Source organism: Halospina denitrificans (assembly GCF_004364635.1).
In the GTDB taxonomy this organism is placed as follows: Bacteria; Pseudomonadota; Gammaproteobacteria; order Pseudomonadales; family Oleiphilaceae; genus Halospina; species Halospina denitrificans.
The window spans coordinates 1-57,095 of the sequence record NZ_SOAX01000007.1 but is presented as its reverse complement, the minus strand read 5'-3'; the positions used below and the strand labels follow the sequence as shown (position 1 = coordinate 57,095).

Genomic DNA, 57,095 nt, shown 5'->3' with positions numbered 1-57,095 from the left:
TGTCCGCAGGGCAGGTTTTCTGGGCGATTTTCTTTGATGAGGTGGGGGTTTTCGGGTAGTAGACTGATGACGGCATACCAACTCCTTATGGTGTGTTGTCCATGTGCGATCCTACTTGCCGCGAGAAATTAACAAATTTTTTCGGAGCGCGCTATCCTCGGCCTTGTACCCAAGAGATGATTAGAGGTACTGAAACGGGGTCAGGGTCAGTACGCATCAGGTTCAATGAAGCTGGTCCGAATGCGGCTGACTGGAGCATCCAGTAGTCGGGCGGGCCTACCGCGACCGCCAGATCGGGTACGCAATCCCCGCCAGGCGGTTCATGACAAATGCCTGACCCACCAACAGAGCAACGCCCGCCATCAGTATCGGGAACTGCCCCGGATGGGGCATTAGCCCCAGTGAGACGATCATTGCGGTGGCTCCCGCCGGCGGGTGCGGTGAGCGCAGCAGGATCATTAATGCCCCGCACGTACCCAGGGACAAAGCAGCCGCGCCCACGCGCGCGGCATCCACGCCATTAGCCACGGCGGAGGGCGCATCAAGCAGACCGAAAAGAGCCAGCGACAGAAAGCCGGCAATGGCACCGATAAGGTGTCCCAGGAAGGTGTTGCGCGGAGACGCCGGCTCGGCCAGCGGCGCATAGAACAGAATAAATGCCGTGGCCCCCAGCGAGGGAAAAATCAGCGCCTCCTGGGTGACAAGCGCCAGGGCCGCGATCAGTGCGATGCTGATGGCGCCGTTGATCAGGTTAAAGGTTGCCAGAACAGGGCGGTGGCCGTGCTTCTCTTGCAGTCTGCTGAGGCGGTAATGGGGGAACGGCAGAAGGCCAGTGCTCGAGTTGGGTTCCTGCTGTGGATTGGGCATGCGTCTCGTCTGCATCAGAATGGTGCGCGCAAGGATACGGAGTGTATGACAAATGTCAAAACAGTGCCGGCCATTGATGGCGCTCAGTTCTGCGAGGTGGTCGCCAACCTCACCAAGCGAAGCATCTCCTGTTCCATGAAGCTGGGCGCGCCCAAGGACAAGAAACGCACATCGGCCCGGGTCAACTGGCTGACACGACAGCTCACCAAGGCGGAAACCAACGACATGTTCGTGAAGGCCTTCCGCACCGGCAACGCCGAGGAAACCCAGGCGCCACTGGAAACACTGATGAACGACGCCAACGCCCTGGATTCCGACACCACCAACGTCGTGCCCTCGAGGTTTGAAGTCTTTTACATGGTCGACCTGGCGGGGCGCTTCGCAGGGAACAAGGTGTTCATTGATGAACTGGAAGCGGCTGTGCCGCGCTTCTATGAGCAGGTAGGGCAGAGGCTCCGGGCCTGGGTGGCGCCGCCGCCTAAGATTAATCGGCGGGATCCGGTTGAGAAAGGTGAGGATGACCGCTCCAATGAAGATCAGGATTTGGCTGCGGAGTAGGTGTGGCAACTACTAAGAATTTCTTGGCAGTTGGCCGGTAAGGCATGGCAAGATTCCTCAGGGAGCTCGGAGCTGCTCCTTTTTCCGCACTTTAGGCCGTCGATCTACAAAGTAATCAAAGAGGCTATGGATGGTGAATTTCTCGGATTACGTGGTTTATGTGGATGAGAGCGGGGATCACGGGCTTCAGTCGATTGATCCGAACTACCCGGTTTTCGTGCTCGCTTTTTGTATCTTCGAGAAAAGGTCCTACATTGAGCATCTTGTGCCAGAACTCCAGAGGTTCAAGTTCAGGCATTTCGGACACGATCAGGTCATCCTCCATGAAACCGATATCCGTAAGGATCGCCATGATTTTGCGTTTTTAAAGGACAAAAAACAGAAACAGGCATTCATTGATGAACTGACTGGCCTGATGCAGGAAGCACCCTTCGCACTGATATCGTCCGTCATCCGCAAGGCTGACTACTGTCAGCGATACCCGGAACCCGGTAACCCTTATCACGTTGCGCTCACCTTTGGACTTGAGCGCATTTATTATTATCTGCGCAGGCATGGGCAATCAGATGCACGAACGCATATTGTCGTGGAGAAAAGGGGGAAGCGGGAAGATGACGAGTTGGAGTTGGAGTTCAGGCGAATCTGTGATGGCGCCAATTATCGCCAGAGGGAGCTGCCGTTCGAACTCGTTTTTGCCGACAAGAAAAGCAACTCTGCCGGTTTGCAGTTAGCGGATCTTGTTGCCAGACCCATAGGGCTGCACGTGTTGCGTCCCGAAAAACAGAACCGTGCCTTTGAGGTATTACAGGAGAAGTTTTATCAAAGTGGAAATGGCAACCGCGAAGGTTGGGGGTTAAAAATACATCCCTGAAAAACAAAAGGCCCCGGTGATTCCACCGAGGCCCCTTGTCGACCGGGCATCCCCAGTCCTTTCCACATAGTATGGGGTTTAAACAGGTTGTTTGCAAACGACAAGGCGTGGGGCTGGTCCGGTAATGATGCTAACCTGGCCGTTACTGATGTGATTGAAATCCGCGCCTGCATTGAAGGACGACCATGCCCAAGGATCCCCTCCCCAAAGGGCTCTATGACCTGCTTACAACCCAGGGTCTGAAGGAAAAGCTCGAAGAAAGCGAGTTCGAAGCCCATACCGAGAAACTGGATCCCGAGGACAGCCACCGTCGACTGGCCGATGCGCTGGGCGAACAGTTGTCCCAGATGCTGGCCGCATTACCTGCAGATGGAAAATCCCAGCGCCTTCAGGAGCAAGTGCGGCTCATCAATGAGCTGTTGGTATACGTCCGGTCCCGTCTCCAGCAGGAAGAAACCACCACGAATCCGGATCTTCTGGAGGAGCCACCCGAGCGACTCACCGCCTTATCGGAACCCAACCTGCAACCCGAGATTCCCCGAATCAGCCTTTCGCAACCCTGGCTCTTCACCGCCGGAAGGGATTCACCACCACTGCTGCACGAACTGAGCGCTGAGCTGGCCGGCTGCAACCAGGTCGATATCCTGGTCAGCTTTATCACGGTGTCCGGGGTTCGCAAGGTTATTGATGTGCTGCGCCGTATCACCGCTGCCGACGCACACGGCAATAGCCAGGCAAGGGTCCGTGTTCTGACCACAACCTATGTCGGCGCAACGGAACAGAAAGCGCTGGACATGCTGGCGGAACTGCCTAACTGCGAAGTGCGTGTCTCACTGGACGGGCGGCGAACGCGGCTGCACGCCAAGGCCTGGATCTTCGGGCGCGACACCGGCTTCGGTTCCGCCTACGTGGGTAGCGCCAACCTCTCCGGTGCGGCCCTGATGGGTGGTCTGGAATGGACGGTGAAGTTCACGGAAAGTGGTCAGGCCGCCCTTTTCAACCGGGCGAAGGCGCATTTTGAATCCTTGTGGGAAGACAATGAGTTCCAGCCCTACGACCCGGCCAATACCGATCACCAACGTGTGCTGCGCGAAGCGCTGAAACGCGAGTCCGGCCAGCCCGGCCCCATCGCCAACCCAACGTTCTTTGAGCTGCAACCCAAACCGTTCCAGGAAGACATCCTCGAACAGCTCGAAACCGAACGGATCCACGGCCGGAGCCGGAACCTGCTGGTTGCCGCCACCGGCACGGGAAAAACCGTGATGGCGGCGTTTGATTATCGCGCATTGGCTCGGAAGGAGGGCGGTCATCCGCGCCTTCTGTTCGTGGCTCACCGCATCGAGATCCTGCAGCAGGCAATGGCGACCTACCGTCAGGTCCTGCGTGCGCCGGATTTCGGGGAACTGCTCTCAGGCCACCATAGCCCCGGGGACCATCAACACCTGTTTGCCACCATCCAGAGCCTGCAGAGCCAGGGCCTGCTCAATGCGCTGGGCAGCGACTACTGGCGCGCCGTGGTGGTGGACGAATGCCACCACATTGAAGCCCGGCAGTTCGAGCGCTTCGTCTCGGACATTGCACCCAGGGTCCTGCTGGGTCTTACCGCAACCCCGGAACGCAAGGACGGCCGCGACATCCTCCGCCATTTCGACAACCGCCCGGACGGTACCCCGGCGGTGCAGCTTCGCCTGTGGCATGCGCTGGACCTGCAACTGCTCGCCCCCTTTGAATACTATGCCTGCGACGACGGCGAGGATTACCGCAGTGTCGACTGGTCCAGGCCCGGCCTTGAACAACAGCAACTGGACAACATCCTCACCGGCAACGACGCCCGGGCACGCACCGTCATCCAGAACTGGCATCAGCTGGTGGGGGATATCGCCCAGTGCCGCGCCCTGGCGTTCTGCGTCTCCATTGCGCACGCGCACTTCATGGTGGAGCAGTTCAACAGAGCGAACATTCCCGCGATGCTGGTGACGGGTGAAACGGATACCGAGACCCGCCAATCGGCCCAGAAGCAGCTCGAAACACGACAGGTCAACGTCCTCGTTACCGTCGATCTCTACAACGAAGGTGTCGACCTCCCGTTTGTGGACACCCTGCTGTTGTTGCGTCCGACCCAGAGCCCGACCATTTTCCAGCAGCAGATCGGGCGCGGCCTCAGACTGCATGACGACAAAGACAACTGCCTGATCCTGGATTTCGTTGGCCAGTTCCAGGAAGGCTTCCGTTTTGATGTGCTCTACCGCTCCATTACCGGCCTGTCCCGCCGCGAGATTCTGGAGGGCGTGGAGAAGGGCTTTGGAAAACTTCCGTCCGGGTGCCACATTCAGCTCCAGAAACAGGCGCGTGAACAGGTGCTGCGCAGCCTGAAGGATGCGGTCAACCAGAACTGGCGCCGGCTGAAAACGGAGCTGCGGGCTTACGCGGCACTGGAAGGGACAGCATCCCTCACTCTGGGCGGATTCCTGCATGATCAGCAACTGGAGCTGGCGGATATCTACACGGTGGGGTCCGGCAATAACCGGGGATGGGTCAACCTCCAGAGAGCCGCCGGCCTGCTGGAATACGAACCCCAGGCCGAGGGGGAAAGCTATTTCAGCAAACGCTTCAGTGCCCTGTTGCATGTTGATGACGCCGAGCAACTGCAACTTCTGGAACAGGTGGCCGAAGACCCAGCCGGTTACCGAATCCAGAACGAACAGGAACGCCTGCGCCTGCAGATGCTCGCGTACCAGATCGACAGCCAGGACCAGCAGACAGGCTCTGCCAGGGATTTCCTGCAACGCCTTGCGAAAGCGCCACCGTGCTGCCGGGAACTGAGCGAGTTGGCAAATTCCCTCGAAGCCCAGGCACACACCCATTACCAACCCCTGCCGGGGCTGGATGACACACCGCTGAAACTGCACGCGCGCTATAGCCGCCGTGAAGTGCTTACCGCCGTGGGATTCCTGACAGAAGACAAGCGCAAGAGGTCCCAAGAAGGTGTAGTGCGGCTCCATGACCGGCAGACGGAACTGATGTTCGTCACCCTCGACAAGTCCTCGGCCAAGCACGAAGGCGTGGCCTACGACGACTACGCCATCAGCCCCGAACGGTTCCACTGGCAGAGCCAGAACTCAGCCGGCCCGAACACACCCGTGGGACGCCGCTACATCAACCAGGGTGATGGTCCAGACAGCCCCTGGACCTTTCAGCTCTTTGTTCAGGAAACCAAAGACCACGCCTTCCGCGCCTGCGGCCCAGTCACCTTCGAGGACTATCGCGGCGAAAAGCCCATGAGCATTACATGGCGCCTGCAATACCCATTGCCGCCTCGGCTGTATGAGGCATTCAGTGTGCTTCGGGGGCAGTGATTCCGGCTTATTGCTCTTGCGTCCTGATTGTCGGAGGCTTGCCAGGATTAACATCCAACGCGAGGCATGTTCTGTAACCTGTGTGAATCATCTGAAAGTCACCAGTGTGGTTGCGAGGCATGACAAGTCATCAGTCAAGGAGCGACGTAATGGCCCTGCAAACGAGAGAGCGCCTATTGAAGACAGCGGGACTGGGAATCGTCTATTTCCTGCTGCTTAATCTACTGTCCGCAGTTTCCATAACCGTTGATATCTGGCTGGGCATAAAAGGGCAGCTGGGAGGCAATGCAGCAGCAACCATCATCAGCTGCCTGATAGTGACAAGACTATCATCCGGCCTGGTTAGCCTTTCCAATAAAACGGTGATGCTCGCATTGGCTTTGCTCGCGGGCCTTTCCTCTGTGATGTTTCTGGCATTGCTGCACGTTGTACCGGACACAGTGGAGCCCTACCAATTCCCCGCCCTTACGCCGATCGAAGCCTTATCGGTAATGGTCTTCAACGCGCTGATCTTTGTTGCAACGGTATGGTTCGTTTCCAAATCCGAACGCCGTAGACCATCCGTTGAATGACGTCGCAGTTTTCGGAGCATGTCCTAGCCATTGGCATAGAAAGACTGGAAGGACTGGCATTTCCAATCAGGATTACCCGTATGGACTTTTACTACCCGTTGAAGGAAATCGTATCGCCTATCCCGTTCGGCATTAAGGATACCTGAGAAATACAGTTCCGAGAGGGCAGGGAGTTCCTCGTAAACCCGGTCGAAAATCCTCACACGCTTCTGCTCTCGCTCAATGGCAAGCGATCCGACATCTTCGTAGATCCGGCAGAGCCGGTTGTACGTTGACTCGTCTTTAGGGTCCCCGTCAGTGCACGAAGACACAGTTACGGCGAGAAAACAGACGGAAAGAAACCGCTGGCTCGACTTTAGATACTGCACCGAAATCCCTTTCAGCGCATTTGTTTATGCGACGTCATCATAGGTCTGTCCCTGGTAGCGTTTCAGCGTCGCACCCGTTAATAAAAATCGAAAACCAGCGCTCCCATCAGGATTAGAACGACTGAAACACCGCCGGAGATGACGAGCAAGAGTCCCAGTGTACGATCGATGGGCTTGGCGTAGCGCCGCACTAGCGGCACATTGATTAGGGGGTCAGCGGTTGGGTTAAAGGAACTTATTGGCAGACCAATTGCGAAAGCATACCAAACAGCGCGACCACCGACCCCATCCCAAGGACAGGGGCGTTGCATTCCATCATGCGCTATTTCTTTCTCAATCCGGACCATGGATAAACGTGCAAAAATCAACCAAGAAATGCACATGGTCAAGGTTGCTATCAACGTAATAACGGCAAAGATGCCTTCTCCATTTTCCACCAACAAATCCATTAACCAAATTCCCAAATAAGCTCTGCTATGTATTTACCGAACTGGTCTGCATAATAGCCAACGCCCAGGCCAACTAACGTTCCAGCGACAAGAATCACACCAAGCGCAACCCACCCCACAGGGCCAGCAGCCATCAGTCCCACACTCGTAGCAAACGCTGCTCCACCAGCAATTGCGGCTTTGCCTGCGTAAATGCCAGCCACCCCTCCAAAACCAAAACCAGTCATCTGGCGGGAGCTCTCTTTCAACCAGTTGCCGCCTTCATCATAGGTGGCCTTGACTTTACCGACTCGGAATGCGCCGTCAGCAACTGTCGCTATTTTGCCCAGGTAATTGAAACCGCGGGACAGGACGCCCATCCGATCGGCTTGAACGGTATCCGCCACGTTCAGACGCGGATCGGCCTTGGCAGGGCTTGCGCTTCGCTCCGCCAGTAGTATCCCACGCTCGGCGTTACTGAGTGCATTGCCCTTATTCTTGGCCCGCATTGTCTCCGGCGCAAATCGCTTCAATTCAGCGCTGTAGCGTGCCTCGAGTTTTTGATAGGCCTGCCGGCTCTGACGGCGTAGCTTTTCCAAATAGGCACCTCTTCCGGGCCCAGGGTGACGCCGGTATGACTCCTGGAGATCAATCAATTGCTTCTGGTAATCGGCAACGGCCTGTTGGAATCCATTCAGCCGCGCATGAGCAGCGCCGGAACTCGCATTGACGGCGCTATTAATCCGCTCGAGGTCGTACCCAGAGAGATTTTCCTCCATAAAGGCTGCCAGTGCATGGACGTCGTCACCCATAGAAGCTGCGGCGTTAGCAGCATTCCTGCGCTCAGGCAGGGACAGGTTATTAAGTCGTCTCACGACATGTTTCGTTCCGCTTCTCCCAGTATCCAACGAATAGGCGCGTCCTTCGGCAAGAAGCGCGTGCTCTCCGAGGCCATTGACGGAGCAGAACTGCTTCAGGGTTTCAGGATCGTCACCAACGATGTCACTGGGGCGGCGCGTTGAACGGGCAAACCTGACTTCAGGCATGAATACTCTCTCCCTAGAGGTGGCTTCAGTCTCCTTTGATCGGATAAAAGGTTACCCGTAAAAGCCCTGGCCTGTCCATAATCAGCGAGGCGGATCAGGCGATGAGTCGGGGTATTCAGCCTAGGGATTCCAATTGATCGGCAACCTCAGACCAATCTCTTTCTGGATTCTTTCGCTTCAGTAATTCAAAGAACCCTGAAGGAGTCGCCCTGCGTCATTTGCTGCGAGCGCGACCCGGTGCAATGCCACCGGATGCTGATCGCCGAGCGGCTCGAGTCCATTGCCGGGACAAGGGTTGAGCACCTCTGGGTGGGCTCGTGATGTTTTAGGGGTTCGTGGCAGAATCGTCCATCCGGATTGGGAGAAAGACACCGTGCGCATCAACACCGATATTGGCGTCATTTCCGACACCCACGGCCAGGCGAGGCCAGAAGCGCTGGCCGCATTGGCCGATTGCGAGCTGATCCTTCCCGTGGGTGACATCGGCAAGCCAGAGGTCATGGATACGCTGAGCGAGCAGGCGCAGGTGGTGGCCATACGCGGGAATGTGGATCAGGGCGACTGGGCCATGGCCTATCCCGAAACTCAGGAAATCACTGTTAACGGCCTACGTATTCAGATGGTGCATCGCCATCAGGACATCCCGACCCTGCTCCCGGACAACCCCTGTGATGTGATCCTTTTCGGGCACTCCCACAAACCCTTCAACGAGACCAAAGAGGGCGTGCTCTATTTCAATCCCGGCAGTGCCGGCCCACGCCGTTTCAGTCTACCGGTCACGGTCGGGCGGCTGCGTGTCACCGACAGCGGCGTGCAAGGTCATATCCAGGAACTGGATGTCTCCAAACCCCGCAAGCGCAAGTAACCCCACATGACCATCAACCTCATCGGCGTGGACTGCGCCACCGACCCCAGAAACATGGGCTATGCCTTCGGCACATTTTCAGAGCAGGGCGCCGTTGTCGAGAAAGCCGTTCTGGGAACCAGGGAGCTCCCCCCGGCTAAGGCCATTGCCGACTGGCTCACCCACCGAAGCGGCCCGACCCTGCTGGCTCTGGACGCCCCGCTGGGTTGGCCGGACCCCATGGCGCAACAGTTGGCCACTCACAACGCCGGTGAGCCACTGAACGGAACCGCCAACGATCTGTTTCGACGGGAAACCGACCGATTCATCCGCGAGCGAATCGGTAAACAATCCCTGGATGTGGGGGCGGATCGGATCGCGCGAACCGCGCACGCTGCGCTTGAGCTGTTGGAATCTGTGCGCCACCTACTGCAATGCCCGATTACACTGGCTTGGAATCCGGCATTTGACGGGCTACGCGCCATCGAAGTGTATCCCGCAGCTACTCTGGTGGCGCATGGTATTGAAAGCACCGGATACAAGGCGGCCAACGGACAGGCAGCGCGAGAGCGCGTGGCCCAATCCGTTGGTTCCCTCATCCAGATCGATGCGCCGATTCCGGCCATGGAGAGCAAGTCCGATGCACTGGATGCCGTGATCTGCCTGCTTGCGGCTCAGGACTTTCTGACTGGCAAAGCCATGCCACCGAACAATCATGCACCGACCCTTAAGGAAGGGTGGATATGGGTGCGTGACCCCGTTAAGTGGTGACTTTAGGTAAAGCCCATCCCGCCATCGGCCCCGAACGTTAAACCCAGCGCCGCACCTTTGCCGCGTAAGTCTCGAAGGCCGGACCAAAGTGTTTCCGCATCAGCCGCTCCTCCGGCAGGATCTGAAACCGGTTTATGTACAGCACAAATGCGGGCAAAGCCAGCAGAGTGAGTATGTTGCCAAGGTAAATTCCCAGCGCCAGAAGCACGAGCAAAAGCCCCAGATACATCGGGTTTCGGCTTAGACGATAGATGCCAGTGTCAACCAGGTGAGCCGTTTTGTGCGGAATATGGGGATTGATCGTCGTCCCGGCCTTCCAGAATTGCAGCACCCCAGCGAGTGCGATCGCAAAGCCCACCAGGGCGATGACCCCTGAAACAATGGCCGATCCGGGTATGCTCAGATCGGCTGCAGGAAACATGACCGTTACCAGCCACATCAATGCTGCCAGGGTCAGGGCAACGACAGGTGGCGGTATTTTCAACTCAAGCGATTTCATAGTGTTTCCTGTTTGACTGTCGTGCTGACAGGGTGAGACACGCATCCCTGAGGCTACCACTTCTCCCCAATCAAAAAATCTCTGCTACGCTCAAAGAAATATTCCACCTGCCGCAAAACCCGGCTGACCCCGGGCAGGCTGTTGCGTGCACAGGATGCAGGATTCAATAACAAGGACAATGCGCAATGATCACGCAGCCGGAGTGCGTCAGTCGCGGTAATTCGATTCCCTTCATGAGCCGCAAGCTGGGCCAGAACGTCGGCCTCAAGCTCTCACGCGCGCACCGCACCGACCCGCAGGCACGGCTCAAGGACGACTGCGAGACCCTGATGAACGAACAGGCCCTGCGCTGTGTGCTGAACGTGCCCCACGCCGCTACGGACATTGAGGTGGTCGCCAACCTCACCAAGCGCACCATCTCCTGCTCCATGAAGCTGGGCGCACCCAAGGACAAGAAACGCACATCAGCCCGGGTCAACTGGCTGACACGACAGCTCACCAAGGCTGAAACCAACGACATGTTCGTGAAAGCCTTCCGCACCGGCAACGCCGAGGAAACCCAGGCGCCACTGGAAACACTGATGAACGACGCCAACGCCCTGGATTCCGACACCACCAGCGTGGTGCCCTCGAAGTTTGAAGTCTTCTACATGGTCGACCTGGCCGGACGCTTCGCCGGGAACAAGGTGTTCATTGATGAACTGGAAGCGGCGGTGCCGCGATTCTATGAGCAGGTAGGGCAGAGACTCCGGGCCTGGGTGGCGCCGCCGCCTAAGATTAATCGGCGGGATCCTGTAGAGGAAGCTGTGTCGAACGTTGTGGATGAGGACAGCGGAGATATCGCGGAATAATCTCAAGCACGGGTAATACTATAGATGGCTTTTATGATTTCGGTCGTATTTCTGCTGAGCCTTTTACTGCAAGATCAAGATAATCAAGGTTGATGAATAATGAGCACGCCAACTTTTGAGTTTCTGAGGAATGACGCGGGAGAAGAAGAAGGTCTGGGTGACGCAGGTATTGAGACGTTCAGAGATGCCCCTTATTCAAGCTGTGCCCGAGAGGCAGGGCAGAACTCAAGAGATGCAGCCAGAGACTTTCCCGTAAGGATGACCTTTGATGTTCTGTGGATTGATCGAAATGAAGTGCCGGCCTTCGCCAAGCTGGAGAGCGCGTTTCAGGCATGCCTGAAACAGGCCACGCAGGAGAAAGAGCACGAATTCTTTAACAACGCCAATAAGGTCATTAAAAGAACAGATATTCCGGTTCTCAAGATTGCGGATTACAACACGAAGGGACTGACCGGCCCCCCCGATCAGTCCGGAACTCCGTTCAGGTCATTGCTGAAAGGTTCGGGAGTCAGTGCCAAGGATAGCGAGACGTCGGGTGGATCATTCGGAATCGGCAAGAATGCTTCTTTCGCTGTTTCTGATCTTCAGACCGTTTTTTACTCGACGCTGTACGAAGATCCTCATACTCATGAGCCGGTTTTTGCAGCGCAGGGGAAAGTACGGTTGATTTCTCATATTAATGAGGATGGTAAGGAATGTCGCGCCACGGGTTACTGGGGTTTACCCGAACAATTCCGAGCAGTTACCGATGTCGGCAATGTTCCTGAGTGGATGAGAAGAAGCGAGTTGGGGACTTCAATTTTCTGTCTCGGCTTTCGCGAAACGGATGAATGGGCATTGCGCATGACGGCGTCTCTCGTCTCGAATTTTTTCTGTGCGATCCATCGTGGAGAAATGATTTTTCATGTGGACTCGGGGGCATTCAGGGTCAACGACAACACCGTTGAGGGGCTTCTTACTGATAGTTCGATAACAGAGGCCGCTGATAAAGGTGGGCACAAAGCAGACCTTGAGTTTGCCGCTCAACTGTATCGATGTTTAGTTTCTGACCAGACCATACATGAAGTATTGGATATACCTGATCTGGGGAAAATGAAGGTTTCCCTCCTGACCGAAGAACAGATGCCCAGGCGTGTGGGGTTTGTCAGAAATGGAATGCTCATAACTGACAACCTGAGACACTTCGGTGAAGCGCTTGCGAGGTTTCCCGGTTCCAGAGATTTTATCGTACTTGTTGAGCCTGATGACGATGAAGCGGGAAAGCTTCTGAAAAGGCTTGAGAACCCCTCTCATGATGGTTTTTCGGCGCAAAGAATTTCGGATGCTGAATTCCGGAAGAGAACGTATCGGGCAATGAAGAAGCTGGCCCAGGATATAAGGAAGCTGATCAAAGACAAAACCGGAGTCAGTCATGAAGGTGCGGTTGAGCTGGATGAACTAAGCAGATTCTTCGCTGAAGGAGGTAAGACCGATCGTCCTCCTGATCCGGAGGCAGAAGAGGATCCAGAGAAGTTTACATATCAGCCAAAACCCCGAAAGCGCAAACGAGAAACCATCCAGTCGCCGAATTCCGGAGAGCAGGGTGGACAAGGAGGATCAGGAGGAAGCACAGAAGGTCCGGGGGGAGGTGTAGGTCCGGGCTCAGGTTATGGATCAGGTGGTTCCGGTGATCGGGGTACAAGTCCAACGTTGAAGCTTTCAGGAACTCGAAACCAGGTTAAAAAAAATGCCGGAGGGGACGCTACTTCACGTCTTGTGCATTTTACTCCGGAAAACTCGGGTCACATAAGACTGCGTTTCTGCGCAACCGGTATGCAATCTCCTGAATACCTGAAGGTTACTGATTCGGATAAGGGGGAGGTCTACCGAGGAGATGTCTATCTGGAAGCTGAAGCATCAACTCGCTGTTCTTTAAGGGTTTCTTTTGATAAGCCTTATGAAGGGCCTATAGAGCTGGTGGCAACACTCTCAGAGGTTGAGGAGTCTGCTGAATGAGATTCTCGGAAAGCATGCGTTTCCCTCACCCGGTCTTGGCTCCGTGGAGCGATGACCTCGAAGGGGGCCATTTTGAGGTGGCGTTTACTGTCAGCGAAGATACCGAAACCGGCGCTCTGAATCTTTATCACGAGATTGAGCTGACGCAGCCGGATATCAAGTCCCTTCTGATGGATGAAAAGGCTGAAATAGGCTTTTTCGTGCGATGTAACGATACTTACTTTTCGGATCTTCGACACATGTCGTGGCCGAAGGGCCGGAATGACTTCGCAGCCGGGAAGCTTCTGAATAACGTCTCGCTGCGCCCGTGCATCTGGCTGAAAGATGACCTTGAGAACTGGTCCCCAGAGTATGTTCATCACGAATTCGAGGTTCCGATCAACCTGCCGCGGTCAGAGATTATCGCTATCGGGGAAGAGTTCGTGATCAGTGTCGGAAAATCCAAACTTTCTCCTCTTGAAAGTATATTTGAACTGGACAGTTCCAAAGACATTGAAGAAGGAAAACTCGAGGTGATTCTGGACCGGGATCGTATAACCATTCTCACAGCTCCCGAGACTCATGAAGTTATAAGGGTGCTCCGGGAACGTACCGATGGAAGCCCGGTGGTGATGAACTCTGTCTACCTTCCAGCGGTTATGGATGTGCTTGACGGAATAAAAGAAGGAGGCGAGCAATACGAGGGCAAGCGCTGGTACCAGCCTTTTATGGCGAAATGTGATTCCAAGGGAATCGATCCGGCTAGTCATGGCTCTATGCTGGAGCGTGCCCAGACTTTGCTGGAATTCCCTACCAGCAAGCTGGCCAAAGTTATGGAGGAAACCACCTGATGCCTGCGGTTCCATTGAAGTATCTCTCAGAACAGACTCTGATCGACCTGCGTGAGAATATTCCGGATAACAGAGACCGGTACATGGCGGGAGATTTTCTGGACCTTGAAAGGGAGAACGGATGGCGAATTGAGCTGGATTCTGTAACTGTCGATCTTGATTTACTGTCGGAGCTTGATGGAGAGACAGGCGGAACAGCGGCAGAAGTCGCCAACTCTTTGGTTGTCTATCGTGCCCTTAAAGGTATGACACCGGCTCTTGCAAGGGAAGAGAGGATCTGGGCACGGCTTACACATGTTGAATGTCTGGAGTACAGCAGGAAGCGGTGGTTGGGAGGAAACACTGATGAAGCGCTGGACGCTTCTGTAGGAAAACATTTTTTCGCGAGAACTCTGACCGAAACACGAGACGATAATGCGATAGCTCGTCTATGGTGGAACGCGCGAGTTGCCGAAATGGCGGCACCCGATTCGCCCGAAGCAGCGCTTAATACAATTCTGAAGACTGCTGATATAAGGAGTAATTTCGTAGAGAGAAGCAGGATGGTTATGAGGCAGCCGGTTGCAAAAGCGGTTCTGCGAATAATGGAGGAGGAATCCTGGCTAACAGCGACGGAGCGGGCATTCAGAGACTTTATGGTAACTCTTAACCGCGAGGGTGGAGGTATCCTTTTTGAGGTATTGGCAGAAGATGAGGTGGATTCTTTTATACGGGACTGTTTGAGTAAGGCGAAGCGGGAAGCGTTGGGGGCGTAGGCCATATGTACAGTGGCAGTATTTCCCTGATACCTGCTTCTGTACATATGGCCTACATCCCCAGTTCACTCCGTTCACCATCCGTGTCAAGTTCTCAGCTCTTCGCTGGCAACTAGAAAAATTGCTTTAGCCACCATCATTCAGGTGTCCGAATAATGTCGTTGTCTGAAATGCTTAACTCTATCTGTGCGACTAGGGATTGGGATACGCCGTTCTACAAGCGACTGCCCTTGAATGACACGGGAGAGGCGGCAGGTCACCAGGCTGGATTCGTCGTCCTGAAGGCGCTCCGCCCGTATTTTCCGAATTTACCGGAGGGGCAGAATACGGCGGATGTGCGGATTCAGGTGGACCTATATCTCGGGTCAAAATTTCTGAAAAGAGTTCGTTCAAGATATCAGTATCAGACGTGGGAAGGTAAGCGTAAACCGGAGACACGAGTTACGGATCAGCTGAGTCCTTTGCTCAACCACGCAGTGGCTGGGGATTTCCTTGTGATGCGGAGGCATCTTGACCAGCCTAGGCGTTATTGCTTTCAGCTTATTCGATGCGAAGATTCCGGATATGCAGAGCTGCTATCTCTTGCTAATAATAAACGTTCGGGGGCGCTTAGCGGACAAGTCCTGAGTACGAGCGCAATTAACAACGAAGAGTCAATTCTATGGGATCAGACGCAGGAAGAGTTTGTCGTATCTTCAGATCGAAACCATCATGATATCCATGCACGCAAACCTGTCAGAAGAGCTGCATTCTCCAGAATGGTTTTAAGCGAATATGGGTACCGCTGCTGCGTCTGTGGGTCGGGGTTAAGTGTCCCCGAGGGACCGGCCGCAGCTCAGGCGGCGCACATTATTCCTGTGGCGGCAGGAGGCACTGATGATCCACGTAATGGATTGGCTTTGTGCCCGAATCATCACTGGGCTTTTGATAACGGTCTCTTTACTGTGACACCTGAGATGCAGATACAGGTCTCCGAGGCAGCGAGTGCGTTGGCGGTCAATAATGAGCTGAAAGAGCTTTCCGGGCAGTTTGTGCGACGTCCGGAAAATGAGAGGTTTATGCCGCACGAGACGGCATTGGAATGGCATGCTACCCACGTTTTTGAATAACGTTTGAAAGCTCTCTCGGCCTGGGGGGAGTTGTAGGCCAGACCTGAAAACCAGTGTTATTTTCAATAAGACGGGAAAGCTCCGGCAGTTCGTCTTTAGCGTGTTTAAGCCCGCATTCCCAGATGATCAGTACCCTCCATCCGGATTCAAGAAGCGCCTCCCTGTTTCTGGAATCCCGTTCAACATTTTTCGCGAATTTCTCCTGCCAGAACTCGGATCTGTTGGAGGGAGTTGTTGAGTATCGACAGTTCTCATGCCTGTGCCAGAAGCAGCCATGCACGAAAATGACGATCTGATACTTCGGCATGACTAAATCCGGTTTGCCTGGGAGATCTTTTCGGTGAAGGCGGAATCGGTAGCCGCAGGAATGAAGATACCGCCGGACAAGCATTTCCGGTTTAGTATCCTTTCCGCGGATCGCAGACATATTGTGTGAGCGCTGCTCCCGGTTCTTGATGTCCGCCACGTTTTTCCTCCCGGAGTCCGCGCTGCTATTCAGGCCGGCTGTTTCTCCATAACCTCATTGATGAACAGATCCAGATCCATCAGAGAGTTTTGCTGGGAAGTCGAGTATGTCGAGTGGAGACCCCTCGGCAACACCAGTCTGAGGTTCGCTCTGTCCATTTCTCGAGTCTGATGTTCGGATATTCGCGGCTGGAGGGTTAGAAGATGCTTTTCGGGGATTCGGGCTGCTTCGTTCAGAACCTGGCGCCAGCGATCCTTGCAGGAGGTTTTCACCCCCAGCATTGTCAGGCGGTCTGCGGGCCAGTTCGGGTCCTGATAATGCGCGGATCCGGGGAAGAGAAAGTCCGGCTTGGAGCGATTTTCGGTATGAACACCTCGCTGGAACTCAAGTCTGTTCTCCGTGAAGATCCATTCAAGGTGATTCTCCAGTGAATGGCCTGCACGGGATTTCCTGCGATTGTGTACTCCCAGAGAAAACGAAATGAAATCATCCACGTTCTCGGCCCAGGTATCAGCTCTGCTTCGGAGCTCATTGGAAACGATATGACGTTCAAGTTCCCGGAACATCCTTTCCTCCCGATCCAGCAATCGGATCAGGGTGTTGTCGGGTTCCTCAACCGGGGATATTTCTCCGTCCAGCGACTCAAGGGCCAAGGCGGAGAGTTGGCGGCTTCTGGGAAAGACAGGGCCGAATCTTTCCAGGATCAGATCCAGCCAGGAATCGCTGACTTTCTCCTCAATCTGAATCCCGGCCTGTTCTGCAATGTAGTAGAACAGTGCATCTGAGACATGAGAACTTTCCGCCGTCTCGATGGTTGTGAAAGTGGAGCCGGGAAGCTCATCAAGACCGAAAAGCCATAACACGTCTCCCAGTAATTGACTTGAGTCCCTGACGATAACGAGAAGCATATTCCCTTCACAGTCGAGTGCTGCAATCATCACGTCGCCTTCAGCGGCGAGGTTCATCACGTCATTATCCCGGAAGTAAAGACGATGCTCGGAACGATTCGGATTATCCTCTCTGGAGTCATACCAGGTGACATGGTCATCGACCATGAGCCGGTCTTCCTCATCGTCCCCGATGTATATAAAGCGGGCGGGAAAAATTGATCGCTCTCTGCCGAGATATTGCCTCATCGCCGCCGTGCCGTTGAACTCGTGCTGTCTCGAGACAATGCGGCTGGTTTCAACGATGCTCAGGCGTTTGGCTGATACGCCACTGAAGTGCTCAGAGAGTCTTGTCATTGTCTGCAGCTGTTCCTGTCGGGCAAGTTATCTCTGGTGATCCTGCCCGACAGAAGCATTAAACCGCAAGAGGTATCCGGAGTTGCTGCGGAGCTTCAGGTTCTGATGCGCAGGGTGCGGAAATCCGCTCCTTCAGCATTTCGGCCACGGCGGTGAAAACGGGTACTGCCACAGAGTTGCCGAACTGCTTATAGGCTTGGGTATCAGAAACGGGAATTCTGAAAGTACTCTCACCCGGTGCATCGAACCCCATGAGCCTGGCGCATTCTCTCGGCGTCAGCCTCCGTGGGCGGTATTTAAGGTTGTGTTCCGAATCAAATGCCTGATCCGGATCAAAGCCACGGTCCACCAGAATTTCCGAGCCATCCTTGTGATAACGGGCAGAGAGCGTTCTGGCCGTATCATTCGGGCCGGTGAGGCTGAAGCCGAAACCATTTCCTTTGGCCTTGTGTTTGGCGGCGTAGTTGTAGAGGTACTGCCACAGCTTCGGTGTGAGGATGTACTTATCATCCACATTGTCATCGAGAAGTTCTCCGAACCGGGGAACGCGTTCCGGAAAGTGCTCCGCAATGTTTCTGAGTGAGAACCCCTCATGCAGCCCGTGATCACGCCGGAAACCGATAAGAGCGATCCGTTCACGGTGCTGGGGAAGAAAATTTGCAGCATCGATGACCTTCGGGTCGCGCCCTTTCGGCGCATCCACATCGGCCACTTCGTATCCGAGTTCATCGAGAGCCTCGCAGATAACCCGGAAGGTCTTGCCCTTGTCATGGCTTTTGAGGTTCTTGACGTTCTCAAGCAGAAATACCGGCGGCTTCTTAGCCGCAATGATTCTTGCAACATCGAAAAACAGGGTGCCCTGTGTATCGCACTCAAAGCCGTGAAGACGCCCTAAGGAGTTCTTCTTGGAGACGCCGGCAAGAGAGAAGGGCTGGCACGGGAATCCCGCCAGAAGCACCTCATGATCCGGTATCTGCGCATCAATGAACTGATACGCCTCTTCTTCATCAATGTCAGGGACGGCGCTCAGTGTGACGTCTGTGATGTCGTGGTTGAACACATGTTCCCGATGATCCGGGTCGCAATAGAAATTGGCTTTATACGTACGACGCGCACTGTGATCCCATTCAGACGTGAAAACGCACTTGCCGCCGACTGATTCGAACCCCTTTCGGATGCCTCCGATTCCTGCAAAAAGATCGATGAACCGGAACTCCGGGTCATCGTAGTGTGCAGGTCGGGAGGGGAGAATACTTTGCAGGTAGTTGAACTCATGGTGCGAAAAACGGGGCGCCGCTTTCCCCTGTAATGCACGGTTGATGGTTTCACGAGTCCAGTGCCCCGGTGAAATCGTTCCGAGCATTTCTGCTATCTGCTTCTGGTCATAAATTTCCGTCAGCCGTCGCAGAAGCCTGAGATCGTCAGTCCCTGATTCTTCGATTGTGCTGACCGGGTTTGTGTTTTCGTTCGGGGTCAGTGTTGTCATGTTGTCCCTCTGGGTTGATCGTGTGATCAGGTGTCACTCATTTTTCCCTATGAGAGCCCTAGGATCAAATTAATTTTAACTGTAAAAGTATACAGTCTTTCGGAGTGATGCAACCCCCGACTTTGTCGAGAGAGGCTTTTACTCCCTACTCAGAAAATTTCTGCTACGCTGGAAAAAAGTTCCGCATGCCGCAGAACCTGGCTAACTCCGGGTTGCTGTTGCGCGCACAGGATGCAGAGCACCTCAACAAGGACAACGCACAATGAACATGCAGCCAGAGTGCGTCAGTCGCGGTAATTCGATTCCCTTCATGAGCCGCAAGCTGGGCCAGAACGTGGGCCTCAAGCTTTCACTCGCGCACCGCACCGACCCGCAGGCACGGCTTAAGGACGACTGCGAGACCCTGGTGAACGAACAGGCCCTGCGCTGCGTGCTGGACGTACCTCACGCCGCCACGGACATCGAGGTGGTCGCCAACCTCACCAAGCGCACCATCTCCTGCTCCATGAAACTGGGAGCCCCCAAGGACAAGAAGCGCACGTCGGCCCGGGTCAACTGGCTGACACGACAGCTCACCAAGGCCGAAACCAACGACATGTTCGTGAAAGCCTTCCGCACCGGCAACGCCGAGGAAACCCAGGCGCCGCTGGAAATCCTGATGAACGACGCCAACGCCCTGGATTCCGACACCACCTCCGTGGTGCCCTCGAAGTTTGAAGTCTTCTACATGGTCGACCTGGCCGGACGCTTCGCCGGGAACAAGGTGTTCATTGATGAACTGGAAGCAGCGGTGCCACGATTCTATGAGCAGGTAGGGCAGAGGCTCCGGGCCTGGGTGGCGCCGCCGCCTAAGATTAATCGGCGGGATCCGGTTGAGGAGGATGAGCTTGATCATCCAGAAAAAGAGAGGAGTAACTCTCTGGGGGACGTTTGATTCTTTTCGAAGGAAAAGACGGTGCTACGGGGGCGATGGCCTGTGTACCCCTTCGATACACTAGGACAAAATGACCTAATTGGAAGGCAGTCGAATTATGCAGTGCGCTTTGGTTTATGATTTTGATGGAACTCTTGCAAAGGGGAATTGTGCTGAACACGGGCTGATGCCCACTTTAGGTCTAAGTGATACATCGAAGTTTTGGTCTGAAGTGCATCGAAAGAACCAAGAGCGAGATGGTGATGAGATACTTACCTATCTGGGTGAGTTGGCGTTGCGAGCCTGGGAAGTCGAAAAGCGAAGCGAATTGACTCCTGAAAGGCTCCAGGCGCACGGCAAATCCATCCCGCTTTTCCCTGGCGTTGAAAATTGGTTTGATGCAATTAACCGTTTTGCTCGGGAGCAGGGAATCGCGCTAAGCCACTACATAGTGTCGAGCGGACTGGAGGAGATGATCCGTGGTACATCGGTAGCTGAACATTTCAGAAAAATATTTGGATGTCGTTATCACTATGATGAGGATAGCGGTTTCGCCAAGTGGCCATCAGTTGGCATTGACTATACGACAAAGACCCAATACCTGTTCCGGATTAACAAGGGAATAGAAAATAGCTGGGACAATAAGAAGGTGAACGAGTATATCGAACCACAGAATCGACCGTTTCCCTTTGATCGTATGATCTATTTCGGTGATGGAGACACTGATATCCCTGCTATGAAGATGGTTAAGGCCCAAGGGGGATGTAGTATTGCTGTTTTTGACGGCGAGAAGTGGACCGAGAGCAGAACCCAAGAGAAGATTGAAAAGTTGATTTCAGAAGATAGGGCAAGCTACGTCGTGCCAGGGGATTATACCGTTGGCAGTCAGTTAGATGTTACCGTCAAGGGCATTCTTCGACTTTATGCGAGGAAATATCAATGAATAAAAAGTTCTCCCAAGATCTCTACAGTGCTATATTTTGGTGTCAATTCGATGTCTAATCATCTGCTAATAAATGGTACATTAAATACCATGCTGCATAACGGGGTTCTGGAACCTTATATTAAGTATATCAGGTTTCCGTTTTATAAGAATCTGGAAGAGGGCGCTAGAATAGATTTTGATTTTCCAATAACTGTTCTTATTGGCCAGAATGGGACTAACAAAAGTAGTGTTCTGAGAGCTGTGTTTGGTTGTCCAGAAGATTGCAATGTTGGAAATTTCTGGTTTTCGACAGCGGTTGATCCAATTCATATCCAAGACAGAAAAAGTCGGCCTCCAAGGTTCATATACGGGTATTTTCATAAGATCCAAAATAGAACAGTTGAAGTTATTAAAACAAGAATAGAAAAGAAACGCGTTGTCAAAGGTAAGTCTTACCCGAACCCAGATTATTGGGAGCCCTCTCGCCCTCTGAAGTCTGATGGAATGGAGTTGATGCCAGAGACCAATTTAAGTGATAAGGATGATCTGCTTAAAAAAGAAGGTCGATTGAAAACTCGGTGGCCTTTGATTGATAAGAATGTCGTTTTTAAGGACTTTCGCAGCGAGATCAGTGCGTTTGACAAGTATTTTTACCATGGAAACCTTACTAAGACGTTAAAATACAATACGAAGCAAGACTTTATTAGGGATCGATCTAAGCAGCTGCGCAAAGTTATAAGGGATAATCTTAAATCTCTCAAACTTTTTCGGGGGAAAAAAGAACATGTTTATCAAAATTATGTGCTTCCTGACGATCAAGTTAAGGCAATATCGGATATTTTGGGGAAGAGGTATTCTGGTGTCCGAGTAATTCAGCACAAACTTTTTAAAGTTGAGGGAGATACGGTAATACTTGAGACTGAAGATTTGAGGTATAGCGAAGCTTTTGCAGGTAGCGGTGAATTTGCTATAGCGCAAATCGTAAAAGATGTAATGTCTGCTCCAGAAAGATCCTTGATCATCTTTGATGAACCTGAGGTTTCATTACATCCTGGTGCTCAAGAGAGATTAATGCGGTTTTTGAAGGATCAGGTTAAATGGGGAAGGCATCAAGTAGTAATAGGTTAGCACTCACCATTTATAATAAATAATCTTCCACAGAACGCTATAAAAACATTGTATCAAGACCCCAGCTCGTATAAAATAAAGGTAACGGAAAAGACGCACCACGAAGAAGCGTTCTTCTATTTGGGTGTCGAGGGGACAGACAAGAAGACCGTTTACGTGGAAGACAGGCTTGCTGCGGAAATTGTCCGGCGTTCATTAGAGGATATTGGGAAGGCATTCTCGGAAAGGTTTTCTGTAGAATTTTTGCCAGGTGGTGTCAATCCATTATTGCATAGCTACATTCCGGCCTTTGCTCTTACAGAAGCCCACAACGTGGCTGTAGTTTTAGATGGAGATGCGGGGGGCTATTCGTTTGAAGAACATTTATCAGAAATTGAAAATAAGACCGATGAAGGGCTAAAGGAATCGATAGTAACAGTTTCCGGGACTGATATACGCTTTGAAGTGGATGGTAAGGATGGTAGTAGGGACGAGGACCAATTAAGGGAATGTCGTATTAAATATCTTAAATTTGTCAGGGAATGTGTCTTATACTTGCCAAAATCCACTCCGGAAGAGTTTGTTTGGGAAAATATGACCAAGGAGATTCCTGAACTAGAGTGGGATGAAGATTACAAGAAGAAATTTTGCCAACTAACTGACTATGAACTAGATAAGCGGTACGACAAACCGAGTAGCTCAGATGAGATTTTTGTTATTCAAAAGATGTGCTTGGGGAGTATTTCATCTCAAAGTCTAGGAGAGTTTCGGGATAAGTTAAGGTCCTGCTTAGATAAATTATGATTTGATGACATCTGGAGATCAACGTGGTCAAGGTGTACGACTTTTTCTCGGGCTGTGGTGGCACTAGCCTCGGATTTCGACAGGCCGGATTCGATATCGTTTGGGCCATAGATAATGATCCTGATTCAGTAGCTACTTTTGAACACAATTTTCCTGAATCTTCAGTTTCTTGTGAGGATATAAATGGATTAGATCCGAAGGCGATATCGCCTTTCATTTTCCCCAGGAATGATCCGCTTCTTTTTTGTGGGTGCGCGCCGTGTCAGCCATTTTCTAAACAAAACAACGCCAAATCTACTGGTGACCCGCGCAGGAATCTTCTGCGCAAATTTTCGGAATTTGTTAAATACTGGAAGCCTGAATTTATAGTCGTTGAAAACGTACCCGGACTCCAAAAGGTAACGGATGGAGGACCTTTCGACTCTTTCATAAAAGATTTGTTGGCTGAGAATTACTCTGTTCGATACTCGATATTGCGCGCTGCGCATTTTGGGGTTCCTCAGAGGAGGGATAGGCTGGTGCTTGTTGCTTCGCTTGAAGATGAGGCGAAATTACCGGTCGAGACCCACGGAGAGGGTGCTGGAAGCGAACTGGAGGTGGTGAGGAATTGGATATCAGATCTACCGCCATTGAGAGCCGGAGAGCAATGTCCTGAGGATCCGGATCATCACTCTGCTCAGCTGTCTGATTTGAATTTGAGACGAATCAAAGCGACTCCAACCGGTTGTGGTCGGGAAAGCTGGCCGCCTGATTTATGGTTGAATTGCCACAAAACCCATGTTGGGCATAGCGATGTTTACGGACGGATGCACTGGGACAAGACGGCATCAGGACTGACGACTAGGTGTATTAGTTTGTCCAACGGGCGCTTTGGCCATCCAGAGCAAGATAGAGCAATTTCTGTGAGAGAGGCAGCGTGCTTGCAAACGTTTCCCCGTGAGTTCTCATTTCGAGGATTGCTGAATTCTAAGGCTAGGCAAGTGGGTAATGCGGTACCTCCACATCTTGCAAAGCAAATTGGTATGGCGTTGGTCCGGCAGTAACGGGAAAGGGTAGTTAAATGGGTAGTGGTCAGCCGACGTAAGTTTGCTACATATTCCTCCGATAAGCCCCCCCAGCCCCATAAAACACCTCCGAAACCTCCCCCAACGAACAATGCTTAACAGCTTCCATCAACACCTCAAAGGTGTTCCCCCGGTTGGCGGCCACCTGTTGTAGCTGTTCCAGCCAGTGGTCCCGTTTGCTTTCGTGGATGCCCTGGAAGGCGCGGAGCTGGTCGATCTGTTGGTGTTTTTCGTCGTCGTTGGAGCGCATCAGTTCCAGTTCGCCGCCGGCTTCCTGGCCTTCCTTGGGGAGGTAGGTGTTCACGCCGATGATGGGCAGGGTGCCGTCGTGTTTCTTGTGTTCGTACACCATGGATTCGTCCTGGATCTTGCCGCGCTGGTACATGGTGTCCATGGCGCCGAGCACGCCGCCGCGTTCGTTGAGGCGCTCGAATTCCTCCAGTACGGCTTCTTCCACCTTGTCCGTGAGCTGCTCGATGATGTGCGAGCCCTGCCAGGGGTTTTCGCAGGCGTTGAGGCCGAGTTCGCGGTTGATGATGAGCTGGATGGCGACGGCGCGGCGCACGGAGTCTTCCGTGGGGGTGGTGATGGCTTCGTCGAAGGCGTTGGTGTGCAGGCTGTTGCAGTTGTCGAAGAGGGCGTAGAGCGCCTGCAGGGTGGTGCGGATGTCGTTGAACTGGATCTCCTGAGCGTGGAGGCTGCGCCCGCTGGTCTGGATGTGGTACTTGAGTTTCTGGGAGCGTTCGCTGGCGCCGTAGCGGTGTTTCATGGCGCGGGCCCAGATGCGCCGTGCCACGCGGCCGATGACGGCGTATTCCGGGTCCATGCCGTTGCTGAAGAAGAAGCTGAGGTTGGGCGCGAAATCGTCGATGTGCATGCCGCGTGAGAGGTAGTACTCGACGATGGTGAAGCCGTTGGCCAGGGTGAAGGCGAGCTGGGTGACGGGCGTGGCGCCGGCCTCGGCGATGTGGTAGCCGCTGATGGAGACGCTGTAGAAGTTGCGCACGTCCTGGTCGGTGAAGTACTGCTGCACGTCGCCCATCATGTGCAGGGCGAATTCGGTGGAGAAGATGCAGGTGTTCTGGGCCTGGTCTTCCTTGAGGATGTCGGCCTGCACGGTGCCGCGCACCTGTTTGAGGGTGTATTCGCGGATGCGTTGGTAGGTTTCGGCGTCCACCACTTCGTCCCCGCTCACGCCGAGCAGGCCGAGGCCCAGGCCGTTGTGGCCTTCGGGGAGTTCGTCCTGGTAGACGGGGCGCTCCCGGTCAGCGATCCGTTGCTGCACCTGTTCCCACTGGCCGGTGTCGCGCAGGTGTTGTTCCACCTGTTGGTCGACGGCGGCGTTCATGAAGAAGGCCAGGATGGTGGGCGCCGGGCCGTTGATGGTCATGGAGACGGAGGTGGTGGGGTCGCACAGGTCGAAGCCGGAGAAGAGCTTTTTCATGTCGTCCAGGGTGGCGATGGAGACGCCGCTGTTGCCGACCTTGCCGTAGATGTCCGGCCGTGGCGCGGGGTTTTCGCCGTAGAGGGTGACGGAGTCGAAGGCGGTGGAGAGCCGTGCCGCGGGCTGGTTCAGGGCCAGGTAGTGGAAGCGGCGGTTGGTGCGCTCGGGGGTGCCTTCGCCGGCGAACATGCGCGTGGGGTCTTCGCCTTCGCGCCGGTAGGGGAAGACGCCGGCGGTGTAGGGGTAGTGGCCGGGGAGGTTTTCCCTTCCGAGGAAGCGCACCAGTTCGCCCCAGTTGTTGGTCTGGGGTGGGGCGACCTTGGGGATGGTCAGGTCACTCAGGGTGGTTTTGTAGTTGTCGCCTTCGATGGTCTTGTCGCGCACCTGGTACTGGTAGCGTTCCTGTTCCACGCCGGCCTTGCGGTCGGGCCAGTGGCGGAGTTCGTTCAGCAGTTGCGGGTCGAGCTGGTTCAGGGCCTCGTTGTACTGGCGGCGCAGGGTGGCGAAGGCTTCGTTTTCGTGCTCGGTGCTGTTGAAGGCGGTGAGGGCTTCGGGCAGTTCCGGGTCTTTCAGTGTGTGCAGGGCGTTCCAGGCGGTCTGGGCCTGGTTGGCGGCTTCGGCCATGGTTTCGATGCGGTCGCGTTCGGCGCGGCTGTTCTCGGCGATGTCCGCGAGGTAGCGGGTGCGGTCGGCGGCGATCAGGGGGTTGCTTTCCGGCAGGGCCCAGGGGAAGCGTTCGGTGGCGTCCCACTGGAGCCAGTCGGCGAGGCGCGTGAACAGGCCGCTGACGCCGGCGTCGTTGAACTGGCTGGCGTTGGTGGCGAAGACGGGGATCTGCTCGCCGTCCACGTCGAAGCGGTTGTGGTTGCGTTTCCATTGCTTGCGGACGTCGCGCAGCGCGTCCAGGGAGCCGCCGCGTTCGAACTTGTTGATGACGATGACTTCGGCCAGGTCGAGCATGTCGATCTTTTCGAGCTGGCTGGCGGCGCCGAAGTCGCTGGTCATCACGTAGAGGGGCAGGTCGACCAGGTCGACGATCTCGGAGTCGGACTGGCCGATGCCGGCGGTCTCGACGATCACCAGGTCGAAGCCGGCCTGCTTGAGGTAGCGGATGGCGTCGTTGAGTTCGGCGCTGGTGGCGAGGTTTTGGCGCCGGGTGGCCATGGAGCGGAAGAAGGCGCGCTCGCTTTGCAGGCTGTTCATGCGGATGCGGTCGCCGAGCAGGGCGCCGCCGGTGCGCCGGCGTGTGGGGTCGATAGCGAGCACGGCCACGCGTTTGTCCGGGCAGAAGCGCAGGAAGCGGTTGAGGAGTTCGTCCGTGAGGCTGGACTTGCCGGAGCCGCCGGTGCCGGTGATGCCGATGATCGGGGTGGTGCTGTCTGGGATGGCGTCTTTGTGATTGCCGCGTTCGATTTCGGAGAGGGTCTGGGCGAGGGCGCCGGTTTCGGTCGGGATCTGGGTGCGCACTTCCATGCGGCGCTTCTGGGCGCGTTCGATGACGTCGTCGATCATGGGGACGAGGCCGGTGGCCATGGTGTCGTTGGGGTGGTAGAGGCGTTCGACGCCGTAGGCTTCGAGGTCCTGGATTTCTTCGGGGGTGATGGTGCCGCCGCCTCCGCCGAAGACGGCGACGTGGCCGATGCCTTCTTCGTTCAGTCGGTCGATGAGGTAGCGGAAGTATTCGTTGTGGCCGCCCTGGTAGGAGGAGACGGCGATGGCGTCGGCGTCTTCCTGGAGGGCGGCTTTTACGATTTCGTCGACGCTGCGGTTGTGGCCGAGGTGGATGACTTCGGTGCCTTTTTGTTGGATTAGGCGGCGCATGATGTTGATGGCGGCATCGTGGCCATCGAAGAGCGAAGTCGAGGTTATGAAACGCAGCGGTGTTGTCGACATTGTTGTTGGTCCAGCCTGAAAGTTTGGTGCCAGGCCCAGGAGCGGGGCAGTCCTTTCAGGGACCGCTGTGAACCCATCCATGGGCGCTGGCGCTTCGTCTTCCTGACGAAGAGCCTCCCTGAAAGGACTGCCCCGCTCCTGGGCTTTCGGACATCGAGTTATCCGTCACTTAAAATCGGCAATTGTTTTCAGTTTGAAGGGTGAGTTGGCCGGGATCCATGGCGTTTTGGGCCAGAAAAGTTGTCATTAAGTGACAGTTTTAAGTTGGCATGCTGCGGTTGGTGTGGGTGCCTATGGACTTCTGGCGGTGCGCATGCTTTGGTCGAGGAGCGTAAGTTGAGACCATAGCTGTATACTTGAGGTCTTCAATGGACTTTTTTACACATGGATGGCAAATGCGTAAAACAAAATGCCTTTTGTTCCTACTGGCTTTGCTGATTCTGGGGCCTGTCAGTTTCGCGCAATCACCGCTCATTGTGCGGGTCACTGATTTCCCGCCGCAGTATTATCAGGATGAGACGGGCGAATGGACTGGGTTGGATGTTGAGCTGGCGCGGGCATTGGTTGAGGAGGCGGGGCTGCCGGTTAGGTTCGTAAGGCTGCCCTGGAAGAGGGCCTTAAGGGATTTGAAAGAAGGCAAGGTTCACCTGATGACCACGCTCGCAAAAACCGCTGAACGGAGCGCTTTTGTTCACTATATCGGTTTGGAGCGCTATTCGGAGATGGGGTTGGTCGTTCAAAAGCGACATAGTGGGCTGGTCATTGAGGGGCTGGATGATTTGGTCGAGATCTGCCAGGCAACGGATAAGCGCTGGGGCATTCAGGGCGGCATTTTTTACTCGAAGGCTTTTAACCGCCGTATGAGCAGCGATAAGGAATTCGCCGAGTGCTTCTACAGGGTCTCGCACGTGGATCTGTTGTTCCCCATGACGTTAGAAGGACGGCTCATTGGATTTTTCGAAGACGCACAACCGCTCAAACATGCCGTCCGAAATGATCCCGAGTACCGTCGCGCCTTAGAGGTGCATGACTACGTACTCTATCGCCAGCCGGTTTATTTCGGCGTCTCGAAAAAACTGGATTCAGCAACCATCCAGAAGCTCGAAAACGCCTATGAGCGCCTTGAGACGGCGGGCCGGTTCCAGGAGATCATTGCGCGTGACTGGTCAGTAAAATGACAACCGTCTCCTGCTTGAAGGGGGCATGGTCCCTGAACATGGCTTTTTGGGCCAAAGAGATTGTCATTAGTGACAATTTCCTATGGTTCTGCTTTTGGGTACGGTAGCAAACGCATTGGTGCGTTGCTTTGGATATGCTTGGCTTCGGCGATGCTTTGGTGGACTGCTGATTTGAGAGGGGAGTCGTTGTAAGTGGCCCGATCTCGTGTGGCGAGGATGATCTACGGCCCGCGTATCGTCTTCATGGCGTTAAGCGGGTTGATCCTGCTGCCTCCCGCTTCCCTGGCTGAGCTTCCGGGTGCGTTCTGGGTGGTTTGGGTGCTGGCGTTCTGGGTCTGGCCGCATCTGGCGTTCTGGCGCAGTCGTGTGGTGGCCGATCCCACGAAGTCGGAATACCAGCATATCCATGCCGATGCTGCGATGGTCGGCGCCGGGGTGGCTTATGTGGGTTTTCCATTGCCGGTGCTTTTCCTGTTCCTCGCGGGCACGGGCATGACCCATGTTTCCCTGCGGGGTGTACGAGGCTTTTTTGAGGCCCTGTTTTATATGGTTCTGGGGGCCGGTGTCGGTGGGTGGTTTAACGGCTATGCCGTGCAGCTCCAGAGTGGATTGCTGACGCAGGCCCTGGCCTTTGTCGCCCTGCTGGTGGGTGTGACGATGATCAGCGCCACGGCCTATACGATGAACCGGCGCCAACGGCGCACCAAGCACCAGGTGGAGGATAAGAACCGTATCCTGGAAGCCCTGCATGACATGAGCATCCTGGCTCTGCGTACTGAGGATGTTGATGATCTTCTCGGGCAGGCATTGGACAGCATGGTCGCGCTGATGCCGCATTATTCCTTTGCAATTGCACTGAGCGAACCGGGGCGGCCGGGAACGCTTCACCATCTGCAGTACCGTGGGTTTGACGCTGCCCGGGTCAACCATCTCACCGAGGCCCTGCGCCGTATTGAGTCGGCTCGGCTGTCGCGCGATAAACCCCTGCCACTGGAACTTCCCGATGCCGATTCGGTGGTTGTCGTGACCATGGGGGCTCATCTCACCCAGCTCACTGGGCTGTTGATCATCAGTTCTTCCGAGCCGTTGACCGAGGAGGCCTGGCAGAAGCTGGAGCTTTTTGAGGATCAGATCGCCTCGTTGATTGAGAACCGGCTCCTCACGGCCCGGCTTACGCAGATGGCGGAGACTGACCCACTGACGGGCGTCTATAACCGTGCCTGCTTCCATGATGTGCTCAGTTCGGCCGGCGAGAAGAGGCGCGGTCCGGCTGGCATGGAGTACGCCCTGGTTTCGGTGGATGTTAATGGCCTCAAGGAGATTAACGACCACTACGGTCACGAGGCGGGTGACCGGGTCATCCTCAAGGCGGTGGAGCTGCTTCGGGAGGTGACCCGGACAGGCGACAGTCTGATTCGGCTGGGTGGCGATGAGTTCGTGGTGCTGTGCCTGGACTGCGACTCGAGCCAGGCGGAACGGGTGGTCGAACGGATCCGGCAAGCGGAGCGTGGGACGGTTGTTGCGGTGTCCGATGCCCATGGTCGTGAGGAGGCGATTCCGGTGCGCTTGAGTCTCGGTTATGCCGCTTCGGACCGCGACTCCGAAGAGGACATGATGCGGATGGCCGACCAACGGATGTATGCCGATAAGGAAACCTACTACGAGACCCGCCAGCGGTATCGGTAGATGGGCAGGCATATACAGGGTTGTTGGCGGGTGACTGCTGGCGTAGCACATTAAATGTTTTGTTTTGTCAGCGGCGCTTACAGTTTGATATCTCCTTGATCTTGTGTTCCCGGCCACTTGTTTCTAGATTCAAGGAACGTCGATGGTGACCGGCTTCAGTGGGTTCGAAGCTCTGCCTCACGGCACCATGGCGCCATCACAGACGCAAAATCAGCGCTTGAGGAGCAATGAAAATGGCAACAGATCTTTCAGGATTAAAGGAAATAGATGGCTTAATTGGGGCTTGTTTGGTCGACAGTGATTCCGGTCTGGTGCTTGGCAAGGAAGGCGAGGGAAATTTTGATCTGGATACGGCTGCTGCCGGGAATACCGAGGTTATTCGCGCCAAACGTAAGACCATGAAGGCGCTCAATATTGAGGGTGGCATTGAGGATATCCTGATCACCCTTAGTGATCAGTACCACCTGATCCGTCTTCTCGAGAGCAATGACGCCATTTTTCTCTACGTCGTTCTGGACAGGGAAAAGGGCAACCTTGGCATGGCCCGTATGGTGCTCAAGAAAGTGGAACAGGCACTCGACCTCTCCAGCTAGGACGTCATTTTGGCAAGGACCGGAGCCACCTCCCCATTCTTCCTGAATGGGCGGGGCGGGCCCCAATCGCAAAACTCTGAGGGGATGACTGTGAAAAACCTCGGGAGTATCGGCCTCTCACCCAAGGATGAGACCGTTCTCAAGGCTATCGTCGACTTGTTGGGCCCCAGGACCCATGAGACATGGGCCTATACAACGGCGGACAAGGCCGATGCGATTCTTGTGGATGGTGATAACGTCGACGCAGTGGCGCATTGGGAAAGCCACTACTCGGAGAGTGGTCCATGCACGATCATCTATACCAGCGGCGAAACCTCTCTGCCAGCCCGGCGGCATCTGATGAAACCATTGCGTGCAGCGGATCTGATTGCCCACCTCAACACCGTGGAAGATGCACCTGAGCCACAGACTTCTGCTACCAGAGACACCGACACTGCCCCGGCGGCAGGAGCCGCAGCACAGTCGCTGCCGCAGACTATTTTCGATACCAGCAATGGGTATCTGACGATTTCCATTGGTGATTACTCACTAACCCTGAACCGTGACCATCACACCTGTGTGACGAGCCACACGATCGGACAAATGGTTGAGGTCCTTGTACCTCGAGATGCAGAGATAATGGTTGCGCACAGCCTCGAAGAGCCCGAAGGCCTGAATCCGGACCAGGTTTGGCACAGCGACCGCAACATGCTGTGTTGGCTTGGCGTTCGGGGTTCTCACGGACAATTGTTGCGTCACCTTGAAAAAGGGGGGCGACTCAAGCTGAACCGCTGGCCCCCTCCATCGCTGATGAAAGAGAACCCGGCGTTCCTTAATCTCTCCGCATTGTTCAGTGGCCACTCAGGCACCTCGGTTCAGGAAGCCGATGAACGCCTGAATCTCTCCGAGCGGGATATTGTGGGCTTTGTGAATGCAACCGCTCTAAGTGGTCTGCTCACGCAGGTGGGAGGCGCCCCGTCCGCCAGCAGCCAGGCCGGTAAAGAACCAAAGGGGCCCGCCACCAAAGGGATTCTGTCGAAACTGCGCTCGCGGCTGAGAATCTGAACGCAAACCGGGTAAAGGTATCTTCTGTGGCACAGCTCAAGTTCATTATTACGGGGAGTCCGGGAGCGGGAAAAACAACCGCCATCACTGCGATCAGCGAAACGCCGCCCGTGCGTACCGATGAAGCAACCACCGATAGTCTTGCCTCGAGCAAAAGCGAGACGACGGTTGCCATGGACTTCGGAGAGCTCACGCTTGAGGGGGGCGAAAAGGTCTTTCTTTACGGAACTCCCGGGCAGCGCCGTTTTGAATTCATGTGGAAGATTATTGCTCAGGGCGGCCTGGGGTTGATTGTGCTCGTTGATTGCACGCGGGAGGATCCCCTGGCTGACATGGAAATGTACCTGGAAAACTTCTCGGACTTTATTGGGGAAACGAGTGTGGTTATCGGCGTGACGCGCAGCGACGCCCCGGGCGCTCCGTCGTTGGACGACTTCTATAATCGGCTCCAGGATTCAGACCGCTTGTTTCCGATCCTGGACGTTGATCCCCGCGAGGCGGATGACGTCAGTCTGTTAATCAACGCACTCATCTCGTCACTCGAATACACCACCACCTGATCAGGAAGAGATGTGCCATGAGTCATATAGAAATCGGTCAGACCGGAAAAGCCCTCTGTCGCAGGGTTTTTGATGAAATGATGTCCAAGAGCGACGCGGTCTATGGGATCCTGATTTCCACCGTGGACGGCAATGAAGTGGTCCACAGTTTCAAGTCGGAGCTGTCCAGTGAAAAGCTTTCCGCCATGCTGGGTTCGATGCTCGCACTGGGGGAGAATATTGCTGCGGAAGCTCAACAGAACAACTGTCAGTTTGTCATCGTGGAAAACGGTGACGGCTACATTCTGACGCTGCGCCTTAAGGAAAAACTGGTGCTCAGTGTTATTGCTTCCAACGAGGCCAATCTGGGCATTCTCCACAGCTTGAGTCGCAATGGTGCCGAAAAGCTGGCTTCTAAGCTCAAATAGCTCGGCATCAGTCCAGGTCGCCCTCATCCTGCAACGGTCTCATGGGTATTTTGTAACCGTTACACTTTGCCAATCCGTCTTGAAAAACATAGATGATAAACCGGGCAGGTGATGTTGTGCATGGCGAGCAAGGTGGATGGAGGGCTGTTTCCGGTTGCGCGTATCGACGGCCTGAGGGGTGAAGACTTGTATCAGTAAGCTTTTCAAGTGATCCATTTAATCGGCGTGTTTAAACACGTGCGAGGGCGTGAGTTGCTGAAGGAACTGTCGGGTGGTTTCGTCGGCGGGGAAGTAGTACTCGATCAGCAGGTCGGCCATGTTGACGTCGAGGGCGGTGCCGAAGCGGCTGAGGGTGGAGAAGATGCGCAGTTGCTGGCCAAAGACCAGCAGGTCGGCGGTGATCATGGGGGCCTCGATGGCGTCCGTCGGCGGCTGCTGCCAGTCTTTCGGGGGATCGGAGGCCAGTAGGCGTGCGAACAGGGCGCGGGATTCTTCGGTTGGGAACGCCATCACTTCGCTGTGCATTCGGCGCAGGAAGAGGCTCGCCAGTTCGTCCCAGTTCTGGATAAAGGGGCGCAGGCCTTCGGGGTCGAAGATCAATTCCATGACGTTGAGTCGGGAGCGGGTCCGGTAGGAGGCGGGCAGGAGCATGCCCATGATGATTTCCTGGGCCTGGTTCGCTCGCAGTATGTTCCAGTGGCTGTCCATGACCAGTGCGGGGTAGGGGTTGTGGTTGTCGAGCATGACGTCCAGCGCCTGGCTGACTGGCTTCAGGCGCTCGTCGTCCAGGGAAAGGCGGGAGTAGGCCGGTGGATGGCCGCCTGCGTTGAGCAGAAGGTTGCACTCGCGCTGGGGCAGCTCCAGTACCGCCGCGAGCCGCATGAGCATTTCCCGGCTGGGCTCGGTGCGGCCGGTTTCAATGAAGCTGATGTGGCGCGCGGAAACCTCCGCTTCCAGTCCCAGTTCCATCTGGGAGAGCCGGCGCATTCGGCGGTATTCGGCCAGCATGGTTCCAACGGCTGTCATTCCCTGTCTCCCATTGTGTTGGGTGGTCGCTCGCTTATGCAGCGTCCAATGGCTTAATCCGGTCCACTTCATCCTGGACGGACTGGGCTGCGGTCCATAGATCAACCGCACGCTGCGCGTTCAGCCAGAATTCCGGAGAATTGCCAAACAAACGAGCCAGCCTGAGCGCCATTTCAGGACTGACAGCACGACGCTCGCGCAACAGCTCGTTAATTGACTGGCGAGAGACCCCCAAAGCTTCAGCCAGGCCTGCAACGGTCAACTCGTAGTCCGGTATGAAATCCTCTCTCAGCATTTCGCCAGGGTGGGTCGGTTTGCGCTGCATAGCGCCAGTGTTAGTAATAGCCATAGTCGTCACCTCCCGTCAGTGGTAGTCGCATACTTCGACCTCGTACGCGTCACCATCTTCAAAACGAAAACAGATGCGCCACTGATCATTTATTGAAATTGCGTGCTGCCCCTGCCTGTTCCCGGAAAGTGAATGAAGGCGATTGCCAGGCGGCACTTTCAAGTCTTCCAGATCCTTGGCCAGATTCACGTATTCAAGTTTTCTGGCAGCTCTTGGAGCAACATCCGCGGGAAACTTTTTCGATCTCCCCTTGGAATAAAGCTCTTGAGTTCGTTTGTCCGCAAATGACTTGATCATGATCTTAAGCGTATTGTGTCACGTGACGCGTGTCAATTAAGGCCCGGAGCATTTGTATGACGAGTGAGATTACCTGATAGGTAATTGCCGGGTCGACTGGCGGGTGGGACTCTGGTCACGCCATGAGGCATTCCATTAGGAAACTGATTTTTGACCTACAGGGAGATTGACTGGGATGTATAACCGAATCGCTTTTAAAAGATCGACCCATGCGGCAAGTATGCTTGTATTGGCCGTCGTCTTTCTTGTTTCTTCCTCCAGCTACGCGGAGCCATCCGCTGAATGGGATGTGGCCCTGAACCAGGAAGGCATCAAGGTTCTGACCCGGGGCGTTCCCGGCTCCCCCTATGAAGAGTACAAGGGGATAACGACAGTTCCGGCCTCCGCAGCTACTGTCATGGCGATCTTTATGGACCCGAGCGCCACGGAGCAATGGCTGGAGGGGTGCCGGAAAGTCGAAATGATTGAGCGTTCGGGGTTTTATTCGCAAACGACTCATCAGGTATTCGACTTTCCCTGGCCCGCCACGGATCGTGACTTTGTTATCGGATTTGAGACCGAGCAAACCGGTGAGAATGCGTTCCTTCTGACGATGCATGACCGGTCCGGGGAACTTCCGGAGAAACCGGATCTCGTAAGGGGCGAAATGCCACGCGGTTATTATGAAGTGAGGCAGCTGTCTCCCGACAAGACCGAAATCGTGATGGCTCAACACGTAAATCCGAAAGGTGACCTTCCTTCCTGGATGGTGAATTCCCTCGTAACGGATACACCCTATTATTCCCTGAAGAGTCTCAGAAGCATGGTAAGCGACGAGAAGTACGCTGATGCGGCCTTTGTGCGGGATGATGAGGATGTGGTTACCAGCGTTACACATTGAATCCTGATGGGCGACTGGCCTGCCTTTAGGTATCGCGTGCTCCGCCTTCGATGGTGGGGCGTATGGCGATGTCGGTTTCGCGCCGGCTAAGGCTGATGACGTCGTTGCCGGACTCACGGGCCCCGGAAGGCGTTATTCACGACAGCACAGGGATTCGCAGGCGGATGATCAAGGCCGTGGTGAGACGGTTGCTTCATTACCTGACAGGTAATTGCCGGGTCGACCACCGAGTGGGAATCTGGTCATGCCATGAGGAATTCACCGAGTCAAAAAAGGAGCTATGCGATGAAAATGCCAAGCCTGTCTACCACGTTAAAGGGTAATGCCACCTTCTCTGTTCTCTGCGCGGCCGTGCTGGCGCTGTTCGCTGGGCCGATTGCCATTATCGTGGGCGTTTTTGCCTGGCTGGAATGGCATGGGACACGGGCCCTGGCAACGAACCAGCTCTGATGAAAACTGATCCTGATCAACCGATCAACGGGCAAAGGTCTCTACAATGGAGCGGTTGTTATTGAGTTCAATAGTGCCCTGCCTGGGTGGGCCGGGTGTGCATAGGAGAGATCAGAATGTCTGAACGCGATGTTGTGTTATGCAGTCCGGTAAGGACCGCCATTGGGACCTACGGCGGAAGCCTTAAAAGTGTGAGGGCGCCGGATCTGGGCGCTGCGGTTATTCGCGAGAGCCTCTCGCGGTCCGGGTTGAAGGGCGATCGGGTTGATTCGGTGATCATGGGCAACGTGATCCAGGCAGGTGTGAAAATGAATCCGGCCAGGCAGGCGGGTATGGGCGCGGATCTGCCGGTGAACGTTCCGGCGCTTACCGTCAACCGCGTCTGTGGTTCCGGCGCGCAGGCGATTGCCAGCGCGGCCACCGAAATCTGGGCTGGAGTCGCAAACTGCTCGGTGGTCGGCGGTATGGAAAACATGGACCAGGCGCCTTACCTGATGCCCCAGGCCCGGTGGGGTGCGCGCATGGGCGATACCAAGCTGCTCGACAGCATGCTTTTTGATGGCCTCAACGATGCGTTCAGTGGTAAGCACTCGGGCTGGCATACCGAGGATCTGGCGGAGAAGCACGGAATCTCCCGTGAGGAACAGGACCGCTGGGCCCTTCGTTCCCAGACGCGCTTCTCGGAGGCTCAGGCAGCCGGGCATTTTGATACTGAGATTGCCGCCGTGGAGGTGCCGGGTCGCAAGGGCGTGACCCGGTTTGAGCGGGACGAACACAACCGGCCGGAGACCACGGCGGAATCCCTGGCGAGCCTCAAGCCCGCGTTCCGCGAGGGAGGCACCATTACCGCGGGTAACGCTCCGGGCCTCAATTCAGCTGCTTCGGCCATGATTGCCGCCGAGCGCTCCTGGGCCGAGCGCGAAGGGCTTGAGCCCATTGCGCGGCTCGTCAGTTTCGGGATTGCTGCGGTTGAGCCGGGATTTTTCGGTGTGGGACCGGTCCCGGCCGTGAATCAGGCGCTTCAGCGGGCAGGCTGGGCGGCGTCGGACGTTGATCGCGTGGAGATCAACGAGGCCTTCGCGGCGATCGCCCTTGCCTGTGCTCAGGAGATTGGTTTTGCGGAGGAGATCGTCAATGTGGAGGGCGGCGCCATCGCCCACGGGCACCCGATCGGCGCCACCGGGGCCATACTGACCACCCGGCTGCTGCATTCGATGAAGCGGGATGGCCTGAAGCGGGGCATCGTTACGCTCTGCATCGGCGGCGGCCAGGGCATTGCGCTTGCCGTGGAGACGATCTGATTCCCAGGGGGCAATGCCTCAAAGGTCGGTATGGGTTTGCAGGCAGTTCTTCCCGTCGGTTTCGATCTGGAAGGTGCTGTGCCCAATGCCGAACTGTTCGTTCATATCGCGTGCAAGACCGTGTAGAAAGTGGTCGTCGGCACCGTTGGGCATGACCAGGTGGGCGGTCATAACCGTTTCGGTGGTGCTGACGGCCCAGACGTGCAGGTCATGGATTTCTTCGACGCCATTCTGGGACAGGATGTGTTTGTTGATCTCGGCCATGGAAATGCCCTCCGGTACGCGGTCCATGGCGAGGTTGAACGAATCCCGGAACAGACCCCAGGTACTCCACAGGATAACGATGGCAATGACCAGGCTCATGGCCGGGTCGAGCCAGAGCCAACCGGTGTAGATCATGCCCACCCCGGCCAGGACGACGCCCAATGAGACGGCGGCGTCGGCGGCCATGTGCAGGAAGGCACCCTTGATGTTGAGGTCATCGTGCTGGCCGCGGATGAACAGCGCGGCAGTGGCGGCGTTGATGACGACACCGATGGCGGCGACGACGATGATGGTGGCGCCGTGGGTGGCTTCTGGGCTCTGGAAGCGCTGGATGGCTTCCCAGGTAATACCACCGATAGCCAGGAACAGCAGCATGGCACTGGCCATGGCCGCGAGGATGGTGCCCCGGCGGTAGCCGTAGCTGTGCGTCCAGGTCGGTGGTTTGGTCGCCAGCGCGCTGGCACCCCAGGCCAGGAAAAGACCCAGGACGTCCGTGATGTTATGGCCGGCGTCAGCGAGCAGGGCGAGGGAACCCGCCATGAGGCCATAGAAGACCTCGATGATGATAAAGCCAACGTTCAGCGCGACCCCGAGAGCAAAGGCCCGGTTGTGGGAGGGCGCCGCGTGGACGTTGGAATGTGTATGCGCCATTGCCGTCTCCTGTAATCCTCTCATCAAAGCAGGGCGTACCAGAAAGCATCATCACACTTCCCGGAAAACTGCCCATGTTGCGTATTATGATGGCGTTCGTCACGCCCCTTTTTCTGATGGCCTGTTCTACAGTCACCTCAATCGATCCGAACAAGCCGCCCTTTCGTGTTGGCGTGGTCGAGTCTGTCAGCTGGTCTCCGGAGGGCTGGCCGCAGGAGCTTAAGGCGGATATTCATTACCCGAAGACGGACACCCAGCGGCCAGGCATCCTGATGGTGCATGGCGGCGGCTGGGAGTATCGCTCCCGTGCGGATATGAGCGGTACGGCTGATGAGTTGGCACGCCAGGGCTTCGTGGTGATGAATATTGACCATCGCTTTGCACCGGAATACCAGTTTCCGTCCCAGCTTCACGATGTTCAGCTGGCAATGCGGTGGTTTCGGGACCATGCCGGGGAATACGGTGTGGACCCGGAACGCATTGGGGCTTGGGGGTTCTCTTCCGGGGCGCATTTGGTGAGCATGCTGGGGGTGGTTTCGGGGCAGGACTCGCCGCTGAATGAGCCCTGGGGCGGCGCAGAACTGGAGCCGAAAGCCGTTGTCGCGGGTGGTTTGCCGGCGGATTTTGAAAGGTTTGAAGGTGGTCGGCGCTTGCGGCAGTTAGTGGGTGTGTCTTATCAGGAGAATCCAGAGGCCCATCGGAACGCTTCTCCCATCAACCACGTCCATTCGGGGGCGCCACCGTTTTTCCTGTTTCACGGCACCTGGGATACGCTGGTCCCCATTGAGCATGCGGAGGATTTCGCGCAGGCGCTGAGGGATAAGGATGTGGAGGTGCAGCTCTATCGCCAGTGGCTGCGTGGCCATCTTCTGAGCTTTCTCTTTAACGGTGCGGCAACGGACGAGGCGGTGGTGTTTCTTAACAGCAAGCTCGGGGATGGTTAGAGTATCCTCCATGACAGGGTTGTCTTAGCCCGCTTGAACTGGAGGATGCGCCATGATCATCGATGCCTGGGCACAGCACCCCACAGCCCGCCTGGTTAACCACCCTATGCTGGATTCACTGCGGCGCTGGACGCGGAACCAGTCGGACAGTGTCACCGCCTCCGATGCCGAGTTGCCGGTGTCCATGACCACGGGCGCCATGGACCGGGCGGGTGTGAGCAAGAGCCTGATTTCCGCCTGGTGCGGCCCCGGTGGTGACCTTATTTCCAATGACGAGGTGGCGTCCTTTGTGAAAGAAGCGCCGGATCGGCTGGTGGGGATCGGGTCGGTGAATATTGCCCGGCCCATGGAGGCGGTGCGCGAGATCCGACGCTGTGTGAAGGAGCTTGGCTTCAAGGGGATTCGCGTACTGCCCTGGCTCTGGGAACTGCCGCCGACCCATGCACGCTTCTACCCGGTATTTGCCGAATGCTGTGAGCTGGGCGTGCCGTTCTGTACCCAGGTGGGGCACACCGGGCCGCTGATGCCTTCGGATGTGGGCCGGCCGATTCCGCACATCGACCAGGTAGCCATCGACTTCCCCGAGCTGGTGATCGTAGGGGGGCACGTGGGCTATCCGTGGACGGAGGAGATGGTCGCGGTGGCGACGAAACACGAAAACGTGTATATCGACACCTCAGCCTACACCGTCAAACGCTATCCCCCGGAATTGGTCCGGTTCATGAACGGCCATGGGCGCAAAAAGGTGCTGTTTGGTTCCAACTGGCCGATGATTGCCCCCGAGAAGTGCCTCGAGGGACTGGATGAGCTCGGGCTGGACGATGAGGTCCGGGAGCTGTTCCTGGGCGGCAATGCGGCTCGGGTTTTCGGGCTGCAGGGCTAAGGGTTAGCGGTGACTGCGCCGCAATGCCGCCGGTGTGAACTGCCGGTAGCGGTATTGTTTGTCGAACTGGTAGGGATTCTCCTCTTCATTGGTAAGGCCGTTGAGCACGTAGCGGCCGGAGCGCAGGTCGTAGAGCGCCTCGAAGGCGTAGGCGGGCACTTTCGGTTCCGGTAACTGGAGCATGTGTGCCTCGGCCACGCGCCAGAGCTCGCCCCGCCCGTCGTAATGGTCGACCACGGCAATCTGCCAGCTGTCCTCGTCGATGTAGAAGTCCCTGCGGCTGTAGACGTGGCTCTTGTCGTCCTTGAGCGTGGCGCGCACGTGCCAGACGCGGTGGCGTTCGTAGCGGGCCAGTTCCGGGTTGATGTGGCCGGCCTGGATGATGTCGTCATAGCTGAGGTCCCGGTCCGCCAGCTGATAGGCGTTGTACGGGATGAACATTTCCTTTTTGCCCTTGAGTTCCCATTCGTAGCGGTCGGTGGCGCCATTGAACATGTCCAGGTTGTCCGCCGTGGCGTGGCCGTCCGTGCCGCCGCCCTGGGCGTCGTAGCCGGCACCGGGCAGCTTGCGCACGCGCTTGTGGCCGCTGTTGTAGAACCAGCTCTGGCGAGGCTCTTTAAGCTGGTTGATGGTCTCGTGCACCAGCAGGATGTTGCCGGACAGGCGAGACGGCGCGGTGACCTTCTGGCGGTAGTAGAAGAGGATGTTGTCGTGGTGGTCGGGATCGTAATCAACCAGGGCGGTGGGATAGGCCAGGTCTTCCGTTACCCGGGTAACGGTGAAATCCCCATCGGCTTCGGGGGTTGTTCGCGCAATATTGCGCTGCAGTGACCCGCCGCGATAGCGCGTGATGTGGTTCCAGATGGCTTCCAGTCCGTTCTCTGGCTTCGGGAAGGGGGTGGCGGACTCGTAGTTTTTGAGGCCATTGCCGTTTTCCACCAGTTTCACCCGGCCCTCATTGGCCATGGTCTGTTCCTCAATGGCCTCGGGGTAGGCGGCGGTGCGCCGGGTTCTGTAGACGGGGATGAAATAGTCGTCGTAGGTTTCGATCATGGCGACCTGTCCCGGGGAGAGGTGGTCGCGGTAGTCATCGACGTTGTCCTGGTCGATGCGGAACAGTTCCTTGTCTTCCTGGAACGGATCCTCGGGGGCAAAGTCGCTGTTCTGCGTCTGCGTGAAACCGCCCTCATAAGCCGGAATGGTGTCGCCATTGGAGGCCTGTTCCGCGCCCATTGGTGTCAGTTCCTCACCGAGCTCTGCATTCTCCTCGGCAGCAGCGGGCGTAAACGACAGGGTCAGCAGTAGTATGAGCGTTGCCTTGCAGCAGGGTCGTCTTGTAGACATCCGGTATTCCGCTTTTTGTTGTATGGCACTGGGGGAAACGTATTCAGAAGGGTCCTGGTTCCAGATTTTTGGCTATCGGGATGCTGAAGTGATTATGGATGATCTATTATAATCAGGTGTTAATAGAGACTGTTCTGCGAGGACTTTATGGAAACGAAAACGGCACGCTTGACGGTCCTGGTCGATCCGGAAAAGAAAAAGGCATTCGAGACGCTGTGTGCTTCCCAGGACCTTACGCCTTCCCAGGTGGTACGTCAGTTGATCCGGGACTATCTGGCCCAGAACGGTGTGGATTATCCCACACGGGCAGTGACTACAGATGACAGAAACTAGTGCCGATCCAGGGCGGGGCGTTTATTCAGAACCGGATATCCGCCCGCTTGAAGCCGAGCGCCTGTAATTCCTCGACGGCGCTGTCGATTGTCTTGAATTGGCTGACCTCGTCCTCTTCGTTGAGCAGAAAGTAACTGCGCCCCTCGCTTTCCTCAAAGAACAGTATCCAATGCTTCTCCCGGGATGGTGCGGGCATGATACTGACCGCATCGATTCTCTGTTCCCTGTGGAGATCAATAATGGCTTGTCGTTTCATCGTGCTGGCTCAATCCTGGATCTACCGTAGGTGAATTACCTCATCCATGATGATAGCATGTGCGTCTAATGATAATGACATTATCATTGCGTCAGATTCTTTTCGAGTGAACAGCCGAGAGAAACAGTCACGGGCCTGGCGGGCGTGACACTGAGGTTCTGTATGGCAAATGGATCATGGGTCCGGGATCTGCCCCGGGTTGGTACCGGACTGGCTTCCGCCTGGCGGGCGGGTTATGGATTATCGGAGCTGCGCCAGGACGTTATGGCCGGTCTCACGATTGGTACCGTGGCGGTTCCCTTATCCATGGCGCTTGCCATCGCCACCGGTGTTCCACCGCAGCACGGGCTCTATACCGCGATCGTGGCGGGAGCGCTCATTGCGTTGACCGGGGGCTCGCGATTCAATATCTCCGGTCCCACCGCGGCTTTTGTCGTTATCCTCTTTCCCATTGTTCAGCAGCATGGTCTCGGTGGGTTGCTGATTGCCACCATGATGGCTGGCGTTATTCTTGTGGTTCTGGGGCTGACCCGGATGGGGCGGTTGATTGAGTTTGTGCCCTATCCGGTGGTTCTTGGGTTCACGGCGGGGATTGCCGTAGTGATTGCCGTGCTCCAGATACCGGATTTCCTGGGGCTGGATACAGGGGGAATGAGTGAGCATTTCCTGGAAAATCTCGGGCGCATTGGTGGCTCGCTCTCCAGTGTGGACGCCTATGAGTTGGGGATCGGTGTCTTCACCCTGGCGGTGCTTCTACTCTGGCCCTGCCTGAAAATGCCAATACCCGCGCCGCTGGCCGGCCTTGTAGCCGGGGCGATTGGGGCCTACGCGGTCAATCACTGGCTCGCGGGTTCGGGGTCGGAAGTGGCGACCATTGCCTCACGCTTCACCTGGGAGGCAAACGGGGAAACCGGGACCGGCATTCCGCCTATCGCCCCCACCTTCATGGCGCCCTGGTCGCTGCCGGGACCGGATGGGGAACCGCTTAGCCTCAACTTTGAACTGATCCGGGCGCTCATCGGGCCGGCCTTTGCCATTGCGATGCTGGGGGCCATTGAGTCGCTGCTGTGCGCGGTCGTCTCGGATGGACTGACCAATACCCGCCATGACCCTAATGCCGAACTGATCGGGCAGGGCGTCGGCAACATCGCCGCGCCGCTGTTCGGGGGCATTACCGCCACTGCGGCCATTGCCCGTACCGCGACGGGAATCCGCAGTGGGGCACGTTCACCCATTGCGGCAGTCGTGCACGCGCTGGTGGTATTGTTGGCGGTGGTTGCCTTTGCCGGCGTCCTCGGGCTGGTTCCCATGGCGGCGCTGGCCGCATTGCTGTTCATCGTGGCCTGGAACATGAGTGAGGCGCACCACTTCTGGCACACCCTGCGCTCCGCCCCGCCCGGCGATGTGGCCATACTGCTGGTGTGCTTCACTCTCACGGTCCTCTTCGACATGGTGCTGGCGGTTGGGGTGGGCATCGGACTGGCGGCGGCGCTGTTCATTCGTCGCATGGCGCTTCTGACCGAGGCGGGCCAGGTGGATACCGAAGGGCACCCCATGGCGAAGAACTTGCCCAAGGAAGTGGCACTCTATGAGGTGAACGGGCCCATGTTCTTCGGTGCGGCGGAGAAGGCAGTAACGTCTCTGCGCCTGGTGGACCCCAGGGTCCGGACCGTGATCGTGGACATGCAGGGCGTGCCGAGCATGGATGGTACGGCCATTGTGGCGCTGAAATCGCTGATTGATGAGATGCACCATGAGCGGGTGTCATTGATTCTCTCTGGCCTGCCTTCACGAATTGTCCTGAAGCTGAGGCGTGCCGGTGTTCTCCGGGTGCGCGGGCAGCTGGGTTTCACCCGCGATCTTGGGCGTGCGCGGGATCTGGCGCTTCGGTGGAGGACATTGCCTAACGCGTGGGGTTCGCCGAGCCGAGCAATTTCATCCGAGCCTTCAAGCAATGGACGGGGGTGACGCCCTATACCTACCGTAAAGGCCGCTGAATGACTTTACGGTAACCTCGGTTCCCGTCATTCTGTACTCACCGATCCTGTAGAATCCCGTTCTGTTGGTCCGGGTATTGGCGGAGTAATGGAATACCATGCTGGAACTGGCGGTTGTTGCCTTCACTACGTTCTTCATCACCATCGGTCCGGTGGACGTGGCCTTTGTGTTTGCTGCGCTCACCGGATCTGCCCCTCCCGCCCAGCGCCGTATCATGGCAATCCGTGGCACGGGCATTGCCACCCTTATCCTCTTACCCTTTGTCTTCTTCGGCGAGAGCGCGCTGGGTTGGATGGGCATTTCGCTGGCGGCGTTGCAGACGGCGGGTGGTATCCTGCTGTTCCTGATTGGCGTGGATATGGTTTTCGCGCGCCATTCCGGGGGCGTATCGGCAACGGACGAGGAAACCCAGGAGGCCCGGGGTCGGGCGGACATCTCCGTGTTTCCGCTGGCGACGCCGTTGCTTGCAGGGCCTGGTGCCATGGGGGCGGCCATCCTGATGATGAGCCGGGCTGGCGGAGAAAGGCTGGAGCAGCTGATGGTGATTCTTGCCCTGCTTGCCGTACTGGCGCTGACGCTGGGCTGCCTGCTTGTTGCCAACCGCATCCAGAAGTTGCTCGGGGCTACTGGTGCGCATGTGCTGACGCGTGTTCTGGGGGTCCTGCTCTGCGCACTCGCCGTACAGTTTGTTTTTGATGGTATTGCGGCCAGTGACCTGGTGCCTGGGCGCGGACCGATGTTCGAGGTGTCCACCTGAAAAAGGGCATCATGATTCGTGTTGATGGAGGAACCCTCATGAGCGGGAATTCGTTGGGTAAAGGTCGTGGCCTGGGGGCGTGCCTGGTGGTGCTGTTCGTTTCCGGGTGCCAGATCCTGCCTGATTCCGGCGTGGAGATGGAGCCTGACAACCGGATGCGCTGTGGTGACCGGGAGTTGACCTACCACCAGACCGAGTCGGGGCTGAAGCTGGAGGTTGATGGCAAGGCGTACTTTCTGGAGCAGGTTGAATCGACGTCCGGTAGCCAGTACGTGGCCAGTGAGGGCTCGGAAACCGAATTCTGGATTAAAGGCGAGCGGGCCCTGGTAACGCTGGAGGGGAGTGAGCTGCCTGAGTGCGCCTATACATCCGGACCCTACCTTGCGGGCCCGGTCTGGATGGTAACGGAAGTGGGCGGGGAGTCGGTTATGACCAACTATCGCGCCTCCATGCATTTCAGGGCCGATGGGCGCCTTGGCGGGCGTGCCTCCTGCAACCATTTTACGGCCCGCTGGGAACGACTTGGCAGTAATGTCGTGATAGAGACAGCGGCGGCCACCCGAATGGCCTGCCCCACGGCGGTCATGGACCAGGAGCAGCGGTTCCTGGGTGCCCTGTCCCGTGTTGCCGGGTTCAGCGTGAACGAGCAGCGCGTTCTCACGCTTGAAAATGCCGAAGGCGAGGCGGTTATCCGTGCCGAGCCAAGGTCTGGCAGGGGGAATTCCGAATGAGTGACAGAATACAGATCAAGCGGATCTATGACCCGGTGGAGACGGGGGATGGCTATCGGGTACTGGTGGATCGGGTCTGGCCGCGAGGCGTGAGGAAGGCGGACGCGGCCCTGGACGAGTGGATGAAGGATCTGGCGCCTTCCCGGGAACTGCGGCAGTGGTTCGGTCATGACCCCGAGCGCTGGGAGGGGTTCCGGGACGCGTACAGGGCGGAACTGGCTGAGCATCCGCAGTTGCTGGAGGCGCTTCTGGATAGGCTTCGTAGTCAAACCGTAACCCTGCTGTTTTCGGCGCGGGACAGGGCGCACAATCAGGCCGTGGTCCTCGGGGAGGTGCTTGAGGCGGAACTGGCCGAGGAACAGCGCCCCAACGAGGCATCATCGCCGGTATGCTATGCCACCGATGACTGGCCTCAGGGTGGGCAGTCGATTTAATCTGGTCAATTTCATAAGGAATGGAACGGAGTGTACAAACAAGCAATGCGCACACTGGCAGCGTTACTGGCTCTGTCCGTGGTTTCGGTATCGGGCTGTATGAGCCTCCAGGGGCTTGATCCCCAACCGATTCCGGAGTCGGAGACAGAACAATCCCGGCACGGCGGCGAAGACAGTGCGGCTGAAAACACCAGTGAGGCGCAACAGGCCGAGCGCGAAGGCGGGGAGAGGGAGCCGATTGAAACGGTGAGCCCCGCTCCCGAGCCCATGCCGTGGGAACAGGACCGGGACTTCAGCGGCAAGGGAGCCGTTGCCACTCTTGACGATGTGAACACTGCCCTGGCCGGGCTGTACCGGATGTCTTCCCTCGCGTTCATGGCGCCCGTGATCAAGCACGTGGAGAGCGTTATCGGGTTGCAGCTCGGCGGCAACCTGGCCGCGAGCACCCATGAGTGCCCCCAGGGTGGCAGCTTCCGGCGGGAGTGGGACAATGACAGCAGCCATGGCGGTAAGCCCAGAACGATCCGCTATGAATTCAATGAATGCCAGGGCCGTTTTCATGAAGGGCATCTGGTGCGGCTAAATGGCGCCTATTCACGCAGCTTTGAGCCGGTGGCCGAAGAGGACCACGTGCGCCTGGATATCGATGTGACCGGGTGGCTCATTGATGCGGATGGCGAGGAGACGCCGATCCGTCTGCACGGGACCCAGAAAAACGAGCGGCCCCAGGAAGGGGGGATTATCCGTGAGACCCCGAAACTCGAGCTCTACGTGGGCGACACCTATATGGCGCTGGTTTCGTTCCGCGAGGCCATGACGGTGATTGAGCCGCAGAATCCGGACGAGGAATTTCCCGCCTTCAGCTCAAGCTTTGAGACCGAGTACGCCGGTCAGCTTGTCAGCTCCCGTTTGGGTGGAACGCTTGAGGTGAGTACGCCCGTGAGGCTCATGGAGCAGCAGCCCGCGTGTGCCGCCTCCGGGGTGTACCGTTTTGCGGGCAAGACGCTTGCGGATGTCCGCTATGGTCCGGATACGGGAACCATGGACCGGCTTGTGGTGGAGATTGATCACGCCAGGCTGGAGGGCTTTGACAGCTGCGACGCCTTTATCCGGGCCCTGGGATTTGAGGGGCGCCGGATAAGGCCTTACTGAGCGGGTTAGGCACTTTGGGCGTCTTTTTCGCCCAGAATCGCGCTGATGTCTCGGGCGTTAAGCGTCTCCCGCTTTATCACGGCTTCCGCCAGGGCATCCAGCTGTTCGCGGTGGTTCCGCAGGAACTCGATGGTCTCGTTTTCCAGCTCCGTCAGGCGCGCCTGGATTTCGCTGTCGATCAGATCCGCAAGCCGCTCACCATGGTCTCTCGGCTGGCCCATTTCCCGGCCCAGGAAGACGTGCTGCTCACCCACACTCAGGCCCAGGGGGCCGACCTTTTCGCTCATGCCCCATTGGCCGATCATGCGCCGCAGCAGGCTGGTGGCTTCCTTCAGGTCGTTCTGGGCGCCGCTGCTGACCTCGCCGTAGATGAGCTTCTCCGCTGAACGGCCACCCAGCATCACCTTGATGCGATCCGTGAGATAGCTTTCCGTGTAGTTGTAGCGGTCCTCGCTCGGAGTCTGCTCGGTAATCCCCATGGCCATGCCGTGGGGAATGATGGTGACCCGTGCCAGGGGGTCCGCCTTGGGCAGGTGATAGGCCATCAGGGCGTGGCCGCACTCGTGGTAGGCCACGGCCTCCTTCTCTTCCTCACTGAGCTCGGTGTCGCGCTCTTCGCCCAGCACGATCCGGTCCCGCGCGGCTTCGAAACAGTTGTTGTCGACCCTGTCCAGGTTGCGTCTTGCCGCAGCCAGGGCAGCCTCATTGACCAGGTTCTTGAGGTCGGCGCCGGCGAAGCCTATGGTGCGCGCCGCAATCTCCTCCAGGCTCACATCCTCGGCCAGTGGCACCTTACGCACGTGCACCTCGAGGATGGCTTTGCGGGCGTCCTTGTGGGGGCGGTCCAGGGTTACCTTGCGGTCGAAACGCCCCGGCCGGAGCAGGGCGGAATCCAGTACGTCCGGCCGGTTGGTGGCCGCCAGGACGATGACGTTCTCATGTTCCTCGAAGCCGTCCATTTCCGACAGGATCTGGTTGAGGGTCTGCTCGCGTTCATCGTGCCCGCCGCCTACGCCGGCACCACGCGCACGGCCGACGGCGTCGAGCTCATCGATGAAGATCAGTGCGGAGGGCTCCTTGCGCGCCGTTTCGAACATATCGCGCACACGCGACGCGCCAACCCCCACGAACATCTCAATGAACTGGGAGGCGCTGACGCTGAAGAAGGGCACATCCGCCTCACCGGCAATGGCTCGTGCCAGCAGTGTCTTGCCGGTACCGGGAGGGCCGACCAGAAGAATCCCTTTGGGCATGGACGCGCCCAGGGCCCGGTATTTGTCGGGTGACTTGAGGAAGTCCACGATCTCAGTGACATCCTGCTTGGCGGACTCAATCCCCGCCACGTCATCCAGGGTGGTATGGGATTCCTCTTTCTGGACGCGGTGGGCCTGGGACTTGCCGAAACTGAAGGGGCCGCCGCCCTGCATCATGCGCTTCTGGGCCACGGACCAGAAGCCGAACACCAGTGCCAGCAGCAGGATCCAGGGCAGGGCGCCTACCAGCATCTGCTGCCACCAGGGCGGCTCGGCGGGTTCCGCGCGGATGGTTACATCATGGCTTTCCAGAAGCGTGAGCAGTTCCCGGTTCTCCATGGGTGGCGTAATGGTATTGAAGCGCGGGCTGTCGTTGTCGCCCCCGTAGGCTTCGGCGCCCTGTGCGGTCAAGCTGCCCTCGATCCGGTCGCCACGCAGTGTGACCCCATCAATATGGCCCGCCTCCAATGCGCTGGTGAACTCGGAATAGGGCAGTTCCACCCGTTGCGCCTGTTGCCCCTGTTCCAGCCAGAACATCATCAGCAGGATTACGGCACTCATCCACAGGAAGGCGTACCAGGGCGGAATCTCCGGCTGCTGGTTCTGTGAATCCGGCGTCTGGCCGGGTTGCTGGCGGTTGGGGTCCTGGGGCGTATTCGGTGATGTCATAAAGGTTCAGGAGTCCGTGCTCAGAAAGGCGTTGAGGTGGCCTGCTGTAGGGTTGTCCAGTCAAGGATAGGAGCTTTGGGATGGTTCGGAAACCGTGCGGGCAGGCGGTTTACCTGCCCGCACGCCTGTTTCGTCAGAAAATGTCCTCGTAGAACCGCATCGTGCCTTTCCAGGCGGCATTTGCCGCTTCCTCGTCATAGCCAACCGGCATGCTGAACTCCTCGGCATACTGGTCTGCTTTCGGGTTCATGAAGGAGTGCTGGACGCCGGGAAAACTCTTCACCATGTACTCCGCGTCGGCAGCGTGCATTTCCTGCACGAATCCGCCCACCTGCTCGGCGGGGACAAACTGGTCGGCACCCCCTGTGTAGGCCTGGATCCGCGCGGTGATATCGCCGGCTTCAGCTTCAATGGGGCTTCCCAGGCTGCCGTGATAGCTCACCACGCCATCCAGATCCAATCCCATACGGGCCATGTTGAGCACGACCGCGCCACCAAAGCAGTAGCCCTGGGCCGCAATCCGGTCCGGGTCCACGGTTTCATGCTCCTGCAGGCGTTTCATGGCCGTGCGGAAGCCGGTTTTCATGGCTTCCATGTCGCTGTTGGCTTCCTTCATGAAGGCTTCGGCTTTTTTGGGGTGGTCCGCGGACTTGCCTTCGCCATACATGTCCACGGCCATGGCGGTGTAGCCGGCCCGGGCGAGCTTTTCAGCCTGATCCCGGGTGAACTGGTCATGGCCCCACCATTCATGGACGACGAGAACACCGGGGCGTTCCTTCTCGGTGGCGTCGTCCCAGGCGATATAGCCGGTATGCGGTTCGCCGTTGACCTCGTATTCAATGGTCTGTGTCTGGACCTCGGCCTGAAGGCCGGCGCTGAGGGCCGTGATGGCGAGGGCCAGGGGGATAGAAGCAGTCGTCCTGCGCATGGGTGCTCTCCTTTTCTTCCGTTGGGTACGTGCTCTGGATTATGCCATGTTATTTTCTGCATTTAATCTCAGGGCAGAATACGCATTATGACCACAAAAAGCGCAAAACCGGTATCCGCATCCGCCATCGATAATCACGTCTACAAGGTGTTCCCCAATGACATGAACTCCCAGAACACGGTGTTCGGTGGCATGATCATGGCCAAGTGCGACCGTCTGGCTCTGGTTGTGGCTGAGCGCCATTCCGGCATGGTCTGTGTGACGGCGGCGGTGGATTCCATTCATTTCAGGGCGCCCGCAAAGGGGAACGATACCCTCCTGTTCAGCCTCTCGCTCAACCGATGCTGGACGTCCTCCATGGAGATTGGTGCCCGGGTAATGGCTGAGAACAGCTACACTGGGGAAGAGCGCCACATCCTGTCAGCCTTCTTCACGTTTGTGGCGCTGGATGAAGCGGGTAATCCGGCCTCCATCCCGTCCGTTCATCCGGAGACTCCGGAACAGCAGCGACGGTTTGAGAACGCCGAGATTCGACGCCAGGGCCGGCTTGATACGCGCAAGGAGCTCCAGTCCAGCAATGACTGATGCGCGGTGTAACCTGGATTGCGAACAAAAAACCGATGTAGCAACAGCTCCTGGGAGCGATGATGAGAACAAGTACGGGATTAGTGGCGGTTGTATTCACCCTGGCGATGCTTGCCGGCTGCGCCGGGGAACCCGAGAAGGCAACCACCGGCGAGAGTGCGGCTGAAACCCTCTCTGCGGCTCTGGAGGTGGCCCGTGGTATCGAACGGGATGCGGAACGCGACCGCGTTATGGCCGAGATTGCCGTGGAGTATGCGGAAGCCGGGTACCTGGAGGAGGCCTCTGAGACCCTTAACCGGATCGAAGGGCTGGTTGACCGGAACTATGCGCTTGCGTTCGTGGCGGCCAGGTACGCGAACGAAGGCCGGGAAAAACGCTCCGAGGCACTCTTTGGCCAGGCCCAGGGGATTACCGACAAGGTTCGCTCACCCAACCAGAAAGGCTGGATGCTCAGTGAACTGGCGGGGCGGTACCTGGAGTCGGGCCTCAAGGAGCGGGCCCTGGGCGCCCTGTCCCTGGCCCTGGAAAGCGCCGAGACTATGAAGGACCCGGGACAACAGGCGTGGCTGCTGGCGGAGATCGGCAGCAAGTATGCCCGGGCCGGTCAGGCGGACAAGGCTGCCGAGCTGCTGGAGCGGGCTGTTAAGGGCAGTGACGATGTACAGGTCGCGGGCGAGGCGGTAGAGGTTCTGATCTGGATCTCGGAGCGTCAGGCGGATCTGGGCAACCGGGACAGGGCGGCTGAGCTGCTGGCCCGGGCCGAGGACTGGAGCGAGCGCTATGAGTCCGGCACCGGACCCGGGCAGGAGGCACGCGCACTGACGGATATTGCCAGTGATTACCTTGCCCTTGGCCAGGAAAAGGAGGCTGAGCGACTGCTGTCCGAGGCGCTTGGGATGGTCGACGCGATGCAGGATCCCTTCTGGAAGAGCTGGACACGGGTTGGTGCCGCGCACGGGTTGATAAAGCTGGAACGTGATGACGAGGCCCGGGATCTTCTGGGCAGCGCTCTTGAAGCCAGCGCAGCCATTGAGGATGTCATGAAGCAGGCCAGGGTGCGCACGGACATCGCGACCGCCTATGTTGATCTTGGCGATTCCGTCCGGGGCCTCCAGGTTGTGCGGGACATTGAAAGCCGCAGCGAGCAGGCCTGGGCGCTGACGCGCATCGCGGTGCTCCACCGGGAAGCGGGCAAGGTTCTCGAGCCTGAAGGTCTTGCGCTGATCCGTTCCATCCGGGATGCAGCACCGGAGGGAGAGTCCAGCGCGGATTGAGGCTCTGCTATTTCTGGTCACACCATCTGAATAGAAATTGACCCCTCTCAATTGGCGGCTAAGGACGCCAATGTATAAAGGAAGAACCCTTGGCGGTGTTGGCAGTGGGAGGGTGTCGATTTCTGCAGACCCAGGGGATGGTCACGATGGTGAAAAATATCTTTGTCATGGCGCTGGACGAGTTCAACAGGGAAATGCTTGAACGCCTTCAGGGCGCCGATGAGATGCGTTTCCACTCGCTGCTGGATATGGAAACGGCAGTGGATACCCGTTACTACGATATACCGCTGCTTCTTGATCGAGCACGGCTTCAACTGCGTGAATTTCCCGGCTCGATTGATGCCATTGTTGGTTTCTGGGATTTCCCCACAAGTACGATGCAGCCGATCCTGCGCCGTGAGTTCGGGCTGCGCGGGCCGTCGCTGGAGAGCGTGCTGCGGTGTGAGCACAAATACTGGTTCCGGGTGAATGAGGCGCAGTTCGCGCCGGAACAGACTCCGGCGTATGCCGCGGTCGATCCCTTCGATGAGCGTTACCCGGAGCATGTGCCGCTGGACTACCCGTTCTGGATCAAGCCGGTGCGGTCGCATTCCTCCCAGCTCGGTTTCTATATTGGTGATTATGCGAGCTTTGCGGATGCGCTCGGCGAAATCCGCCAGGACATTCACTTCCTGGCGCGCCCCTTCAATGAATTGCTGGCCTACGCTGAAATCCCTGATGCGATAAAGGCGGTGGATGGCTGGCACTGTATTGCTGAGGAAATCATTTCGGCCGGGCGGCAATGCACGCTTGAGGGCTATATCCTCAACGGCGAAGTGGTGATTTACGGAACTGTGGATTCAATGCGTGAGGGCATATACGGATCATCGTTTTCCCGCTATCAATACCCTTCTGACCTTCCGGAGGGCGTTAAGGCTGACATGTGCGAGATGGCCAGTGATTTCATCAGGCAGATCGAGTTCGATAACTCCCCCTTCAATATTGAGTTCTACTACGAGCCGGCTTCCGGCCAGGTGTGGATGCTGGAGGTCAATGCACGCTGTTCCAAATCCCACAGCCTGTTGTTCGAAATGGTGGATGGCACTTCCAACAAACAGGCCATGGTGGACGTTGCGCTGGGAAGAAAGCCTGTCTTTCCGGAAGGCGGAGGAGACTTTTCGGTGGCCGCGAAGTTCATGCTTCGTGAGCACGACGATGCCTTTGTGAGGCGGGTGCCCACCGACGAGGAAATCGCGGCTATTGAGGCGGATATGCCCGGTTGTCGGATCCAGATTGTTGCGGTTGAGGGCAGGAGGCTTGCGCAGCTGCTCCACCAGGACAGCTACAGCTACGAGACAGCCCTGCTGTTCATTGGGGGTGACAGTGTTGAGGAAGTTGAAGACAAAAGCAGGCGGGTGAAAGCCCGCCTGCACTTTGAACTGGAGCGGTAGACAGGTCAGCCGTTGCCGACCTGATCCCGGATCAGCTTCTTGTTGACCTTGCCCACGCTGGTCTTGGGAATGTCATCCACAAAGTCGATGCCTTCCGGGATCGTCCATTTCTTGATCTGGCCGGATTTGACGAACTGCTGCAGGTGCTCGTGGATATCCTCGGTACTGGTATTTTCGCCGGGGTTCAGAACCACCAGCGCATGTGGGCGTTCTCCCCATTTCTCGTCCGGTATGCCAACCACGGCGGCGCCGGCCACGGCTGGGTGCTGGCTGATCATGTTCTCAAGATCCAGTGACGAGACCCATTCGCCGCCGGTCTTGATCACGTCCTTGATGCGGTCCTTGATCACCAGGGTGTTGTCCGGCTCGATGCTGGCCACGTCCCCGGTATGCAGCCAGCCGCCGGCCCAGAGTTCCTCGCTCTTCTCCGGGTTTTTCAGGTACCCGGGGGTCAGCCAGGGGGCGCGGGTGACCACCTCGCCCTGGGCCTCGCCGTCCCGGGGAAGCTGGTTGCCGTCCTCGTCGACGATCTGCACGTCCACCATGGGAACGGCGACGCCGGTCTTGATGCGCTTGGCGGTCTGCTGTTCCGAGGGCAGCTCCAGGTCTTCCGGCTTGAGGTGGGTTGCGGTGAGCAGCGGCCCGGTTTCGGACATGCCGTAGCCGGTGTACATGTGGATGCCCAGCTTGGCCGCCGCGTCGCACAGGCCCTTGGGCAGGGCACTGCCGCCGATCAGCACATGCCAGTTGCTCAGGTCCGCATCCTTGATGCCCTTGCTGGCCATCAGCATCTGCATGATGGTGGGGACGCAGTGGGAGAAGGTCACGTTATGGGTCTTGAGCAGATCCACCAGGGCTTCCGGTTCATAACGGCCCGGGTAGACCTGCTTGATGCCCATCATGGTGGCCGCGTAGGGCACGCCCCAGGCGTGGACGTGGAACATGGGCGTGATGGGCATGTAGACGCTGTTGGAACGGATCAGCGGCACCTCGTCAAAGTGCGAGAGGGTGCCCGTCATGGTCAGGGTGTGCAGCACCAGTTGCCGATGGCTGAAGAAGACGCCCTTGGGGTTGCCCGTGGTGCCGGTGGTGTAGAAGGTGGTGGCGATGCTGTTCTCGTCGAAATCCGGAAAATCGAAACAGTTGTCCGCCTTTTTCAGCAGGACTTCGTACTCGCCGTGGCTTTTCAGGGAGGTGGACTTGGGCCGCTTGTCGTCGGTCAGCTGGATGAAGCCGGTAACGGTTTCAAGCTGATCGTTGATCTGTTCCATCAGCGGCAGAAAGTCATCATGGATCAGAACCAGGTCATCCTCGGCGTGGTTCATGGTGTATAGCACCTGATCCGGCGAGAGGCGCACGTTCACGGTATGCAGTACGGCCCCGATCATGGGCACGGCAAAGAAGCATTCCAGGTAGCGTGGCGTGTCCCAGTCCAGAACCGCAACGGTGTCTCCCGGCTTGACCCCGGCGTTGGTCAGCGCATGCGCCAGGCGATGGATGCGGTCCACCAGGTCCCTGTAGGTATAACGGCTGTGGTTGGCGTAGATGATTTCCTGGTCCGGGTTGTAGCGGGGGCCGGAGAGCAGGAGCTGTTTGATCAACAGCGGGTATTGATGGGCGTTGCTGGCCGGGTCGAGCTTCTTTGTTTCTGCCATGGGTCCACTGCCTTTTGTTGTTGGTGGCTGCTCGACCAATCATATCTGAGACAGGGGTCCGGGAAACAGGTGTTCAGCTCCGGGGAGGTTTACCAGATCATTACAAGCAGCAGCGCGCCCAGGAGCAACCGGTAGATCACGTACGGCATCAGGCCGATGCGCTCCAGGAAGCGCAGGAAGAGGTGGATGCAGAGCAGGGCGCTGACGAAGGCGATCAGGGTGCCCACGATGATGGGTTGCCATTGGGCCGCTTCCCCCTGGCCAATCAGATCCAGCGTCTTGAGCATGCCGGCGGCGGCGATCAGAGGGATGGAGAGGAGGAAGGAGAAACGTGCGGCGGAGTCGCGGTTGAAGCCGAGGAAAAGCGCGGCGGTGATGGTAATGCCGGAGCGTGAGGTCCCCGGAATCAGTGCCAGTGCCTGGGCCAGGCCGATGATGAGGGCGTCCCTGAGGCGCAGGCCGGGCAGGGAGCGGTCCCGGGCACCGGCCGCGTCAGACCACCAGAGCACCAGCCCGAAGCCGATGGTGGTGGCGGCGATAACGGCGGCCGAGCGCAGGTGTTCCTCAATCAGGTCCTCAAGGAGGATACCGGCCAGGCCGGCGGGGATAGTGGCGACGATGATCGCCCAGGCCAGACCGCTGTCCGGCCCGACCTGCCGCTTGAGCGTGTCCTGGCACCACGCAACGGTCAGCTGACCCACATCGCGCCGGAAGTACCAGACAACCGCTGAGAGCGTGCCCACGTGCACGGCGACGTCAAACGCAAGTCCCTGGTCCTGCCAGCCAAGGAGCTCCGAGGGGAGGATCAGGTGCGCGGAACTGCTGATGGGCAGGAACTCGGTAAGCCCCTGGATGATGGCCAGTACGATGATGTGCCACAGTTCCATGGCTGGGGTCCCGTCTGTATTAAAAGGGCTTGCTCGGTGGAATCAGGATGTTACGGAAGGGGCCCCGGGCTGTAAAGCGCGCCGCCGGCTACTTCAGGCTCTGGTGCTGGTCGAAGCCGGAAGTCCCCCGTGGTTTGATTTTGTGAACGCACAAAAAAGGGGTCACGGCGAAACCGTGACCCCTTTTACCTGTTAGGTGTTCTAGAATACGTAAATGAATCCAACGCCTACTTCGGCTTCATAGTCGTTCCGTGTGATTGGGCTATCCTGAATATCGCTACTATAACCCTCATATACGGCCTCGCCGAAAAGCTGCCAATTCTCGTTAACGTAATGACGATAATTGTAATTGAACCCAATCGAGCGGAATCCTCCACTCAGCTCGGTCTCATTCAGTCCTGAGGCGGCTGACTGCTCTGCGTCTATGCCAAAATCCTTATTGGCCAAATCGCTATCCTGAAACACCACAGCGATAGCAATTTCATGACCGGTTCCGTCGATCTGGTCGCCGAAGCGGCGCCCCACCGCAAGAAGACCAAGATTTCCGTTGTCCTCGGTTACAACGCGACCATCCAGCCAATAGCGCCAATCGGCATCGAAAGCGCGACGCACCTGCAGCGCGACTTCAGCACCCTCATCCTGATCCCCTAGACCGTCCAAACGACCGTCATCGGAATCACTTTCCTGACGCCCCTCATCGAAGCCCACGACGGCCTCGAACAGCCACGTATCAGAACGCAGACCACGCCACCCAAGCGCCTCACCAGCAAAGAAGAAAATATCATCACCTTTACGCCATTGCACCGCACCGGCAGGATCGACCTCTACGCCGAATTCATCCGACCCTTCGTAGGCAGATTCGTATTCAACAGCCAGGCCCAGCCCGAGGGCCCACCCATCATCACCCCGCGTGAAGTCGTTGACTGAGGGTAAGGGCACCAAGGCTGTTTTTCTGTCCTGTGCTGATGCTGTCTGCAAGAAAAGTGCATGTAAGCAGACTGCCAAAAGGATGCCTGTAGACTTTTTCATTTAAGTTCCGCTGCAGTGTGTGATGGTGTACGGACTATAATACGCGCAAATGATGCAATTAGATCACATGAAAGCACTTTTCGCTTGAGGATTCGGTTCTAATGCCGAATAAGTCGCCAAAGTCGCTGGCGACAGAATCCCGGCTTGAATGACCGGGCCAAACCCGGAGAATGATTCCTTTCTTTGTGGCTTTCTCTTATCCCTATGTCGCGGTCGTACCGGTGCACGGCGGAAAAATGGAACTTTTTCAACAACTATATGGTCATCCCAGCACGACATTGCTTTATCTAGGCCTCGCGTGGCTGTGTCTCAGAGCATCAACCTTCGCGGCAGAAAAAGTAAAAAAGCACTTCTATCTTTTCTCGGTGCTGTGGTTGCTATCAGTAGCGGGCTACTGGTTGGAAGCTGATTCCACGTATGTGGTTGCAGCAGCGTTAATACCATTGGTGTTCGTTTGGTGGTTCGTCATCAATCCATTGTGGATGTTTGTGCCAGTATCAGAACCCGAAGAAGAGGCAAGGCTTCCTGATTGGTTTAAGCGGGAGAGCGCTCTGATTATAGGTGGCTGCATTATGGCCATGTTTATCTGGCAGACGGTTTGGCCCGCTTAGCGAAGGTCTTCCCATCAGGTAGTAGGCATATTCGACAGGATCTGGGGGCTTGCCATTCGGAAGGCGTGGAGACTGTAGGGGCCTCCTGAGGGTTATGATCCGCCCCACTGATTCTGGACACCGCGTTAAGCGAGTACAATCCGCTTATGAGGTGATCCGAGATGAGCAAGCAAAAGCGCAACCGCTATTC

General features: G+C 56.9%; 54 protein-coding genes and 3 pseudogenes. 38 read left to right on the top strand and 19 right to left on the bottom strand.

What is annotated here, in order from left to right; translation table 11 throughout:
* Positions 1–276: 276 nt before the first annotated feature.
* A complete protein-coding gene (locus DES49_RS13325) occupies positions 277–867 on the bottom strand; it encodes an HPP family protein (protein WP_133736929.1) in 591 nt (196 codons plus the stop codon).
* A gap of 45 nt (positions 868–912) precedes the next feature.
* Here DES49_RS13325 and DES49_RS13320 point away from each other — a divergent pair, with 45 nt between their 5' ends.
* The 4 genes from DES49_RS13320 (at position 913) to DES49_RS13305 (ending at position 6,224) form a co-directional block, all read left to right on the top strand.
* Positions 913–1,425, top strand: a complete 513-nt coding sequence (locus DES49_RS13320) for a hypothetical protein (protein WP_133736928.1) — start codon at positions 913–915, stop codon at positions 1,423–1,425.
* Positions 1,426–1,555: 130 nt separating this feature from the next.
* Positions 1,556–2,296, top strand: coding sequence for a DUF3800 domain-containing protein (locus DES49_RS13315; protein ID WP_133736927.1), 741 nt, complete (start codon positions 1,556–1,558; stop codon positions 2,294–2,296).
* Between the two features lie 185 nt (positions 2,297–2,481).
* Positions 2,482–5,652, top strand: a complete 3,171-nt coding sequence (locus tag DES49_RS13310) for a DEAD/DEAH box helicase (RefSeq protein ID WP_133736926.1) — start codon at positions 2,482–2,484, stop codon at positions 5,650–5,652.
* A gap of 149 nt (positions 5,653–5,801) precedes the next feature.
* Positions 5,802–6,224, top strand: a complete 423-nt coding sequence (locus tag DES49_RS13305; RefSeq protein ID WP_133736925.1) for a hypothetical protein — start codon at positions 5,802–5,804, stop codon at positions 6,222–6,224.
* A 445-nt stretch (positions 6,225–6,669) separates the two neighbouring features.
* On the opposite strand, the gene DES49_RS13300 is transcribed toward DES49_RS13305, so the two are convergent.
* Positions 6,670–7,041, bottom strand: a complete 372-nt coding sequence (locus DES49_RS13300) for a hypothetical protein (RefSeq protein ID WP_133736924.1) — start codon at positions 7,039–7,041, stop codon at positions 6,670–6,672.
* The gene (locus DES49_RS13295) at positions 7,041–8,066 is read right to left on the bottom strand and encodes a hypothetical protein (RefSeq protein ID WP_133736923.1); all 1,026 of its coding nucleotides are present in this window, start codon (positions 8,064–8,066) and stop codon (positions 7,041–7,043) included. Before DES49_RS13295 ends, DES49_RS13300 begins: the two co-directional genes overlap by 1 nt.
* A 373-nt stretch (positions 8,067–8,439) precedes the next feature.
* Here DES49_RS13295 and DES49_RS13290 point away from each other — a divergent pair, with 373 nt between their 5' ends.
* Positions 8,440–8,931: a metallophosphoesterase family protein gene (locus DES49_RS13290; protein ID WP_133736922.1), complete on the top strand. Its 492-nt coding sequence runs from the start codon at positions 8,440–8,442 to the stop codon at positions 8,929–8,931.
* A gap of 6 nt (positions 8,932–8,937) precedes the next feature.
* Positions 8,938–9,681, top strand: coding sequence for a DUF429 domain-containing protein (locus tag DES49_RS13285; protein ID WP_133736921.1), 744 nt, complete (start codon positions 8,938–8,940; stop codon positions 9,679–9,681).
* Positions 9,682–9,718: 37 nt separating this feature from the next.
* Here DES49_RS13285 and DES49_RS13280 read toward each other — a convergent pair whose 3' ends face one another.
* Complete coding sequence (locus DES49_RS13280; protein WP_133736920.1) at positions 9,719–10,180, bottom strand: methyltransferase family protein; 462 nt, start codon at positions 10,178–10,180, stop codon at positions 9,719–9,721.
* Positions 10,181–10,413: 233 nt separating this feature from the next.
* Between DES49_RS13280 and DES49_RS13275 the strand changes: the two are divergent.
* From DES49_RS13275 to DES49_RS13255, 5 genes and pseudogenes are all read left to right on the top strand, one after another.
* Positions 10,414–11,031: pseudogene (locus DES49_RS13275) on the top strand (hypothetical protein); the annotation flags it as partial.
* 99 nt (positions 11,032–11,130) lie between these two features.
* Positions 11,131–13,026: a hypothetical protein gene (locus DES49_RS13270; protein ID WP_133736918.1), complete on the top strand. Its 1,896-nt coding sequence runs from the start codon at positions 11,131–11,133 to the stop codon at positions 13,024–13,026.
* Positions 13,023–13,856, top strand: coding sequence for a hypothetical protein (locus tag DES49_RS13265; protein ID WP_133736917.1), 834 nt, complete (start codon positions 13,023–13,025; stop codon positions 13,854–13,856). The genes DES49_RS13270 and DES49_RS13265 overlap by 4 nt, the downstream gene beginning before the upstream one ends.
* Complete coding sequence (locus tag DES49_RS13260) at positions 13,856–14,611, top strand: DUF6339 family protein (RefSeq protein WP_133736916.1); 756 nt, start codon at positions 13,856–13,858, stop codon at positions 14,609–14,611. Before DES49_RS13265 ends, DES49_RS13260 begins: the two co-directional genes overlap by 1 nt.
* A 155-nt stretch (positions 14,612–14,766) precedes the next feature.
* Positions 14,767–15,720, top strand: a complete 954-nt coding sequence (locus DES49_RS13255; RefSeq protein WP_133736915.1) for an HNH endonuclease — start codon at positions 14,767–14,769, stop codon at positions 15,718–15,720.
* Here the strand turns inward: DES49_RS13255 and DES49_RS13250 are convergent.
* Genes DES49_RS13250 through dcm form a run of 3 tightly spaced genes read right to left on the bottom strand, consistent with a single transcriptional unit; the run spans position 15,701 to position 18,916 of the window.
* Positions 15,701–16,186 (bottom strand): very short patch repair endonuclease, encoded by a 486-nt coding sequence (locus DES49_RS13250; RefSeq protein WP_133736914.1) that lies wholly within the window; start codon positions 16,184–16,186, stop codon positions 15,701–15,703. The genes DES49_RS13255 and DES49_RS13250 overlap by 20 nt on opposite strands.
* 29 nt (positions 16,187–16,215) lie before the next feature.
* Complete coding sequence (locus DES49_RS13245) at positions 16,216–17,430, bottom strand: type II restriction endonuclease (protein WP_133736913.1); 1,215 nt, start codon at positions 17,428–17,430, stop codon at positions 16,216–16,218.
* Between the two features lie 58 nt (positions 17,431–17,488).
* A complete protein-coding gene (dcm, locus tag DES49_RS13240) occupies positions 17,489–18,916 on the bottom strand; it encodes a DNA (cytosine-5-)-methyltransferase (protein WP_133736912.1) in 1,428 nt (475 codons plus the stop codon).
* 310 nt (positions 18,917–19,226) lie between these two features.
* Between dcm and DES49_RS13235 the strand changes: the two are divergent.
* The 5 genes and pseudogenes from DES49_RS13235 to DES49_RS13215 form a co-directional block, all read left to right on the top strand.
* Positions 19,227–19,850 (top strand): annotated as a pseudogene (locus DES49_RS13235) (hypothetical protein); the annotation flags it as partial.
* A gap of 97 nt (positions 19,851–19,947) precedes the next feature.
* Positions 19,948–20,772, top strand: a complete 825-nt coding sequence (locus tag DES49_RS13230; RefSeq protein WP_133737092.1) for a haloacid dehalogenase-like hydrolase — start codon at positions 19,948–19,950, stop codon at positions 20,770–20,772.
* A 51-nt stretch (positions 20,773–20,823) separates the two neighbouring features.
* Positions 20,824–21,882 carry an AAA family ATPase gene (locus tag DES49_RS13225; protein ID WP_133736910.1) on the top strand — a complete coding sequence of 353 codons (1,059 nt, stop codon included), beginning with the start codon at positions 20,824–20,826 and terminating at the stop codon, positions 21,880–21,882.
* Positions 21,883–22,038: 156 nt separating this feature from the next.
* Positions 22,039–22,665 carry a hypothetical protein gene (locus tag DES49_RS13220; protein ID WP_133736909.1) on the top strand — a complete coding sequence of 209 codons (627 nt, stop codon included), beginning with the start codon at positions 22,039–22,041 and terminating at the stop codon, positions 22,663–22,665.
* A 23-nt stretch (positions 22,666–22,688) separates the two neighbouring features.
* Positions 22,689–23,708 (top strand): DNA cytosine methyltransferase, encoded by a 1,020-nt coding sequence (locus DES49_RS13215; protein ID WP_341776815.1) that lies wholly within the window; start codon positions 22,689–22,691, stop codon positions 23,706–23,708.
* 46 nt (positions 23,709–23,754) lie between these two features.
* On the opposite strand, the gene DES49_RS13210 is transcribed toward DES49_RS13215, so the two are convergent.
* A complete protein-coding gene (locus DES49_RS13210; protein ID WP_133736907.1) occupies positions 23,755–27,066 on the bottom strand; it encodes a methylmalonyl-CoA mutase family protein in 3,312 nt (1,103 codons plus the stop codon).
* A gap of 395 nt (positions 27,067–27,461) precedes the next feature.
* On the opposite strand from DES49_RS13210, the gene DES49_RS13205 reads away from it, so the two are divergent.
* From DES49_RS13205 to DES49_RS13180, 6 genes are all read left to right on the top strand, one after another.
* On the top strand, positions 27,462–28,244 hold the full coding sequence (locus tag DES49_RS13205) for a substrate-binding periplasmic protein (RefSeq protein ID WP_166646088.1): 783 nt from the start codon (positions 27,462–27,464) through the stop codon (positions 28,242–28,244).
* 192 nt (positions 28,245–28,436) lie between these two features.
* Complete coding sequence (locus tag DES49_RS13200; RefSeq protein ID WP_133736905.1) at positions 28,437–29,930, top strand: sensor domain-containing diguanylate cyclase; 1,494 nt, start codon at positions 28,437–28,439, stop codon at positions 29,928–29,930.
* A 233-nt stretch (positions 29,931–30,163) separates the two neighbouring features.
* On the top strand, positions 30,164–30,523 hold the full coding sequence (locus DES49_RS13195; RefSeq protein ID WP_133736904.1) for a roadblock/LC7 domain-containing protein: 360 nt from the start codon (positions 30,164–30,166) through the stop codon (positions 30,521–30,523).
* 90 nt (positions 30,524–30,613) lie between these two features.
* Entirely contained in the window at positions 30,614–31,567 is a 954-nt protein-coding gene (locus DES49_RS13190; protein WP_133736903.1) for a hypothetical protein, read from the top strand.
* A 26-nt stretch (positions 31,568–31,593) separates the two neighbouring features.
* Positions 31,594–32,127, top strand: coding sequence for a GTP-binding protein (locus tag DES49_RS13185; protein ID WP_133736902.1), 534 nt, complete (start codon positions 31,594–31,596; stop codon positions 32,125–32,127).
* 17 nt (positions 32,128–32,144) lie between these two features.
* Complete coding sequence (locus tag DES49_RS13180) at positions 32,145–32,534, top strand: roadblock/LC7 domain-containing protein (protein ID WP_133736901.1); 390 nt, start codon at positions 32,145–32,147, stop codon at positions 32,532–32,534.
* 216 nt (positions 32,535–32,750) lie between these two features.
* On the opposite strand, the gene DES49_RS13175 is transcribed toward DES49_RS13180, so the two are convergent.
* The 3 genes from DES49_RS13175 to DES49_RS13165 are packed head-to-tail and all read right to left on the bottom strand — an operon-like array spanning position 32,751 to position 34,206.
* Positions 32,751–33,560 (bottom strand): helix-turn-helix domain-containing protein, encoded by an 810-nt coding sequence (locus DES49_RS13175; protein WP_133736900.1) that lies wholly within the window; start codon positions 33,558–33,560, stop codon positions 32,751–32,753.
* 34 nt (positions 33,561–33,594) lie between these two features.
* Positions 33,595–33,909, bottom strand: coding sequence for a HigA family addiction module antitoxin (locus DES49_RS13170; RefSeq protein WP_133736899.1), 315 nt, complete (start codon positions 33,907–33,909; stop codon positions 33,595–33,597).
* Positions 33,910–33,924: 15 nt separating this feature from the next.
* Positions 33,925–34,206, bottom strand: a complete 282-nt coding sequence (locus DES49_RS13165) for a type II toxin-antitoxin system RelE/ParE family toxin (RefSeq protein WP_133736898.1) — start codon at positions 34,204–34,206, stop codon at positions 33,925–33,927.
* Positions 34,207–34,426: 220 nt separating this feature from the next.
* Between DES49_RS13165 and DES49_RS13160 the strand changes: the two genes are divergently transcribed.
* From DES49_RS13160 to DES49_RS13155, 3 genes are all read left to right on the top strand, one after another.
* Positions 34,427–35,086: an START domain-containing protein gene (locus tag DES49_RS13160; RefSeq protein ID WP_166646087.1), complete on the top strand. Its 660-nt coding sequence runs from the start codon at positions 34,427–34,429 to the stop codon at positions 35,084–35,086.
* Positions 35,087–35,371: 285 nt separating this feature from the next.
* Positions 35,372–35,536 (top strand): hypothetical protein, encoded by a 165-nt coding sequence (locus tag DES49_RS15525; protein WP_166646086.1) that lies wholly within the window; start codon positions 35,372–35,374, stop codon positions 35,534–35,536.
* Positions 35,537–35,652: 116 nt separating this feature from the next.
* Positions 35,653–36,837, top strand: a complete 1,185-nt coding sequence (locus DES49_RS13155) for a thiolase family protein (RefSeq protein WP_133736896.1) — start codon at positions 35,653–35,655, stop codon at positions 36,835–36,837.
* A gap of 18 nt (positions 36,838–36,855) precedes the next feature.
* Here the strand turns inward: DES49_RS13155 and DES49_RS13150 are convergent, their stop codons facing one another.
* The gene (locus tag DES49_RS13150; RefSeq protein ID WP_133736895.1) at positions 36,856–37,752 is read right to left on the bottom strand and encodes a cation diffusion facilitator family transporter; all 897 of its coding nucleotides are present in this window, start codon (positions 37,750–37,752) and stop codon (positions 36,856–36,858) included.
* A 74-nt stretch (positions 37,753–37,826) separates the two neighbouring features.
* On the opposite strand from DES49_RS13150, the gene DES49_RS13145 reads away from it, so the two are divergent.
* Both DES49_RS13145 and DES49_RS13140 read left to right on the top strand, forming a co-directional pair.
* Positions 37,827–38,696 carry an alpha/beta hydrolase gene (locus DES49_RS13145; RefSeq protein WP_133736894.1) on the top strand — a complete coding sequence of 290 codons (870 nt, stop codon included), beginning with the start codon at positions 37,827–37,829 and terminating at the stop codon, positions 38,694–38,696.
* 52 nt (positions 38,697–38,748) lie between these two features.
* A complete protein-coding gene (locus tag DES49_RS13140; RefSeq protein ID WP_133736893.1) occupies positions 38,749–39,579 on the top strand; it encodes an amidohydrolase family protein in 831 nt (276 codons plus the stop codon).
* Positions 39,580–39,582: 3 nt separating this feature from the next.
* On the opposite strand, the gene DES49_RS13135 is transcribed toward DES49_RS13140, so the two are convergent.
* Positions 39,583–40,923, bottom strand: coding sequence for a DUF1329 domain-containing protein (locus tag DES49_RS13135; RefSeq protein ID WP_133736892.1), 1,341 nt, complete (start codon positions 40,921–40,923; stop codon positions 39,583–39,585).
* Between the two features lie 147 nt (positions 40,924–41,070).
* On the opposite strand from DES49_RS13135, the gene DES49_RS13130 reads away from it, so the two are divergent.
* Entirely contained in the window at positions 41,071–41,256 is a 186-nt protein-coding gene (locus DES49_RS13130) for a ribbon-helix-helix protein, CopG family (RefSeq protein ID WP_133736891.1), read from the top strand.
* A gap of 25 nt (positions 41,257–41,281) precedes the next feature.
* On the opposite strand, the gene DES49_RS13125 is transcribed toward DES49_RS13130, so the two are convergent.
* On the bottom strand, positions 41,282–41,512 hold the full coding sequence (locus DES49_RS13125; protein ID WP_133736890.1) for a hypothetical protein: 231 nt from the start codon (positions 41,510–41,512) through the stop codon (positions 41,282–41,284).
* 162 nt (positions 41,513–41,674) lie between these two features.
* Between DES49_RS13125 and dauA the strand changes: the two are divergent.
* The 6 genes and pseudogenes from dauA to DES49_RS13100 all read left to right on the top strand — a co-directional run.
* Positions 41,675–43,405: pseudogene (dauA, locus tag DES49_RS13120) on the top strand (C4-dicarboxylic acid transporter DauA); the annotation flags it as partial.
* A gap of 17 nt (positions 43,406–43,422) precedes the next feature.
* Positions 43,423–43,509 (top strand): helix-turn-helix domain-containing protein, encoded by an 87-nt coding sequence (locus DES49_RS15770; protein WP_341776816.1) that lies wholly within the window; start codon positions 43,423–43,425, stop codon positions 43,507–43,509.
* Positions 43,510–43,607: 98 nt separating this feature from the next.
* Positions 43,608–44,267, top strand: coding sequence for a MarC family protein (locus tag DES49_RS13115; RefSeq protein WP_133736888.1), 660 nt, complete (start codon positions 43,608–43,610; stop codon positions 44,265–44,267).
* 38 nt (positions 44,268–44,305) lie between these two features.
* Positions 44,306–44,998, top strand: a complete 693-nt coding sequence (locus tag DES49_RS13110) for an META domain-containing protein (RefSeq protein WP_166646085.1) — start codon at positions 44,306–44,308, stop codon at positions 44,996–44,998.
* Positions 44,995–45,432 (top strand): DUF488 domain-containing protein, encoded by a 438-nt coding sequence (locus DES49_RS13105; RefSeq protein WP_133736886.1) that lies wholly within the window; start codon positions 44,995–44,997, stop codon positions 45,430–45,432. Before DES49_RS13110 ends, DES49_RS13105 begins: the two co-directional genes overlap by 4 nt.
* Positions 45,433–45,462: 30 nt before the next feature.
* The gene (locus DES49_RS13100; RefSeq protein WP_133736885.1) at positions 45,463–46,584 is read left to right on the top strand and encodes a hypothetical protein; all 1,122 of its coding nucleotides are present in this window, start codon (positions 45,463–45,465) and stop codon (positions 46,582–46,584) included.
* Between the two features lie 5 nt (positions 46,585–46,589).
* On the opposite strand, the gene ftsH is transcribed toward DES49_RS13100, so the two are convergent.
* Both ftsH and DES49_RS13090 read right to left on the bottom strand, forming a co-directional pair.
* Positions 46,590–48,506: an ATP-dependent zinc metalloprotease FtsH gene (gene ftsH / locus DES49_RS13095; RefSeq protein WP_133736884.1), complete on the bottom strand. Its 1,917-nt coding sequence runs from the start codon at positions 48,504–48,506 to the stop codon at positions 46,590–46,592.
* 133 nt (positions 48,507–48,639) lie between these two features.
* On the bottom strand, positions 48,640–49,434 hold the full coding sequence (locus DES49_RS13090) for a dienelactone hydrolase family protein (RefSeq protein WP_133736883.1): 795 nt from the start codon (positions 49,432–49,434) through the stop codon (positions 48,640–48,642).
* Positions 49,435–49,521: 87 nt separating this feature from the next.
* On the opposite strand from DES49_RS13090, the gene DES49_RS13085 reads away from it, so the two are divergent.
* The 3 genes from DES49_RS13085 to DES49_RS13075 all read left to right on the top strand — a co-directional run bounded on the left by DES49_RS13085 (position 49,522) and on the right by DES49_RS13075 (position 52,723).
* Positions 49,522–50,019 carry an acyl-CoA thioesterase gene (locus DES49_RS13085; protein ID WP_133736882.1) on the top strand — a complete coding sequence of 166 codons (498 nt, stop codon included), beginning with the start codon at positions 49,522–49,524 and terminating at the stop codon, positions 50,017–50,019.
* A gap of 62 nt (positions 50,020–50,081) precedes the next feature.
* Positions 50,082–51,293 (top strand): tetratricopeptide repeat protein, encoded by a 1,212-nt coding sequence (locus DES49_RS13080; protein WP_133736881.1) that lies wholly within the window; start codon positions 50,082–50,084, stop codon positions 51,291–51,293.
* Between the two features lie 146 nt (positions 51,294–51,439).
* Positions 51,440–52,723, top strand: coding sequence for an ATP-grasp domain-containing protein (locus DES49_RS13075; protein ID WP_243865048.1), 1,284 nt, complete (start codon positions 51,440–51,442; stop codon positions 52,721–52,723).
* Between the two features lie 5 nt (positions 52,724–52,728).
* Here DES49_RS13075 and DES49_RS13070 read toward each other — a convergent pair whose 3' ends face one another.
* The 3 genes from DES49_RS13070 to DES49_RS13060 form a co-directional block, all read right to left on the bottom strand.
* Positions 52,729–54,378, bottom strand: coding sequence for a fatty acid--CoA ligase (locus tag DES49_RS13070; RefSeq protein ID WP_133736880.1), 1,650 nt, complete (start codon positions 54,376–54,378; stop codon positions 52,729–52,731).
* An 89-nt stretch (positions 54,379–54,467) separates the two neighbouring features.
* The gene (locus DES49_RS13065; protein WP_133736879.1) at positions 54,468–55,265 is read right to left on the bottom strand and encodes an undecaprenyl-diphosphate phosphatase; all 798 of its coding nucleotides are present in this window, start codon (positions 55,263–55,265) and stop codon (positions 54,468–54,470) included.
* 201 nt (positions 55,266–55,466) lie between these two features.
* Entirely contained in the window at positions 55,467–56,294 is an 828-nt protein-coding gene (locus DES49_RS13060) for a MipA/OmpV family protein (protein ID WP_133736878.1), read from the bottom strand.
* A 170-nt stretch (positions 56,295–56,464) separates the two neighbouring features.
* Here DES49_RS13060 and DES49_RS13055 point away from each other — a divergent pair, with 170 nt between their 5' ends.
* A complete protein-coding gene (locus tag DES49_RS13055) occupies positions 56,465–56,905 on the top strand; it encodes a hypothetical protein (RefSeq protein ID WP_133736877.1) in 441 nt (146 codons plus the stop codon).
* Positions 56,906–57,095: the final 190 nt, after the last annotated feature.

Coding starts and splice junctions, on each gene's coding strand:
- DES49_RS13325 (WP_133736929.1), bottom strand. CDS start 867: ATGCCCAATCCACAGCAGGAACCCAACTCGAGCACTGGCCTTCTGCCG.
- DES49_RS13320 (WP_133736928.1), top strand. CDS start 913: ATGACAAATGTCAAAACAGTGCCGGCCATTGATGGCGCTCAGTTCTGC.
- DES49_RS13315 (WP_133736927.1), top strand. CDS start 1,556: ATGGTGAATTTCTCGGATTACGTGGTTTATGTGGATGAGAGCGGGGAT.
- DES49_RS13310 (WP_133736926.1), top strand. CDS start 2,482: ATGCCCAAGGATCCCCTCCCCAAAGGGCTCTATGACCTGCTTACAACC.
- DES49_RS13305 (WP_133736925.1), top strand. CDS start 5,802: ATGGCCCTGCAAACGAGAGAGCGCCTATTGAAGACAGCGGGACTGGGA.
- DES49_RS13300 (WP_133736924.1), bottom strand. CDS start 7,041: ATGGATTTGTTGGTGGAAAATGGAGAAGGCATCTTTGCCGTTATTACG.
- DES49_RS13295 (WP_133736923.1), bottom strand. CDS start 8,066: ATGCCTGAAGTCAGGTTTGCCCGTTCAACGCGCCGCCCCAGTGACATC.
- DES49_RS13285 (WP_133736921.1), top strand. CDS start 8,938: ATGACCATCAACCTCATCGGCGTGGACTGCGCCACCGACCCCAGAAAC.
- DES49_RS13280 (WP_133736920.1), bottom strand. CDS start 10,180: ATGAAATCGCTTGAGTTGAAAATACCGCCACCTGTCGTTGCCCTGACC.
- DES49_RS13270 (WP_133736918.1), top strand. CDS start 11,131: ATGAGCACGCCAACTTTTGAGTTTCTGAGGAATGACGCGGGAGAAGAA.
- DES49_RS13265 (WP_133736917.1), top strand. CDS start 13,023: ATGAGATTCTCGGAAAGCATGCGTTTCCCTCACCCGGTCTTGGCTCCG.
- DES49_RS13260 (WP_133736916.1), top strand. CDS start 13,856: ATGCCTGCGGTTCCATTGAAGTATCTCTCAGAACAGACTCTGATCGAC.
- DES49_RS13255 (WP_133736915.1), top strand. CDS start 14,767: ATGTCGTTGTCTGAAATGCTTAACTCTATCTGTGCGACTAGGGATTGG.
- DES49_RS13245 (WP_133736913.1), bottom strand. CDS start 17,430: ATGACAAGACTCTCTGAGCACTTCAGTGGCGTATCAGCCAAACGCCTG.
- dcm (WP_133736912.1), bottom strand. CDS start 18,916: ATGACAACACTGACCCCGAACGAAAACACAAACCCGGTCAGCACAATC.
- DES49_RS13230 (WP_133737092.1), top strand. CDS start 19,948: ATGCAGTGCGCTTTGGTTTATGATTTTGATGGAACTCTTGCAAAGGGG.
- DES49_RS13225 (WP_133736910.1), top strand. CDS start 20,824: ATGTCTAATCATCTGCTAATAAATGGTACATTAAATACCATGCTGCAT.
- DES49_RS13210 (WP_133736907.1), bottom strand. CDS start 27,066: ATGTCGACAACACCGCTGCGTTTCATAACCTCGACTTCGCTCTTCGAT.
- DES49_RS13205 (WP_166646088.1), top strand. CDS start 27,462: ATGCGTAAAACAAAATGCCTTTTGTTCCTACTGGCTTTGCTGATTCTG.
- DES49_RS13195 (WP_133736904.1), top strand. CDS start 30,164: ATGGCAACAGATCTTTCAGGATTAAAGGAAATAGATGGCTTAATTGGG.
- DES49_RS13180 (WP_133736901.1), top strand. CDS start 32,145: ATGAGTCATATAGAAATCGGTCAGACCGGAAAAGCCCTCTGTCGCAGG.
- DES49_RS13175 (WP_133736900.1), bottom strand. CDS start 33,560: ATGACAGCCGTTGGAACCATGCTGGCCGAATACCGCCGAATGCGCCGG.
- DES49_RS13170 (WP_133736899.1), bottom strand. CDS start 33,909: ATGGCTATTACTAACACTGGCGCTATGCAGCGCAAACCGACCCACCCT.
- DES49_RS13165 (WP_133736898.1), bottom strand. CDS start 34,206: ATGATCAAGTCATTTGCGGACAAACGAACTCAAGAGCTTTATTCCAAG.
- DES49_RS13160 (WP_166646087.1), top strand. CDS start 34,427: ATGCTTGTATTGGCCGTCGTCTTTCTTGTTTCTTCCTCCAGCTACGCG.
- DES49_RS15525 (WP_166646086.1), top strand. CDS start 35,372: ATGAAAATGCCAAGCCTGTCTACCACGTTAAAGGGTAATGCCACCTTC.
- DES49_RS13155 (WP_133736896.1), top strand. CDS start 35,653: ATGTCTGAACGCGATGTTGTGTTATGCAGTCCGGTAAGGACCGCCATT.
- DES49_RS13150 (WP_133736895.1), bottom strand. CDS start 37,752: ATGGCGCATACACATTCCAACGTCCACGCGGCGCCCTCCCACAACCGG.
- DES49_RS13145 (WP_133736894.1), top strand. CDS start 37,827: ATGTTGCGTATTATGATGGCGTTCGTCACGCCCCTTTTTCTGATGGCC.
- DES49_RS13140 (WP_133736893.1), top strand. CDS start 38,749: ATGATCATCGATGCCTGGGCACAGCACCCCACAGCCCGCCTGGTTAAC.
- DES49_RS13135 (WP_133736892.1), bottom strand. CDS start 40,923: ATGTCTACAAGACGACCCTGCTGCAAGGCAACGCTCATACTACTGCTG.
- DES49_RS13130 (WP_133736891.1), top strand. CDS start 41,071: ATGGAAACGAAAACGGCACGCTTGACGGTCCTGGTCGATCCGGAAAAG.
- DES49_RS13125 (WP_133736890.1), bottom strand. CDS start 41,512: ATGAAACGACAAGCCATTATTGATCTCCACAGGGAACAGAGAATCGAT.
- DES49_RS13115 (WP_133736888.1), top strand. CDS start 43,608: ATGCTGGAACTGGCGGTTGTTGCCTTCACTACGTTCTTCATCACCATC.
- DES49_RS13110 (WP_166646085.1), top strand. CDS start 44,306: ATGAGCGGGAATTCGTTGGGTAAAGGTCGTGGCCTGGGGGCGTGCCTG.
- DES49_RS13105 (WP_133736886.1), top strand. CDS start 44,995: ATGAGTGACAGAATACAGATCAAGCGGATCTATGACCCGGTGGAGACG.
- ftsH (WP_133736884.1), bottom strand. CDS start 48,506: ATGACATCACCGAATACGCCCCAGGACCCCAACCGCCAGCAACCCGGC.
- DES49_RS13090 (WP_133736883.1), bottom strand. CDS start 49,434: ATGCGCAGGACGACTGCTTCTATCCCCCTGGCCCTCGCCATCACGGCC.
- DES49_RS13085 (WP_133736882.1), top strand. CDS start 49,522: ATGACCACAAAAAGCGCAAAACCGGTATCCGCATCCGCCATCGATAAT.
- DES49_RS13080 (WP_133736881.1), top strand. CDS start 50,082: ATGAGAACAAGTACGGGATTAGTGGCGGTTGTATTCACCCTGGCGATG.
- DES49_RS13075 (WP_243865048.1), top strand. CDS start 51,440: ATGGTGAAAAATATCTTTGTCATGGCGCTGGACGAGTTCAACAGGGAA.
- DES49_RS13070 (WP_133736880.1), bottom strand. CDS start 54,378: ATGGCAGAAACAAAGAAGCTCGACCCGGCCAGCAACGCCCATCAATAC.
- DES49_RS13065 (WP_133736879.1), bottom strand. CDS start 55,265: ATGGAACTGTGGCACATCATCGTACTGGCCATCATCCAGGGGCTTACC.
- DES49_RS13060 (WP_133736878.1), bottom strand. CDS start 56,294: ATGAAAAAGTCTACAGGCATCCTTTTGGCAGTCTGCTTACATGCACTT.
- DES49_RS13055 (WP_133736877.1), top strand. CDS start 56,465: ATGATTCCTTTCTTTGTGGCTTTCTCTTATCCCTATGTCGCGGTCGTA.